The organism is Exiguobacterium sp. s128, assembly GCF_018618815.1.
GTDB lineage: Bacteria > Bacillota > Bacilli > Exiguobacteriales > Exiguobacteriaceae > Exiguobacterium_A > Exiguobacterium_A antarcticum.
This window is the reverse complement of the sequence record NZ_JACSMT010000013.1, coordinates 1-57,671: the sequence shown is the minus strand read 5'-3', so window position 1 is coordinate 57,671 and position 57,671 is coordinate 1. Positions and strand designations below refer to the sequence as shown.

55 protein-coding genes and 1 other annotated feature (1 of these 56 running past the window's edge) are annotated in these 57,671 nt (G+C 47.5%); of the genes, 39 read left to right on the top strand and 16 right to left on the bottom strand.

The window, feature by feature from the left end:
• The 9 genes from KNQ13_RS07245 to KNQ13_RS07205 all read left to right on the top strand — a co-directional run.
• Positions 1–357, top strand: partial view of a type III secretion system chaperone family protein gene (locus KNQ13_RS07245; RefSeq protein WP_012371690.1) — the 3' portion only. 171 nt of this gene lie to the left of the window's left edge; the window shows 357 of its 528 coding nt (coding positions 172–528); the start codon falls outside the window, past its left edge; its stop codon occupies positions 355–357.
• A 151-nt stretch (positions 358–508) separates the two neighbouring features.
• A complete protein-coding gene (locus KNQ13_RS07240) occupies positions 509–1,690 on the top strand; it encodes a hypothetical protein (RefSeq protein WP_026830371.1) in 1,182 nt (393 codons plus the stop codon).
• A 25-nt stretch (positions 1,691–1,715) separates the two neighbouring features.
• Positions 1,716–2,636 carry an NAD-dependent epimerase/dehydratase family protein gene (locus KNQ13_RS07235; protein ID WP_026830372.1) on the top strand — a complete coding sequence of 307 codons (921 nt, stop codon included), beginning with the start codon at positions 1,716–1,718 and terminating at the stop codon, positions 2,634–2,636.
• Complete coding sequence (locus tag KNQ13_RS07230; RefSeq protein WP_026830373.1) at positions 2,615–3,472, top strand: lysylphosphatidylglycerol synthase domain-containing protein; 858 nt, start codon at positions 2,615–2,617, stop codon at positions 3,470–3,472. The genes KNQ13_RS07235 and KNQ13_RS07230 overlap by 22 nt, the downstream gene beginning before the upstream one ends.
• Before the next feature lie 5 nt (positions 3,473–3,477).
• Complete coding sequence (locus KNQ13_RS07225) at positions 3,478–4,911, top strand: alkaline phosphatase family protein (RefSeq protein ID WP_026830374.1); 1,434 nt, start codon at positions 3,478–3,480, stop codon at positions 4,909–4,911.
• A complete protein-coding gene (locus tag KNQ13_RS07220) occupies positions 4,908–5,639 on the top strand; it encodes a glycosyltransferase family 2 protein (protein ID WP_026830375.1) in 732 nt (243 codons plus the stop codon). Before KNQ13_RS07225 ends, KNQ13_RS07220 begins: the two co-directional genes overlap by 4 nt.
• The gene (locus tag KNQ13_RS07215) at positions 5,636–6,373 is read left to right on the top strand and encodes a hypothetical protein (RefSeq protein WP_014971545.1); all 738 of its coding nucleotides are present in this window, start codon (positions 5,636–5,638) and stop codon (positions 6,371–6,373) included. Before KNQ13_RS07220 ends, KNQ13_RS07215 begins: the two co-directional genes overlap by 4 nt.
• A 12-nt stretch (positions 6,374–6,385) precedes the next feature.
• Entirely contained in the window at positions 6,386–7,303 is a 918-nt protein-coding gene (locus tag KNQ13_RS07210) for an FTR1 family iron permease (protein ID WP_026830376.1), read from the top strand.
• Entirely contained in the window at positions 7,300–8,694 is a 1,395-nt protein-coding gene (locus KNQ13_RS07205; protein WP_026830377.1) for a hypothetical protein, read from the top strand. The genes KNQ13_RS07210 and KNQ13_RS07205 overlap by 4 nt, the downstream gene beginning before the upstream one ends.
• Positions 8,695–9,133: 439 nt before the next feature.
• Here the strand turns inward: KNQ13_RS07205 and KNQ13_RS07200 are convergent, their stop codons facing one another.
• Both KNQ13_RS07200 and KNQ13_RS07195 read right to left on the bottom strand, forming a co-directional pair.
• Entirely contained in the window at positions 9,134–9,694 is a 561-nt protein-coding gene (locus tag KNQ13_RS07200) for a GNAT family N-acetyltransferase (protein ID WP_014971548.1), read from the bottom strand.
• A gap of 76 nt (positions 9,695–9,770) precedes the next feature.
• Positions 9,771–10,382, bottom strand: coding sequence for a YitT family protein (locus KNQ13_RS07195; RefSeq protein WP_014971549.1), 612 nt, complete (start codon positions 10,380–10,382; stop codon positions 9,771–9,773).
• A 448-nt stretch (positions 10,383–10,830) separates the two neighbouring features.
• Between KNQ13_RS07195 and KNQ13_RS07190 the strand changes: the two genes are divergently transcribed.
• The 9 genes from KNQ13_RS07190 (at position 10,831) to KNQ13_RS07150 (ending at position 20,322) form a co-directional block, all read left to right on the top strand.
• Complete coding sequence (locus KNQ13_RS07190) at positions 10,831–12,183, top strand: FAD-dependent oxidoreductase (RefSeq protein WP_026830378.1); 1,353 nt, start codon at positions 10,831–10,833, stop codon at positions 12,181–12,183.
• A 226-nt stretch (positions 12,184–12,409) separates the two neighbouring features.
• Positions 12,410–13,294 (top strand): SDR family oxidoreductase, encoded by an 885-nt coding sequence (locus tag KNQ13_RS07185; RefSeq protein ID WP_026830379.1) that lies wholly within the window; start codon positions 12,410–12,412, stop codon positions 13,292–13,294.
• A gap of 121 nt (positions 13,295–13,415) precedes the next feature.
• A complete protein-coding gene (locus KNQ13_RS07180; RefSeq protein WP_026830380.1) occupies positions 13,416–13,967 on the top strand; it encodes a maltose acetyltransferase domain-containing protein in 552 nt (183 codons plus the stop codon).
• A gap of 100 nt (positions 13,968–14,067) precedes the next feature.
• The gene (locus KNQ13_RS07175) at positions 14,068–14,961 is read left to right on the top strand and encodes a hypothetical protein (RefSeq protein WP_026830381.1); all 894 of its coding nucleotides are present in this window, start codon (positions 14,068–14,070) and stop codon (positions 14,959–14,961) included.
• Positions 14,962–14,972: 11 nt separating this feature from the next.
• A complete protein-coding gene (locus tag KNQ13_RS07170; protein ID WP_026830382.1) occupies positions 14,973–15,656 on the top strand; it encodes a response regulator transcription factor in 684 nt (227 codons plus the stop codon).
• Positions 15,653–16,918, top strand: coding sequence for a sensor histidine kinase (locus KNQ13_RS07165; protein ID WP_026830383.1), 1,266 nt, complete (start codon positions 15,653–15,655; stop codon positions 16,916–16,918). The genes KNQ13_RS07170 and KNQ13_RS07165 overlap by 4 nt, the downstream gene beginning before the upstream one ends.
• Before the next feature lie 78 nt (positions 16,919–16,996).
• On the top strand, positions 16,997–18,076 hold the full coding sequence (locus tag KNQ13_RS07160; protein WP_026830384.1) for a site-2 protease family protein: 1,080 nt from the start codon (positions 16,997–16,999) through the stop codon (positions 18,074–18,076).
• Between the two features lie 169 nt (positions 18,077–18,245).
• Positions 18,246–19,637: an MATE family efflux transporter gene (locus KNQ13_RS07155; RefSeq protein WP_026830385.1), complete on the top strand. Its 1,392-nt coding sequence runs from the start codon at positions 18,246–18,248 to the stop codon at positions 19,635–19,637.
• 109 nt (positions 19,638–19,746) lie between these two features.
• Complete coding sequence (locus KNQ13_RS07150) at positions 19,747–20,322, top strand: 3'-5' exonuclease (protein WP_209548217.1); 576 nt, start codon at positions 19,747–19,749, stop codon at positions 20,320–20,322.
• A 275-nt stretch (positions 20,323–20,597) separates the two neighbouring features.
• Here KNQ13_RS07150 and KNQ13_RS07145 read toward each other — a convergent pair whose 3' ends face one another.
• The 3 genes from KNQ13_RS07145 to KNQ13_RS07135 form a co-directional block, all read right to left on the bottom strand.
• Entirely contained in the window at positions 20,598–21,713 is a 1,116-nt protein-coding gene (locus KNQ13_RS07145; protein ID WP_026830387.1) for an NADH-dependent flavin oxidoreductase, read from the bottom strand.
• 100 nt (positions 21,714–21,813) lie between these two features.
• On the bottom strand, positions 21,814–23,922 hold the full coding sequence (locus tag KNQ13_RS07140; RefSeq protein WP_026830388.1) for an MMPL family transporter: 2,109 nt from the start codon (positions 23,920–23,922) through the stop codon (positions 21,814–21,816).
• Positions 23,923–23,990: 68 nt separating this feature from the next.
• The gene (locus KNQ13_RS07135) at positions 23,991–24,785 is read right to left on the bottom strand and encodes a hypothetical protein (protein WP_026830389.1); all 795 of its coding nucleotides are present in this window, start codon (positions 24,783–24,785) and stop codon (positions 23,991–23,993) included.
• A gap of 115 nt (positions 24,786–24,900) precedes the next feature.
• Between KNQ13_RS07135 and KNQ13_RS07130 the strand changes: the two genes are divergently transcribed.
• Positions 24,901–25,080 (top strand): YycC family protein, encoded by a 180-nt coding sequence (locus KNQ13_RS07130; protein ID WP_014971562.1) that lies wholly within the window; start codon positions 24,901–24,903, stop codon positions 25,078–25,080.
• A gap of 64 nt (positions 25,081–25,144) precedes the next feature.
• On the opposite strand, the gene KNQ13_RS07125 is transcribed toward KNQ13_RS07130, so the two are convergent.
• Positions 25,145–25,627, bottom strand: a complete 483-nt coding sequence (locus tag KNQ13_RS07125) for a site-2 protease family protein (RefSeq protein ID WP_026830390.1) — start codon at positions 25,625–25,627, stop codon at positions 25,145–25,147.
• A 237-nt stretch (positions 25,628–25,864) separates the two neighbouring features.
• Positions 25,865–27,877 (bottom strand): type I pullulanase, encoded by a 2,013-nt coding sequence (gene pulA / locus KNQ13_RS07120; RefSeq protein ID WP_034774089.1) that lies wholly within the window; start codon positions 27,875–27,877, stop codon positions 25,865–25,867.
• 161 nt (positions 27,878–28,038) lie between these two features.
• Between pulA and KNQ13_RS07115 the strand changes: the two genes are divergently transcribed.
• Positions 28,039–28,533: a YajQ family cyclic di-GMP-binding protein gene (locus KNQ13_RS07115; protein ID WP_014971566.1), complete on the top strand. Its 495-nt coding sequence runs from the start codon at positions 28,039–28,041 to the stop codon at positions 28,531–28,533.
• A 49-nt stretch (positions 28,534–28,582) separates the two neighbouring features.
• Here KNQ13_RS07115 and KNQ13_RS07110 read toward each other — a convergent pair whose 3' ends face one another.
• Positions 28,583–29,365: a 3-hydroxybutyrate dehydrogenase gene (locus KNQ13_RS07110; protein ID WP_014971567.1), complete on the bottom strand. Its 783-nt coding sequence runs from the start codon at positions 29,363–29,365 to the stop codon at positions 28,583–28,585.
• A gap of 114 nt (positions 29,366–29,479) precedes the next feature.
• On the opposite strand from KNQ13_RS07110, the gene KNQ13_RS07105 reads away from it, so the two are divergent.
• The 3 genes from KNQ13_RS07105 to KNQ13_RS07095 all read left to right on the top strand — a co-directional run bounded on the left by KNQ13_RS07105 (position 29,480) and on the right by KNQ13_RS07095 (position 31,522).
• A complete protein-coding gene (locus KNQ13_RS07105; protein ID WP_014971568.1) occupies positions 29,480–30,364 on the top strand; it encodes a LysR family transcriptional regulator in 885 nt (294 codons plus the stop codon).
• Between the two features lie 87 nt (positions 30,365–30,451).
• Positions 30,452–30,865 carry a carboxymuconolactone decarboxylase family protein gene (locus KNQ13_RS07100; RefSeq protein WP_014971569.1) on the top strand — a complete coding sequence of 138 codons (414 nt, stop codon included), beginning with the start codon at positions 30,452–30,454 and terminating at the stop codon, positions 30,863–30,865.
• A 63-nt stretch (positions 30,866–30,928) separates the two neighbouring features.
• Entirely contained in the window at positions 30,929–31,522 is a 594-nt protein-coding gene (locus KNQ13_RS07095) for a metallophosphoesterase family protein (protein WP_026830392.1), read from the top strand.
• A gap of 84 nt (positions 31,523–31,606) precedes the next feature.
• Here the strand turns inward: KNQ13_RS07095 and KNQ13_RS07090 are convergent, their stop codons facing one another.
• Both KNQ13_RS07090 and argS read right to left on the bottom strand, forming a co-directional pair.
• Complete coding sequence (locus tag KNQ13_RS07090) at positions 31,607–32,212, bottom strand: hypothetical protein (protein WP_014971571.1); 606 nt, start codon at positions 32,210–32,212, stop codon at positions 31,607–31,609.
• Positions 32,213–32,242: 30 nt separating this feature from the next.
• Positions 32,243–33,925 carry an arginine--tRNA ligase gene (argS, locus tag KNQ13_RS07085; RefSeq protein WP_026830393.1) on the bottom strand — a complete coding sequence of 561 codons (1,683 nt, stop codon included), beginning with the start codon at positions 33,923–33,925 and terminating at the stop codon, positions 32,243–32,245.
• A gap of 56 nt (positions 33,926–33,981) precedes the next feature.
• Positions 33,982–34,203: a binding site (T-box leader), on the bottom strand.
• A 124-nt stretch (positions 34,204–34,327) separates the two neighbouring features.
• On the opposite strand from argS, the gene KNQ13_RS07080 reads away from it, so the two are divergent.
• Positions 34,328–36,004 (top strand): GGDEF domain-containing protein, encoded by a 1,677-nt coding sequence (locus tag KNQ13_RS07080; protein ID WP_014971573.1) that lies wholly within the window; start codon positions 34,328–34,330, stop codon positions 36,002–36,004.
• Between the two features lie 15 nt (positions 36,005–36,019).
• Positions 36,020–36,799 (top strand): alpha/beta hydrolase, encoded by a 780-nt coding sequence (locus tag KNQ13_RS07075; protein ID WP_014971574.1) that lies wholly within the window; start codon positions 36,020–36,022, stop codon positions 36,797–36,799.
• Positions 36,800–36,860: 61 nt separating this feature from the next.
• On the opposite strand, the gene trhO is transcribed toward KNQ13_RS07075, so the two are convergent.
• Entirely contained in the window at positions 36,861–37,778 is a 918-nt protein-coding gene (gene trhO / locus KNQ13_RS07070; protein ID WP_034774092.1) for an oxygen-dependent tRNA uridine(34) hydroxylase TrhO, read from the bottom strand.
• A gap of 239 nt (positions 37,779–38,017) precedes the next feature.
• Between trhO and KNQ13_RS07065 the strand changes: the two genes are divergently transcribed.
• The 4 genes from KNQ13_RS07065 (at position 38,018) to KNQ13_RS07050 (ending at position 41,802) form a co-directional block, all read left to right on the top strand.
• The gene (locus tag KNQ13_RS07065; RefSeq protein ID WP_014971576.1) at positions 38,018–38,662 is read left to right on the top strand and encodes a TVP38/TMEM64 family protein; all 645 of its coding nucleotides are present in this window, start codon (positions 38,018–38,020) and stop codon (positions 38,660–38,662) included.
• A gap of 298 nt (positions 38,663–38,960) precedes the next feature.
• Positions 38,961–39,287, top strand: coding sequence for a DUF485 domain-containing protein (locus KNQ13_RS07060; RefSeq protein ID WP_014971577.1), 327 nt, complete (start codon positions 38,961–38,963; stop codon positions 39,285–39,287).
• Complete coding sequence (locus KNQ13_RS07055; RefSeq protein WP_026830395.1) at positions 39,284–40,840, top strand: solute symporter family protein; 1,557 nt, start codon at positions 39,284–39,286, stop codon at positions 40,838–40,840. Before KNQ13_RS07060 ends, KNQ13_RS07055 begins: the two co-directional genes overlap by 4 nt.
• A gap of 107 nt (positions 40,841–40,947) precedes the next feature.
• On the top strand, positions 40,948–41,802 hold the full coding sequence (locus tag KNQ13_RS07050) for a sulfite exporter TauE/SafE family protein (RefSeq protein WP_026830396.1): 855 nt from the start codon (positions 40,948–40,950) through the stop codon (positions 41,800–41,802).
• A 440-nt stretch (positions 41,803–42,242) separates the two neighbouring features.
• On the opposite strand, the gene KNQ13_RS07045 is transcribed toward KNQ13_RS07050, so the two are convergent.
• Positions 42,243–43,619, bottom strand: a complete 1,377-nt coding sequence (locus KNQ13_RS07045) for an alanine/glycine:cation symporter family protein (protein ID WP_026830397.1) — start codon at positions 43,617–43,619, stop codon at positions 42,243–42,245.
• Between the two features lie 157 nt (positions 43,620–43,776).
• On the opposite strand from KNQ13_RS07045, the gene KNQ13_RS07040 reads away from it, so the two are divergent.
• From KNQ13_RS07040 to KNQ13_RS07030, 3 genes are all read left to right on the top strand, one after another.
• A complete protein-coding gene (locus KNQ13_RS07040) occupies positions 43,777–44,994 on the top strand; it encodes a PucR family transcriptional regulator (protein WP_014971580.1) in 1,218 nt (405 codons plus the stop codon).
• Positions 44,995–45,114: 120 nt separating this feature from the next.
• Positions 45,115–46,239 (top strand): alanine dehydrogenase, encoded by a 1,125-nt coding sequence (gene ald, locus KNQ13_RS07035; protein WP_014971581.1) that lies wholly within the window; start codon positions 45,115–45,117, stop codon positions 46,237–46,239.
• A 109-nt stretch (positions 46,240–46,348) separates the two neighbouring features.
• Positions 46,349–47,212 (top strand): tetratricopeptide repeat protein, encoded by an 864-nt coding sequence (locus KNQ13_RS07030; RefSeq protein ID WP_026830398.1) that lies wholly within the window; start codon positions 46,349–46,351, stop codon positions 47,210–47,212.
• Between the two features lies 1 nt (position 47,213).
• Here KNQ13_RS07030 and KNQ13_RS07025 read toward each other — a convergent pair whose 3' ends face one another.
• Entirely contained in the window at positions 47,214–47,861 is a 648-nt protein-coding gene (locus KNQ13_RS07025; RefSeq protein ID WP_014971583.1) for a diacylglycerol/polyprenol kinase family protein, read from the bottom strand.
• 116 nt (positions 47,862–47,977) lie between these two features.
• On the opposite strand from KNQ13_RS07025, the gene KNQ13_RS07020 reads away from it, so the two are divergent.
• Complete coding sequence (locus tag KNQ13_RS07020; protein ID WP_014971584.1) at positions 47,978–48,598, top strand: DUF1836 domain-containing protein; 621 nt, start codon at positions 47,978–47,980, stop codon at positions 48,596–48,598.
• 48 nt (positions 48,599–48,646) lie between these two features.
• Here KNQ13_RS07020 and KNQ13_RS07015 read toward each other — a convergent pair whose 3' ends face one another.
• Positions 48,647–49,123: an LURP-one-related family protein gene (locus KNQ13_RS07015; RefSeq protein ID WP_014971585.1), complete on the bottom strand. Its 477-nt coding sequence runs from the start codon at positions 49,121–49,123 to the stop codon at positions 48,647–48,649.
• A 171-nt stretch (positions 49,124–49,294) separates the two neighbouring features.
• On the bottom strand, positions 49,295–49,822 hold the full coding sequence (locus KNQ13_RS07010; RefSeq protein ID WP_051590469.1) for a restriction endonuclease: 528 nt from the start codon (positions 49,820–49,822) through the stop codon (positions 49,295–49,297).
• A gap of 223 nt (positions 49,823–50,045) precedes the next feature.
• Between KNQ13_RS07010 and KNQ13_RS07005 the strand changes: the two genes are divergently transcribed.
• From KNQ13_RS07005 to KNQ13_RS06995, 3 genes are read left to right on the top strand one after another with little or no spacing between them, the layout of a single operon-like run.
• Positions 50,046–52,187, top strand: coding sequence for a PAS domain-containing sensor histidine kinase (locus KNQ13_RS07005; RefSeq protein ID WP_026830400.1), 2,142 nt, complete (start codon positions 50,046–50,048; stop codon positions 52,185–52,187).
• Positions 52,187–53,272, top strand: a complete 1,086-nt coding sequence (locus KNQ13_RS07000) for an SDR family oxidoreductase (protein WP_209548216.1) — start codon at positions 52,187–52,189, stop codon at positions 53,270–53,272. Before KNQ13_RS07005 ends, KNQ13_RS07000 begins: the two co-directional genes overlap by 1 nt.
• Positions 53,269–54,012: a sugar nucleotide-binding protein gene (locus tag KNQ13_RS06995; RefSeq protein WP_026830402.1), complete on the top strand. Its 744-nt coding sequence runs from the start codon at positions 53,269–53,271 to the stop codon at positions 54,010–54,012. Before KNQ13_RS07000 ends, KNQ13_RS06995 begins: the two co-directional genes overlap by 4 nt.
• Before the next feature lie 65 nt (positions 54,013–54,077).
• Here KNQ13_RS06995 and KNQ13_RS06990 read toward each other — a convergent pair whose 3' ends face one another.
• Positions 54,078–55,469: a TrkH family potassium uptake protein gene (locus KNQ13_RS06990; protein WP_014971590.1), complete on the bottom strand. Its 1,392-nt coding sequence runs from the start codon at positions 55,467–55,469 to the stop codon at positions 54,078–54,080.
• Between the two features lie 160 nt (positions 55,470–55,629).
• Between KNQ13_RS06990 and KNQ13_RS06985 the strand changes: the two genes are divergently transcribed.
• From KNQ13_RS06985 to KNQ13_RS06975, 3 genes are all read left to right on the top strand, one after another.
• Positions 55,630–55,869 (top strand): hypothetical protein, encoded by a 240-nt coding sequence (locus KNQ13_RS06985; protein WP_014971591.1) that lies wholly within the window; start codon positions 55,630–55,632, stop codon positions 55,867–55,869.
• A gap of 97 nt (positions 55,870–55,966) precedes the next feature.
• A complete protein-coding gene (gene motA, locus KNQ13_RS06980; protein WP_014971592.1) occupies positions 55,967–56,752 on the top strand; it encodes a flagellar motor stator protein MotA in 786 nt (261 codons plus the stop codon).
• Positions 56,727–57,500 carry a flagellar motor protein MotB gene (locus KNQ13_RS06975; protein WP_014971593.1) on the top strand — a complete coding sequence of 258 codons (774 nt, stop codon included), beginning with the start codon at positions 56,727–56,729 and terminating at the stop codon, positions 57,498–57,500. The genes motA and KNQ13_RS06975 overlap by 26 nt, the downstream gene beginning before the upstream one ends.
• Positions 57,501–57,671 lie beyond the last annotated feature (171 nt).

Here is a 57,671-nt window from a genome sequence, read left to right as displayed (position 1 = left end):
AACGAAACACATGTCTTCTTCATGACACAAGAAAAAACGCCATCTGGTGCTGAACCGATGATGATGATCGTCTTCAGCAAAACAGCAACGGATGTCGAATTGTTCGCTCGGACGATTACACATGTACCAGACGGTGTCGAAGATTTACCTATCTTAAATGCTATCAACGACTTTAACCAAGAGTTCAAATACTTCCGTGTCGTTCTCGACAGCGACCGTGATGTGACGATTGCTTCGACGATCGACTTGGATCATGGCTTTAATCCGGCAGCGATCTTTGGTCACTCGGTCATGATGTTCCAAGCTTCTGACGAAGTATTTGCGTATCTCACGAAACTGTATGACCAAGTTCAGTAAAACATCACCTTAAAATGGCTTCCGAGGCTTCTCGAGAGCCATTTTTTTCATTTTAAAGTTCAATTGACAATGAGAATTATTCTCGCTATAGTTAGATTTGTGAAAACAACATCATTTTATCAACTAATTATATATTCTGGGGGAATCGATTATGAAAAAACGAATTAAGGTAGCATCACTCTTCATTACGGCAGGATTACTTGCTGCTTGTGGCAACAGCGAAGAAACGACGACGGCTCCGAAAAAAGAGAAAACAGAGCAAACATCGGAGACGAAAACCAACGCCGGTATTGCGGCAACGACTTTAAAAGATGAATTGACGATTTTCAGTTCTATCAAGGCGGAGCTCGACAAAGCAAAAGAAGGTCAAGCCATCGACTGGAAAATGGTTACGACGAGTTATGACTCAAAATTAAAAGGCGGCGTCTCGACCGCTGCTCCTGAAATCGAAGAAGTCATCAGTTCCGCATTGGCGGGTGTCGAATCAAAAGAACTGGATGAGAACGTTGCCCGTCAACTTGTCGACAAAGGCATTCAGTCTTACTTCTATAAACTCCAAAAATCAACACAAGCGACAGCAGAAGAAGCCGTTGCGGCCGGCAAAACGGACGAAGCGACAGCTGCACTGAACGATATTAAAGACATGTCAGAAACGGTCTTCATCCCGACTGCCGAAAAACGGGATGCAAGTTACGGCTTTAAAAACGAAGACTCCATCGCTCAAGCCATCAATTCTGGGTTGACGGCACAGGAAGAAGCGATCACGGCGAAAAAGCCTGCCGATTTCAACGTGGCTAAACAGCTAACGGATAAATCAATCTACCGGTCGTTCTACCTTGCATCTCTCGGTTATGCGCAAAAAGTAGAAGAAGGCGTTAAAGCAGGTACAGATGAGAAGGAATTACAGATGGAGCAAGCCGAAGGATATGGTTTCTTGCTTGCTATTGAGGAATCACTGGCTGGTGGAGATGAAGAAGCAGTCACTAAACTAAAAGATCTTTATGATTTCTCAAAAACAAAACCTGAAGGTATTAAGTACAAAGAAGTGGAGAGCTTATTTGCCAAAGCATTAACTGCAAAAATTGACGGATACCACGAAGAAACACAAGAAGCACTTGAGAAAAAAGATGTTGATACGGCACGGGTCGAAGCGATGGAAGCAAACATGTTCGTCATTGCGATGAAACCGACACTTGAGAGTCGTCTCGGAAAAGAACAAGCCAGCACAGTGCTGTCTGACGCCAATGACTGGTATGCAATGGTTGAAAAAGGCGACGTGAAAGCTGAAGAGACAGGCAAGAAAGTCATTGACGCTTTAGAGCCGCTTAACTAAACGACTGGAAATGGAGGGGCGCGACATGCAAATTGGAATCACAGGTGGCGCAGGTTTCATTGGAGCGGCCCTCGCGCTTCGCCTTCAAGCGAGTGGTCATACCGTTAGTGTCATCGATGCTTTCACAGATTATTATGACGTTAAACTGAAACTGGAACGGGCTCATCTTTTGCAACAGCACGGGATTGAGGTCATTGAAGGGAACGTGCATGAGGATATGGCGACTTGGTGCGCCTCCCGTTCCTTTGCCGCCCTGTTTCATCTCGCCGCCTTGCCCGGTGTACCCGGCTCGTTGGCGGAACCGCACCGGTACATCGAGGATGATATCGCGATGACAGTGACCGTTCTTGAAGCAGCGCGCACACATTCCATTCCGCATCTGTTTTTTGCTTCTTCATCCTCCGTCTACGGTGAACAGACGGGTGCACTTGTTGAACATCAAGCAACCGGACAAGTGATGAGTCCCTACGCGGCAGCGAAATACAGTGCTGAGACATTTTGTCAGGCCTATCAGAATCTGTACGGTCTACAAATCGGCATCTTCCGCTTCTTCACTGTCTATGGTCCGTACGGCCGACCGGATATGGCGCTGTATCGGTTCATCGAACACGCCTTACACGGTCAACCGTTGACGGTTTTCGGTAAACCGGTTCGAGACTTCACTTATATTGACGACATCACACGGGGAATGGAACAAGCGCTGGAAGCACAGGCAACCGGTATTTTCAATCTAGGTGCCAACCGTCCGGAGTCAGTTCAAGACGTTGCAGCAATGCTCGGTAAACGGTTTGACGTGCCGGTAGCATTTGCTCCCGCACGGGCGGGAGATGTTTCAATGACATGGAGTAACACCGATGCGGCAAGGCAGACGTTCGGTTATGTTCCATCCGTCACGCTCGCTGATGGAATTGAACGGATGATCACATGGCATCTCGATCGCCTGTGATACGTGGGGCTGCGGGCGTCTTTCTGACGTTTGCAGCTCTTTTTTTACTCGTTCGTTTTGGACTGGAACTGCCTGTTGTTTACGACGATCTCCAAACCCTGTTGACATCTTCCTGGACAGTTGCCGCTACCGTCACCTATGCTTTCGCCTTTTATTTACGGGCGCTTGCTTGGCGAAACGCCGATGAAAAAACAGGTCCCACTGCGGTCTATCTGACGAGTCTCTATCTGGGACTCGCCATCAATCACCTCTCCCCCGTCAAACTCGGGGAAGCAGTGCGTTTGCTGACCGCACGCGCCATCGGTAGTCCGATGAAACGGACAACGGCGATTTTTGTCGCCCAACGCGGCATCGACCTATCCGTACTCGGTCTTTTCGTCGCTACCGGGTTATTATTAGGACAGACGGTATGGGTGGCCGGGGTCGCCTGTATCCTCGGTCTACTCGCACTACTGCTGGTCCGTCGATTCATCAAAACGATTTATCCGTTGATCGGCTATGGTGCACTTGCTTGGATGTGTGAAGCCGGCGCTGTTTTTTGCCTCTTTCAAGGTGCTGACGTCACCGTCGCTTTTCCGATTGTTCTAATCGCAATGAGTGCGGGCGTCTTATCCGGGATTGCCCAGTTTACGCCGGGTGGACTCGGGACGTATGAACTTGCGATGGGGACCGTCTTGCAGTTAGCGGATGTTCCACATCCCTATGAACTTGCCTTGATGACACATGTCTTTAAATACGCTTTTGCCTTTTTGGCCCCTCTTTATGTAGGTGTCCGACACTTCAAAATCGTGAAACAACTCTTCAACCAGTTTAAGGAGCACGATCAGAAAGGATGACATTGATGAAAAGTGCTTCCCGTTTTGAAAAAATTGCTGCACGCATGTGGAACTTATTGAATGAAGGAAAACCGTTCACTCCCATTTTTACGATCGGTGTTTTCCTCAGCTACACTTTGTTGTTCCAACAGACCTTAAGTGGTGTTGGCTTTGGCTTTTTGCTGACACTTCCGTTACTGCTCTTATATTGGAAGTTTGATTTCCCGCTCTTTCTACGGAATTACCTGTGGCTTCCGTTGATTGTCTGGTTCTTTATCGAAGGTACCGACTCTCGACTACTCCCCTTGTTCGCGTATGGAGCAGGTCTCTATTTCTTCTTTACGGTCTTTTTCTGGGGAACGATTTATTACCATCTCCGGATCGGGACAGATTGGCTTAACTTCACTCGTTTCTGGAAGTTAGTCCTCAAAAACAGTGACTCGACGAGTGGGAATGCCCAAGAACAACTACCGAAAGTCGGTCTGTTACTCGCCTATTGGCAAACCGCCTCAATCGAACAGACCCTCGACTGGTCTTATCTTTGGTTCCCACTTGGGCTGTTCGTGTTCGCTTGGATCTTGCATCATTACCTGTTTGACTGGAAACCAAAGCTCCCGACCGAAACGACCGTCGATGCACCGATTCCGACATCTAATAAAGTCTATGTCCTGATTGTCGACGGGATGCGAAAAGATCGGTACATGGCAGCAGACACGCCGTTCCTCGAACGCCTCCGGCAGGAAGGCACCGAGTACACGAACATGGAGACGGTCTATCCGGCTCGAACAGTCGTCTGTTTCAGCTCGATGTTCACCGGTGCCCGCCCGGAAGAACACGGGATCCATTCGAACATGGTCTGGAATACGACGGGTGTCAAAACCGATACTGTCTTTGACCGGTTGCGCGACGTCGGGAAAACCGGTAAGATTCTCGGAATCGCTCATCTCGTTGATGCGTTTGGTGCGAAGGACGTCCACACGGTGACAGCCGTCATGCATAATGATGTCGCGGATCGGAACATCATCGACCGGGCCAAACAAATCGTCCACCAAGAAGATCCGGACTTACTGGCGATTCAACTGATCGGGACCGATCAGACCGGGCACAGCCGCGGAACACTTTACTCCGAATATGTCCAAAAAATCGAAGAAGCGGACGCCTTACTGGCTGAATTTTGTGAGGAACTCGATCGGCTCGGGAAGCTCGACGATGCGACACTGATCGTCATGGCGGATCATGGACAAGCCGACGGCATCGGCGGTCATGGTCACCTCGATGAAGGCGAACGGTTTGTTCCGTTTTGGATGTACGGCAAACACATCCATGCCGGTCTGAAAGTGGATACGCACCGGCATATCCTGTCACTTGGACCCACTGTTTCGAAGCTGCTTGGTGCCGATATCCCGCACGACAGCCGGGGTGTCTTGCTTACGGAAGCCTTTAAGGAGGAATCCTCATGAAAAAAATCGTCGTTTTTTTACCGGCACATAACGAAGAAATTTCCTTACCGCTTGTGCTTAAACGAATCCCGACTAACATCGATGGACTTCCTGTTGAAACGATCGTCATCGATGACGGATCAACCGATGCAACGTCCGAGATCGCCCGGCAACACGGAGCAATCGTCTACCGCTTTGAACACAACCATGGTTTAGGTGCCGCCGTCCGCGAAGGACTTCGCCAGTCTTACCAACACGGGGCGACTGTCGCCGTCATGATTGATGCGGATAACGAATATCCGGCCGATCAGATTCCGGATGTCGTCCGGCCGATCCTTTTGGACGAGGCAGACTACGTGTTTGGTTCCCGTTTTCTTGGAACCGTCGACGGCATGCGCCTGTATCGGTATATCGGCAATCATGTCTTTACCTGGTTACAGTGTGTCTTATTAAAACGTCGGATTTACGATGGACAAAGCGGCATGCGTGCCTTTTCCCGTGCGGCGTGTAAACACGCGGAAATCATCCACGACTATAACTATGCCCAAGTGCTGACATTGAATCTTGTTCGAAAAGGGTTCCGGCTGCATGAAGTCCCGATTCGTTACCGTGTGCGGGAAGCCGGAAAGTCCTTTATTCGCTTGAATTATATCCAGCGTGTCCTCCCTGCGATTTACCGGGAGTGGCGTCGCCCGATCGTCCCACTGTCGTCTGAAGAACGTTTTGAACGAAAGGAGCATCTCGGATGAGAAAACCGCTTTTCATCACCGTCATTGCCTTCTTGTTCCTGATCATCACCCCGTTGCCGGCATTCGCCTACAGCTACGGCGATCCCGGAAAGGAAGCGTTCGCGGAAGCCTATAAGCAGTTTGAAGAACAGCTCGACCAAAACGATTACACGTTAGCCAGAGAAACAATTGATGCCTACGACAAGGAGTTTACGCTCTATTTCCCGGAAGCAAAAGACAAAATCGATGCAGCCTTAGCAGAGAAAGATGCCGATTCAGCAAAACAAGCCTATCGGGTCGCCCTGCGCCAAAACATCGAACGTCGCCTTCACTTCGCACAGGAACAATTCGATGATTTTGGACAGGCGAAGTTATTGCTTGCCAAAGCGCGTGGCACGTACGATGTACTTGCGCCTTACGTCAAGGAAAGTGAGGGTGCAAAGACAAGTGATTCATTGTATACTGCTTTTGATGATTCACTTGCCGCTCTTGGAAACCCCGGTTTGTTCGGGGTCGGGAAAAAAGCAAGCGATCGAAAAACATTTGATCAAAACATTAAACAGATTGAAGATACGGTCACCCCGCTGTTCGTTTTGCCGGGTGAGGAGAAGACCGGTGTCTTCGATGAAGAGGATTCGATTTTCGGTCAATCCTTTGGGACGGATGACATTTGGAAAACGGTCGCCATCAGTCTCGTCATCATCTTAATCGTCATCGTCATCATCGGTCAGCGTAAGAAACGACGCGCTCAATAAGGAGGAAGATACATGGATTTTCAGGCGTTTTTAATCACTCTTCGCGAATGTCTCGAAGCCGTCTTGATCGTCGGCTTGATTCTCGGTTACCTCGATCGGCTCAATGCACCACAATATAAAAAATGGGTCTACGCCGGTGTCGGACTTGCCTTACTCGCGAGTTTAGGTGTCGCCTTCCTGTTCCAAGTCGTCTTTACGAGTTTCGCCAGTTTCGGCAGCGATACGTATTTACGTCTTGGGATCATGATCATCTCTGTCTTCCTCTTGACCCACATGGTGCTGTGGATGGGCAAAGAAGCAAAGGAAAATCAGAAGGCCTCACAAGCAAAAGTCGCGGCTGCCGTCTCGACGGGTAGTGCGATCACGATGATTGTCCATTCGTTCCTCGTCATCGTCCGTGAAGGCATTGAAACGGTTTTCTTCTTCGCCGCCATCTCGGGTGGAGAAATCGAAAAAGTCTTAACGAGTTATGGTGCCGTCTCCGGTCTCCTGCTCGCCTTGATCTTCGGTTACTTGTTCGTCTCTGGGACGATGAAGATTCCCGTCAAACGCTTTTTCCAAGTGACCGGCGTCTTGATTCTGTTCATTGCTGCCGGCATGCTCGTCCAGACGATTGGCCGGTTCCAAGATCTTGGTTTACTCGGCAGTCTGTTGACGAATGCGGACGGTACACCGGCTGCCCTCTACAACATCGTCGCCTTCATGCCGGAACACTACATTGATCAGGTCCAGTATTTGCGGGATACGGGCAACACGACGTTGATCAGCGGTCAAATCGGTACGTTCATGGCTGCGATGTTCGGCTACAGTCATAATCCGTCCATCGAACAAGTTTTCGCCTGGTGGGGATACTTCGCTTTCGCCGGCTTCATGTTGATGCGTCAAAATCGCGCGCCAAAAACCGTCAAGAAACTGAAGGAGGTCTCGTGACGGTTCGAAGCGGTCATCCACAACGACGTGGACGATCGCTTTTTTTCATGGCTGTCTTGCTGATACTCGGTTGTCTCGCAGGACGCCTCTATTGGGTCAGCCCTTACGTTGCCAGCTACGATATCGCAAACTTCACCTTAGCGGTCGGACAATACGATTTAGCCAATTTACAGCCGCACTTCCCCGGGTATCCGTTTTTTATTTTGCTTGCGACGGGGCTCGCACGACTCGGACTTGATCCCGTCCGTGCCCTTGGCGTTGTCTCGACGCTCGGCTTTGCCAGTGGACTGATTCCGCTGTACCTGCTGTTCAAACGCAGACGATTCGATGCGGTTCGTCTGCTGGCTGCTTTTACGGTCGTGTCGACGGCTTCCCTTGTCGTCTTGTCCGCGACCGGGATGTCGGACGGTCTCGCACTCGGTGTTCTTTGTTGGTTTCTCTGGAGTGTCGAACGCGCCCGGCATCATCATTTCCGTCTCCTGCCGTATATCCTGTTCGGACTGTTGATGGCGACCCGCTTATCCTATGCACCGTTTGGGATCATCCTCTTGTTTTTACTGTGGCAAGTGCGGCGTGACGCTTGGCAAGTGGTGTCAGAGATGGCAGTCCTGCTCCTCGCCCAACTCGCCTGGCTGTTACCGGTCGCCTTCTCTGTCGGCGGACCAGCTTCCTTTGCCCAATTGTCACTCAGCTTCGTGACGGGTCATTTCTCGGACTGGGGAGGCACGGCGCAAACGGATGAAGCCACCCTGTTGGAACGACTTGGATTGACAATCAAACAAATGGTTTGGCATGGTCTTGGATTTGCCACTTGGATTGGTCTCGGATCGGGATTGTTGTTTTGCCAACGTTTCCGTTCGTTCCCGCTCTGGTGGAGCGTTACAGGAGCCGGTTATTTTCTCTGGGTCTGGTTTGCCCAAAACATCGATAAACCGCGGCATGTCTTACCACTCGTCTTACTGCTTGTGGTTTTACTCGTTCGACATCTGTCGGTCCGTTGGCTCGTTCCGTTTTTATGTATTCAATTGCTGATCGGAAGTACCGCTTTGTATCAACAAGCGACTACCAAACCGGCTACGATTCAGCTGGCGGAAGCCATTACCGGTTTACCGGCGTCCGCGACCATCTTTACGGATGAAGAAGAACGTCAGTTTTTGATGGCGCGTCCTGACGCTACGATCGTCCCGATTGGATCCGTCAGCAAATGGCGGGCGGAACCAAAATCACAGGGAGTCTACCTGACCGGACGATTGCTCGAACGGTTACGGGCGGCAGATGTATCGATCGAAGTGACGGAAGTTTTCTGCTTTACGAGCGATCCCCGGTTCGAACCGGAGGATGCGGAAGCGCGGTTATACAAGTTGAAATTGAATGAAGAAGTTCCGAGATAAAGATTCTGTTTTTCCTTATTTTTTTCAGATGATTAGCAAATTATCACTTCTCAACTTATTAGTTGAAGTGAACATAAAAAACCACTCTTTTCCATGCGCTTTCCTCAGGCGAGATACAAGCCAGTTTTCCTGCCTCCATGAGGCAGAAAATCGGGTCTTATTTGTCTCTGACAGCGCAAGTCGATTGCGTTTTTTCCTGTAGGAGTCGCGTGAAGCGAGTGATTTTTTGAATCCAGGTTCTTAATGTGTCGATCTTAACAGCTTAACAAAACGTCGTTGAGAAGCAGACAAGACGAAGACTCCTGCGGGAAAAGCGGAACAGATGAGACCCCGTAAGTCGCGCAGGCGACGCGGAGGCTCACGTTTCGCCCGCGGAAAGCGAAGTCTTGTCTGCGTATCAACGAATCTTGAACCGAATTCGAAGTACTTCCCTCATCATTCAAGTTGCATACGGTCGTTCCATATAATCAAATTGTCCGCCACTGATTTCAATCGTCTTGACCGGGACGAATCCAAGACGCCGATACAGGCGTTGCGCACCAGCATTCGTCTGATCGGCATTTAACGTAAACGCCCGTAATCCACGCCGTTCCCCTTCATCCGCCGCTGCCTGCAGCAGCTCAGACCCAATTCCTTTTCCACCATATGCCGCATCAACCGACAACGTATCCAGATAAAAGACGTTTCCTTCCGTCTCTTGATCAATCTGCACCTCTTGTCCTGTCCACGCGAGCAGCTGACGTTTAATCGGTTCATCCAACTGTGCCGCATCCACTCCCGCGTATGCGATGACGATGCCGACGACACGCCCGTCGAGTTCCTTGACGAGAATATTCTCGTGACTGAGCCGGTTTCCCGTTTGCGTAACGAACAGCGCGAGCCGTTCCAAAATTAATTCCTTTTCCTGTGTTCCGGTCAGCGTTTCAGCAATTTCATGAATCGCCTGTTCAATCAACGGTGCGATTTGATCCGCGTCATTAGCAGTTGCTTGTCTAATCATTTATTTGGCCCCTTTCTTCTACACTCTTTTATCGTAAAACAAAATCCCTCCTGACGTCAGGAGGGATTTGTTCATTTCATTTCAGTTCAGCTACTGGAACCGGTACAACGACTGGTTCACGTGTCATGACGGAAACAACACGACCTGCGATTGCAACGGCAAGTAAGGTGTATAACGTCAGACTAAGCGGTAAATAGACGAGTGAGATGACGAGGACGATGGCATCTAATCCAAATAAGATCGTTCCGATTGATAACCCCGTCAACTTACTAAGTCCCATCGACAAGAGATCGTCTCCTCCGGTCGCTGCGCCACTTTTCAAGACAAGTCCTAAACCGTATCCTGTCACGATTCCGCTGGCGACAGCCGCAATCAGTGTTGCCGGCCAAGCCTGTTCCGGAAAATGAAACAGATCCAGACGGTACCACATCTCATAAAATAATGAGAGGGCTCCGGCTGATACGAGTGCTTCACTGACAAACCGTTTGCCTTTAAAATACAAGGCGCCGATGAAAAATGGAATATCGAGCACGATCATTGAAATGGACGGATTGATGTCAAAAAAATAACGTCCGAGTAACGACAGACCAATAAATCCGCCTTCTGCCAAGCCAAATTGTTCATTCAAGGTATAGTAGCCGAATGCCATGAGTAGCGTCCCGCTTAAGATGGTGATGATTCGTTTCATGTGTTAGTGTCCTCTCCCGTATCTTAAATGGGAGAGGGTGTAGTTGTTCCGTTTGGGTATTCATCTATTTTCGCTCTCCCTGATTTTTTTCAAGCCATTACCTTCCTGTTCCATGAAGATTGGCACTGCTAAAAATCAGGTAAGCTGAATAGATGATTTGTCCTCTCGGTATCCATCGGTTTCCACCCTTTCGTTTCGTTTTTGTTCTCCACTTTATTATAACCCGAACTTCAGAAACTGAAACAGTTTTACACGTTTTTAACAGAAACGATACAGATGAACGGATACATCTATCCTAATATCCACTTTTGCTCACTCATTCACAATTTAGACATTATTATGCTCAACGCTGAACAAAGTACTTGAAAACGACATTGTGAAGTAATACACTAAGACTATCAAATGAATGTGATATTAATCACAAACAAACAAAAAGGGGACTTTACTCATGAAAGTAGCAGTCATCGGATGTACACACGCAGGAACAGCAGCAGTCAAAGAATTGGCTTCCCAACACGAACAACTGGACATCACTGTTTACGAACGAAACGATAACGTGTCTTTCCTTTCTTGTGGTATCGCGCTTCATGTCGGCGGTGTCGTCGAACATGCTGAATCGTTGTTTTACTCTTCACCAGACGAATTAGCTGAACTAGGTGCCGATATGCGCTTAAAACATGATGTCCTAGAAATCGATAGTACTAACCAAACGATTCTCGCTAAAGATCTTGTCACCGGTGAGACCGTTCACGATACGTATGACAAATTGATCATGACGACCGGTTCTTGGCCAATCATTCCGATGTTACCAGGCATCGAGCTCAACCAAATCGAACTCTGTAAAAACTACCACCATGCGCAAACGATCATTAAAAAAGCAACGGATGCCCAGCGGATCACCGTCGTTGGTGCGGGTTACATCGGAGCAGAACTCGTTGAAGCGTTCGAGGCATACGGTAAAGACGTCACGTTCATCGATAGTGCCGATCGTATCTTAAATAAATACCTGGATCGTTCGTTCACGGACATCATTGAAACCGAATTGACAGATCGTGGAATCCGCCTCGAACTGAACCAAACCGTCCAAAGTTTCACAGGTGTCGATGGCAACGTCACACAAGTCGTCACAGATAAAGGAACGTTTGAGACGGATCTCGTCATTCTCTGTGTCGGCTTCCGACCAAGTACGGAATTGTTAAAAGGACAAATCGACATGTTGCCGAACGGTGCCATCATCGTCGACGACTATATGCGGACGAGTAATCCCAACATCTTCGCTGCCGGTGACAGCTGTGCCGTCTATTACAATCCGGCCCGGACATACGCGTATATTCCACTTGCCACAAATGCCGTCCGGATGGGAACACTCGTCGGAAAAAACTTACTTGCCCCAACGATTCGTTATCAAGGAACACAAGGCACATCCGGTCTTCGGTTGTACGATTTAAATATCGCTTCGACCGGTCTGACGGAAGATGCTGCTCCTTTCTTTGGTCTTGAAGTAGCAAGTACGACGGTCAAAGATGCCTATCGTCCTGAATTCATGCCGACAGCTGAAGATGTCCAATTGAAACTTGTCTACGAAACAGGAACACATCGTGTCGTGGGTGCGCAGATCATCTCAAAAGTCGACCTGACACAAGCGATGAACACATTATCCGTCGCGATTCAAAACGAGATGACACTCGAGGAACTCGCTTTCGTCGACTTCTTCTTCCAACCGCACTACAACAAACCGTGGAACTTACTGAATCAAGCGGCTTTGCAAGGGATGAAAGAACTGACATCGGAACGTGTCTAATTAATCAATGACTCAATCTTTTTAAAAATCGGAGTTCACACACGTGGACTTCGATTTTTTTATTTGTCATGCAATCGTCCCCTACAATCTGTTGCTACAGCCTTGTTGGAGACCCTTTTCCATTTGCTGAAAACTTCACTTGATTAATCAATTGACGTTTAGACGTGAATTGACAGGGAAGATATTACTTATGCAAATGAAACCATTATCTAGGAGGAATCAATTCATGTCACAGTCTAACAATCCGCTTACACAGTATTTCAACGATGATTTCCCAAAACAATATCAGGATGCACCGGCTGTTCAGGCAAAAATGGAACCGGTCCCCGATTGTGGTGAAGAAAGTTATAAAGGATCAGGCAAATTAACAGGGAAAAAAGCCTTGATCACAGGCGGCGACTCCGGAATCGGGCGCGCAGCTGCCATTGCTTATGCACGTGAAGGTGCAGATGTTTTTCTCAACTATCTACCGGAAGAACAACAAGACGCTGAAGAAGTTAAAGCACTTGTCGAAGCAGCAGGTCAAAAAGCATACTTACTGGCGGGCGACCTCAGTGATGAAACATTCTGTCAGCAACTCGTCAAAGAAGCACACGAATCACTTGGCGGAATCGATATTCTTGCCCTTGTCGCCGGCAAACAACAAGCCGTCGAGGACATCATGGACCTGTCGACGGAACAACTTCGCAAAACATATGAAATCAATGTCTTTTCGCTGTTCTGGGTCGTCAAAGCTGCTCTGCCGCTATTAAAAGAAGGAGCTTCAATTATCACGACGACTTCGGTCCAAGGATACAATCCAAGTGCAAACCTGCTTGATTATGCATCTACGAAGTTTGCGATCAACGGATTTACACGCGGACTTGCGAAACAAGTTGCGCCAAAAGGCATCCGTGTCAATTCCGTCGCACCGGGTCCAATTTGGACGCCCCTACAAATCTCAGGTGGCCAACCGAGCGAAAATATTCCGGAATTCGGACAAGACACACCACTAAAACGGAGTGGACAACCGGTCGAGCTTTCGGGCGTTTATGTGTTCCTCGCTTCAGATGACGCCAGTTATGTGACGGCACAAATTTATGGTGTCACAGGCGGAATTGAACTCGCTTAATTGAATGCTAGAGTAAAAAGCGGTTTTGATGGCGACATCAAAATCGTTTTTTTGTATGAGTTGCTTCTGCCGGTCTGATTTAGTCTAATGAAGGTATACATATAATTAGGAGATGATTCATGTGACAGAAAAAGAAAAGATGATTCAAGGCCAGTTGTATTTAGCTGGGGATGCCGAGCTTGTCGCTGATCGAAAGCGCGCTCAGAAGCTTTGCCATCAATTCAACCAACTCGGCATCGAAGAGTTACCTGCTCGAAAACTTCTCCTCCAGCAACTGTTCCAGACGGAGCAAACGGATTTCTACATTGAACCGTCTTTTAAATGTGATTATGGCTATAACATCACGCTCGGTGCCCGCTTTTATGCCAATTATGATTGTGTCCTGCTCGACATTTGTCCGATTACGATCGGCGACAACTGCATGCTTGCGCCGGGCGTCCACATCTATACGGCGGCTCATCCGCTCGATCCAGTTGAACGCAACAGCGGTTATGAATTCGGAAAACCGGTCGTCATTGGAAACAACGTCTGGATCGGCGGACGTGCCGTCATCACTCCGGGTGTGACGATCGGGGACAATGCCGTCATCGCGGCCGGAAGTGTCGTCGTCAAGGATGTCGCTCCGAACACTGTCGTCGGCGGGAATCCGGCCCGTTTCATCAAACCGATTTGATTTCTCATCAAATTTTAATCTAATCCTCAGTCTCCTCTCACTTGCGGGCGCTATTCTAAGAATAAGAAAAGCAGCTACCACTACTGAGGAGGAAATCATCATGACAAACGAAAAACGTACGGATAAGCAAAAAAAGAATTTTGTAAAACGCGGTCTCGCTTCAATCGCCATCACAGGAACGGTGTTAACAGGTGCCGGAGCCTTCTTACTATTCACCGGTCCAGGACACAATCTCGTCAATTCAACGGTCACGACTTCCGGGCAAGTCGAACAGAAAGTCGAAGCGGCTTCGACAAAAGTCTCGAGCAACGTCAAACAATCACTTCCGAGCGCGTTTCGTGAGGACGATCAAGAAGTGGAAGGAACGTTAAAAGAAGTATCTGATACATCAGTGACACTCACACAAAATGGTTCGGATCAGTCGTATTCGTTTGCCTCATCTGCTGACATCGAACAAGCTAAGGCTGGTGACTGGATTCAACTTGAGCTCACGCAAGATGGTCTTGTCCGTGAACTCGAACGGGAAGAGGATCGTGATGGTCGAGATGACGATTCATCCGACGATGACCGCAATGAAGTCACCGGTGTCGTCAAAGAACTGTCCAATGAACAAATCGTTTTGACTCAAAATGGTTCGGATCAAACGTACCGTTTCATCGAGCGAGCAGAGATCGACCAAGCGCAAGCCGGTGACAACGTCAAACTTGAACTGACTCAAAACGGTCTCGTCCGAGAGCTCGACCGGGAAGATGCAAATGATCGAGACGACCGGAACGATGACCGTCAAGAAGACGATGCAGCTGAAGACCAAGACATCCGTGGTGCATTGGTCCGTGTGACGGACACACAAGTCGTCATTGAACAAAACGGTAAAAACGTGACGTTTGAACGTGCGCAAAACATGGAACAGGATAATGATGTACAGGTTGATTCACAAGTCGAACTTGAGTTGAACGGATCTAAGCAAGTGACAGAAATCGACGAACAGTCGTAAGGAGGAAGTCTATGGCACCGACCATCTTAATCGTCGAGGACGATTCGAAAATCGCCCGCCTACTTGAACTGGAGTTAAACCACGCTGGATACGCGACGCAGGTCGCCTTCAACGGTAAAGATGGCTTAGTAGCTGCTGAGAACGACATCGATCTCGTCTTACTTGACGTGATGATGCCGGAGCTCAGCGGCTTCGAGGTGCTTCGACGGCTTCGCGGAAAAGGTAATCCGGTTCCCGTCATCTTATTGACGGCACGAGGCGAAGTGTATGACAAGGTTGCTGGTCTTGATCTCGGCGCCAATGATTATGTGACGAAACCGTTTGAAATCGAAGAATTGTTGGCCCGGATCCGGGCCTTACTCCGCTTGACGACACGTGCCGCCGTCGAATCCAATCAGTTGCATTATGCCGATGTCTTACTGGATTTGGACCGGCATGAAGCGTTTCGCAACGACGTCCCACTTGATTTGACTCCGCGCGAATTTGATTTGTTATCCTACTTGATGGAAAACAAGGAACACGTTCTGACGCGCGAACAAATTCTGAACCGTGTCTGGGGGTATGATTATTTCGGTGAAACGAATATCGTCGACGTCTACATTCGCTATTTACGTAAAAAAATCGATCGCAGTCGATCGCCTCTGATCCAGACGGTTCGTGGAATCGGCTATGTCTTAAGGGAGGAAACAGGATGAAGTTACGGACAAAATTGGCGTTATCGGTCACGCTGTTTACGACGCTTCTGTTACTCCTGTCCTTTTTAGTCGTCACTTACGTCGTCCGGGATCATCTGATCGAATCTCGATTCACCCAACTCGAGCAGGCAGAAGAGCTGATGGAGGATGATTCCTCGACCCGTGCCTTGCTGACATTACATGAAGACTCTGTTGTTTTGTCACGCGTTGATGGACGTTGGGTCATCACGAACGATGAAGAGGATGATGATTCTGCCACGGTCAATGGAGACGTCCAGGCGCGTGATCTTCCCGGAATTCCGACGACACGAGACGAACCGTTTAAATCTGGAAACTGGTTTGGTGTTGTCCACCAAGATCAAGCCTATCTGTTTGAAGATGATACGGTCGATGATACGATTTCAACCTTGATCTTCGCCTTCTCGATCGTCTTGCTCGTCGCTCTCATCATCGCCTTTCTCAGCAGTTTCTTTATTGCCTATCAGACGTTACGCCCACTTCGTCAACTCAGTCAGACGATGGAACGGATTTCTGACTCGGGCACACTCGAGACCGTTCCGGAACAACAAAATGATGAAATCGGCCAACTTGGTAAAGTCTTTAACCGGATGATCGGACGGGTCGATCAAACGATGGAGCAGCAACGGCAGTTCGTCGCCGACGTCTCCCATGAGATGAAGACGCCGCTGACCGTGATTGAAGGATACGCGAAATTACTGAAACGCTGGGGCAAAACGAATCCGGATGTCCTGGAGGAATCGATCAGTAACATCCTGAACGAAACGCATACGATGCGGAGCGGACTGATCGAGCCAATGCTCGAATTGTCACGACTCGGATACGGAGAAACGACGACGGAAACCATTGATCTCAAACAACTGGGAACGGAAGTCGCTGACCGGATGCACCATGCGTATGCGGTCGACCTTCGAGTTGATGCAACCGGTACCGTCATCGCGAACCACGAAGCACTCGTCCGTATTTTGACGATCTTCATCGACAATGCGATTAAATATGCGAAGGATCCAGAACTCCATCTCCGACCGGACCGCTTAGAAGTTCGTGATCGCGGAACGAACTTATCTGCTGAACAACGGAAACGTCTGTTTGATCGATTTTACCGGCTGGATGAAGCACGCGACCGCTCTGGCAGCGGTCTTGGACTTTCGATTGCCGCCGCGTTAGCGGAGCACCATCATCTATCCGTCGGAAGTGAAGCACGTTCTGGCGGTGGAAGTTGTTTCTACATTACGTTCCATTGACACCTGAAACGAAACTTTCCTTTGTCATTTAGCGTACACTAGAGGTAGTAGTCAGATGATGAAGGAAGGTTATGAACGATGGATAAAAAACGCTGGGGAGGCCTAGCCGTCGCAGGTGCATTTTTGCTTTCGAAAGGTAAAGTCCTACTCGCTCTCTTAAAGTTCTCTAAATTTGGCGGAACGTTAATCTCGTTCGGCATTTCGTTATTGTTTTATGCACAAATTTTTGGCGTCTGGTTTGGTATCGGTTTGCTGTACCTCCTGTTCATTCACGAGATGGGGCACTTAGCTGCTGCAAAACGGCTTGGCTTCAAGACGGGACCGGCGATTTTTATTCCGTTCATGGGTGCTGTCATCGGTATCAAGGATACGTTCCGGACACCAAAACAAGAAGCGATTTTAGCTTACGGAGGTCCGCTTGCCGGATTACTGTCCCTGATTCCGCTTTTGATTGGTTATGCGTTGACGGGAAACGAGTTTTGGCTCGTCATTTTCCACTTGGGGGCTTTGTTGAACCTGTTCAACCTGTTGCCGGTCAGTCCGCTTGACGGTGGACGGATTTTAGCTGGTCTGCCGATCGTCGTCTGGGTAGCGGGTCTCGCTGCACTGATTGCCTACGGCATCACGCATTTCAGCATCATCCTGTTACTCATCGCCTTCTTAGGCGGCAGTGCCGTCTGGAAACGATACCGTTTCGCGAAACAATACGAAGACAATAAATCCGTCCTGATGTTGTATCGTGCCGCCCGCAGTCGTGTCCTTCAAGCGAAAGTCGAGCAGGAACAACTGGCGGCAACGGAAACGGCTGCCGAACCGACAATCGATGAAATCGACGACACACCGAGTTCCACGTATGACCCGATTGCCTGGTCACTCCGGCACGATCTCCAAGATTTACGTAGTGCCAGTCCGGAAGAAGCAAAAAGTGCTGCTGACGACTTGTTACGTTATCAATATGATTCCGCCAATGACTATGATGCGTTACTACGCCGGCTTGATCAACGGATCGAACCATTGATCGAAGCTGAAAAATCGGTCGAATATCATCAGATGCCGAAAAAACAACAGACAATTACGTTAGTCGCTTACTTGGCGCTTGGCGCAATTCTCTTCATTGCCTTTGAATACTCAAAAGGATATCTTCCGACTCCGTCTTAAAAAGCAACTCTGTGAAACAGGCATTCCTCCAGTTGTGGGTGGGATGCTTTTTTGGATAAAAAAATCATTTTGCACATTGCCTGATTCGATTGCTTGCATCCGTTCATCGAAGCGACTAATCTGAATGAAAATCAATCTACCTGTTTTAAAAAAAGGAGGCTCTCCTCATATGATGAATAAAAATACAGCCCGACTAGGAGAAGCACCCATTAATAAACTTCTGATCGGGCTGTCGCTGCCGGCGATGATTGGTATGCTCGTGACAGCACTTTACAATATCGTCGATACGATTTTTGTGGCCCAAGGCATCGGGACTGTTGCCGTCGCTGCCGTCGGAATCGCCTTTCCCGTCCAGCTCGTCTTGATGGCGATCTCCAATTCGGTCGGAATCGGTGGGGCGGCAATTGCTTCCCAGCGGCTTGGTCAAAAAAATCTGGATGGTGCGAGTCGCGCCTATGCCAACGTCTTGATGGTTGTCTTCGTCGTCAGTATGCTCGCGATCGTAGCTGCCTTCATCTTCGTTGAACCGTTATTGCGTCTGTTCGGAGCGACACCTGAAATCATGCCGTACAGCATCGACTTCTTACGTGTCCTGTTACTCGGGTCCCCGTTCTTCATGCTGACGATGGCATCAAGCGCCATGTTGCGGGCGGAAGGCCGCGCCAGTTATCAGATGCGTGTCATGCTGACGACGGTCGCCATCAATATCGTCTTGACGCCACTGTTTATCTTCGGACTCGACTGGGGGATTCAAGGAGCAGCACTCGGGACGGTCGTCGCCCAAATCGTTGGTTCCGTCTTGATTTTCCGGTTCTTTTTCACAAAGGCAAAAAAGACGAGTTTGATATTGAATCGAGAAGCATTCCGCTTTGATCCGAAACTGGTTGTCCGGATGGGTCAAATCGGATCATCCTCTTTCATCATGCAAGTCTCGCAGTCCGTTTTGTTCATCACGGTCAATCATATGTTGGTTCGCTATGGCGGGACGACGGAACTGGCGACATTTGCCGTCATCAATAAATTCATGGCACTGGTCGGCATGCCGATCATGGGGATTGTCCAAGGGATGCAGCCGATTGTCGGCTACAATTTCGGATCAAAACAGTTTGACCGGATGTCACAAGCCATCAAACTGGCCATCCGCTACGGCTTGACGTTATCGATCACGCTCTGGCTGTTGATTCAACTGTTCCCCCGTTTTTGGGTCGGGATGTTCACGGAAGATACGACGTTACTTAACGACGGTTCGACGGCGATGCGGATTCTTTTTGCGATTTCGTTTGTCTATGGCATTCAGATGATCATCAACGGGATGTATCAATCGCTCGCCAAGGCCCGGGTCGCCTTGTTCCTGTCCCTCTCTCGGCAAACGTTATACACGATTCCACTCGTCTTGATCTTGCCCCTCTTTTTCGGAGTGCAAGGGGTCTGGTTCGCTTTCCCGATCGCCGATCTGATGGCCGTCTTGACCGCCGTCGTGTTTGCCTATCGTGACCGGATCATGCTCTTTAAACCGGACGAATACGCGGAACCGGAAGCAAAAGCCATTCAAGCAAAATAACCAACAACCCGTTAACCTACACGTTGACGGGTTGTTGGTTATGTTTATCAAAAGGCGAACATGCATTCCGAAGCGAAATACGGTATGCTGTTAAAAAAGGAGGGATGGTATGCCACAACCGTATACACTCGCGATTGATTTTGAAACGGCCAATCGGAACAGCCGCAGCATCTGTGCCTTCGGATGGTCTGTTTTATCCGCGGGACGAGTCGTGACGAGCCAACAAGTCTTAATCAATCCGGAGGAAGATTTTGATGCCGGCAACATCCGGGTCCACGGCATTCGACCGAGTAACGTTTGGGATGCGCCGGCCTTACCGGAAGCAATGGCAACACACGGCCTATTTGAATTGATTGAGAACGCAGAGCTTGTCGTCGCCCACAACGCCTCGTTCGATATGGGTGCACTCCAAAAAGCGATTCAAAAGTACAACTTGTATCAAATGCCGTCTTTTCAGTACGGCTGTACGGTCAAGTTATCCCGCAAACTGTATCCGTGGTTGCCGAACCACAAGTTAAATACGATGGCGGAGTTTTTAAATGTCTCGTTTAAGCACCATGATGCCAAAGAAGATGCCTACATCTGTGCCTTGTTGCTGCAGGATATGCTGGACCGGACAAATATCGAACATCCGGTCGAATTGCATCGCTTTTGTGGTGTCCGGATGGGCGAAGTCGCCTACTAATAAAGCTTTTTACTCTGGGATGACTTATATCCTCACGCGACGACTCCTGCAGAAAAGAATCGTTTGTTCGCTCGAAATCGCTTCCTAGGGAAAAACAAGCAGGAGCGACCCTGCAGCGAAGCGAAGAGGCGCGATGCTTGTCCCAGGAAAACGATTCGAGGCGAAAAAAAACGATTCTTCTCGTTTAAGAGAAAAATCGCATTTTGTCTTCAGTCTGAGGTGGCAGATTTGAAATCTGCCACCTTTTAAGTCGACTTTTTTAGTCTTTTTATCGTTTATTTCGTTGTTTGTTTGATCGGGAACCAGCCCGGACGACCTGTAATTCCAGCCCAGAGTGCATCCGGTACGACAAGTTCTGCTTGTGTCGACGGATCAAGTTCAGTCCGGATCGAATCCGTTTCGCCCGCTTCGACTTTTTCGACCCATTTCGGTTCCATGATCAACTCACGACCAAGGGCGACGAGTGGCACGACTTCAAGCGAACGCTCGACTTCTTCCGGTGTATGGAGTGAACCGACACCGATGACAGGAACCTGTTGCCCTACACGCTCTTGCACAAGGCTGATCGGTGAACGAGTTTCGTTTTGATCACGAATCGATCCAGCAAAGAAGTCCATGACCGACACATGCAAGTAGTCGAGGTCTTTTTTCGCAAGTGCGTCGACGAGTTGCATCGTGTCGTCTAGTGTAATCCCTGGGTTTTCGACTTCTTCTGGTGAGAAGCGGTAACCGACGATGAACGACGGATCTTGTTTTGCGACAGCTTCGACCGCATCGACGACTGCGAGTGGGAACGCAAGGCGTTTTTCGAGACTGCCCCCCCATTTGTCGTCACGACGGTTTGAATGCGGTGAGACGAATTGTTGAATTAAGTACGTATTCGCACCATGAATCTCCACTCCATCAAAGCCGGCTTCCATCGCGCGACGTGTTGCTTGACCAAACGCCTCGATGATGGCTTCGACTTCTTCCGCTTCAAGTGCCCGCGGTGTCATTGCGCCTTCACGTTCTGGTGCAACGGCACTCGCACTGACTGTTTGTCCACCGACGAGTTCTGGCGGTGCCATACGACCGGCATGGAAAATTTGCAGAATTGCTTTTGCGCCTTGATCTTGAATCGTTGTTGCGAGACGTTTTAAGCTCGGAATCAATTCGTCGCGCTCTGCCCCAAATTCATTCGGGAATCCTTGACCGTCTGCCGTGACGTTGGCACACGCTGTGATGACAGCACCGACACCACCTGAACGTTCTGCATAATAAGCGAGTTCCGCTTCCGAGACCTCACCGTTTTCTTCAGCCGCATAGTTCGTCATCGGCGCCATCATGATCCGGTTCTTTAGAGTCACTCCGTTTGGAAGTGTAAACGTATCAAACATCTTTTTAGTAGCCATTAAAGCATATCCTCCTCTGAAATCTTAACTTGAATATCGTCAGTATACGCCCGTGTTCCGTCAAATGACTAATGATGTGCCTAGCCGATGCTCAGCCAGATCATCCAATACGATGTTTACGTTTTCTCCGTCCACCCGGCCACCACCAGTTCCAATGCCCAAACAGTTTCATCAACGCCGGAACGAGGAACATCCGGACGATCGTCGCATCGATGAAGATCGCAAGCGCGATACCGACGCCAAGTTGCTTGATCGGACTGACTCCTGTAAAGGCAAATGCCCCGGTGACGACAATCATGATCAAGGCAGCAGATGTGATGATTTTACTTGTCTTCGCAAGCCCCATTTCCGTCGCAAGATCGTTATCGCCTGTTTCTTCATAGTACTCCTCCATCCGCGAGACCAGAAAGACTTCGTAATCCATCGAGAGACCGAACACGAGTGAAAAGATGAAGACCGGTGTTAAAATCCCGATCGTTTCTGCCGGGAACACGAGACCTGATTCAAAGATGATGACGAGTAGACCAAACGTTGCTCCGAGGCTCAGCAAATTCATCAGGATCGCTTTGATCGGAATCAGAATCGATTGGAACGCAATCAACAAGATGATGAATGTCGCCAGTAAAACGATTCCAAGTGCGAGTGGCATCTTCGAATAAATTTCATCATAAATTTCTTGATTAAAGGCTGCAGGTCCTCCGACTTGATATCCTTGCTCGCGGATTTCGCGGACCCAGGCCTGGGACGTCTTATCTCCAGGATCCCCTGTTAAATTGACATTCACCCGGGCGACTCCACTGTCGAAGGTGATCAAGGAAGCGAGTTGTTGTTTTCCTTGATCACTAGCGACGATTTGGGAGACATCTAGCCCGCTTGCTTCTGCGAGTGATGCTGCCGATACCACACCGCGTACGCCTTCGTCTGCCTCCAGACGTGTCGTCAATGCTTCCAGCTGCTCAAGTCCTTGTTCTGTTTGAAAATCAGCTTTTAGCAAAACAACGGCATCCGTCCCATCATTGCCAAACGTTTTTTCCCAAGCTTCGAACGCAAGGCGCGATTCATAGTCTTCTGGTAAAGCACTCGCTTGTGGAATATTCAGTTCCAAGTCACGGAGTGGGATTAAGCAAGGTAACAGTAAGAGTAACGAAAACAAGGTAATCGCAACGGGACGCTTCATCACGAAACGGGCCAGCTTTCGCCATCTGACTTCTCCTTGTTCCGAATCCGTTTTAAAAATCCGTCCTTTTTCCAGCCATTTACCTAAAAGGGCCAGCAAGGCGGGAAGTAATGTGACTGCACTGACGACTGCTCCGAGTACCGACACTAACGTTCCGATCGCGACAGCTTGAAAAACATCGACATCAATCACAAGTAGTCCTGCCAGACCTACGAATACACAAATCCCCGAAAATAGGATCGATCGTCCGGCTGTTGCAACGGACACTTCAGCCGATGTCGTGATGGACCGTCCGCCTGCTCGTTCTTCCCGAAAACGATTGACGTACAGCAAGGAAAAATCGATTCCCAGTGCGAGGGAAATCATGGCGACGGCATTTAAGACAAAGATCGATAATTCCTGTTGACCGGCAATAAAATAAAGTGTTCCTGCACCAAAGATGAACGTAACGAGTCCCATGATGAGCGGTAAGATGGCAGCAAGTGGTGTTCCGAACACAACAAGTAACACGAGCAATGCTGCAGGAACACCAATCAATTCCGCTCGGACTAAATCATTTTTCGAAGCTGTGTTCAAATCATCGACGATCAACGGTTCCCCGGTTAGCCGGATGGAGCTGCCGTTACGCGGATCAAGTTTTTCTTGCACCGCGCTCACCCACGATGGTTCAATGTTGGGTATACCAATCGATACATATCCTTTCCCGTCCTTCAAGGCGTCCGGATTCTCCTTTAATCCAACGACCTGCCCGACCCCTTGAATCGTTCGAAACATCGCGACATGACGGTCCATGTCTTCTCGGATCGTGTTCTCTTCGCCTTCAAACAACACGATGATTTGATGGGGGTCTTGATTGAACTCACGCTCCAATACCCGTTCCACTTGCTGAAATTCACCGTCCCGTGTAAAACCATTTCCTTTGAGTTGATCCGGAAGTTGAACTGCAAAATAACCGAGTCCGATTAAGACGATCAACCAGATCACACTGATACTTTTTCGAAAACGCACTACTTGTCGGCCAAACCGTTCCATCGTTCATCGCTCCCCCTCTTTTCGCATACAAGAAACACATCCTTCGCCTGATATGACAAAGGATGTGTTTACGTCTTTTGAAAAATCTGTAGCCACGTATTTCCGAAATTCGACGAGGTCGAGACGATTGCAAGCCGTTGTGCTGCTTCATCCAACAATACCGTCTTGAGCAGCACCGATGATTGACAACCATCAAATTTGAATTTCAGCTGGTCTTTTTCATATAGATAAAAACGAGTCGCATCCGTAATTGAAAAGAGATGCTGTCGACTGTCCACAAGCAAATATTCATCATACTCCGAAAACGGAATAATCTGTTCTTGTTCTGTGACAGCATCCCAAATGACATATCTCGACTGTGTCAGGTCATAGGAAATCATCGTCCCTGGCACAATCAGACGTTCAAACGCAAACCGTGGATCATATCCACGCTCAATCAGGCGTCCCAGTAAAGGAGCTTCATCGTAATCAGAAAATGTTCCTTCCTGTTTTTCAAAACAATATCGCACGACATCGGTCTCAGCTGAATACATAAAAATGCTGTCATCTTGCCATTCATACAGGTTACTGAACCACGCATCTGCAAAAACGGCGGGGCGATCCATATACTGAAGACGTCCGTCTCTTAAATCAAGTAAACCAAAGATTGATGTTTCTTCAAAAACGATGAACACACGGTATCCGTCTGGTTCAAAATACCAGGTAAAGGGAATATACGCACATGCTGTTTCCCATCGTATTCTCAAGTCTGAATCACATTTCGTAAATCCGCCTTGATCTCGATATAAAATCAGATCATCACCAAACCGATCGAATAGTGAAACAGACTCATGGAGCAACAGCTCAGCGGCTGGTTTATACATACGCATCACTTCCTACTTCTTACGGTATCAACCTTCGCTGTTTCTAGCTACTGTCGATGCGCTCGGCGAGCACGTCCTGTATACTAAAACTAAACCAAAAGGAGGAACCTTTATCATGAAACCCCTACAACTATCAGCAGATACCGCTGTCGAACTTTCAAAACGTCTCAATGTGCCACTCGAACAGTTGATGCACATGCCACGACATATCTTGATTCAAAAACTGGTCGAATTAGAAAGTGAACAATCTAAATCATCCACTGAAGAGGAAACACCACCCTCAAAAGAACTATGACTAAAAAATGCCCTTCTCTCTTGCGATCATCGCTTGAAAAGAAGGGCATTTGCTATTCATCCGATTAAGCTTGTGGATTGTACTTCGATTTTCCGTAACGGAAGACGTTGACGATTGCTTTCCCATCACTCGGATATCCGTTTGGATGATCGATCGGGAACAGCGAAAAGAAGATGAAGTAAAACGAGAAGTAGGCAAATTGGTACGTAAAAATCGAAGCCTCGAACACACCGGCATAAATCAGACCATTGACGATGAGGATACTGATTAAGTTAAAAATCGCGCCACCGGCATAAACGGTAATGTTCGTAAATTTATTTTCATGACGAAGCGCCTCGTACTGGCACCATCCGTCCCAAAAGTAGACACGATTCAGACGGATCGGTCCGACCCGTAACAAGGATTTTCCGGATCCGATATTGATTTCCATGTTACCGCCAAACAAACGTGCAAAAAAGTAATGCCCCATTTCATGGATCAATGTGACAATCGGTAATAACAGAAAAAACGAGAAGAAAAATTTCCAGATATCATTAAAACCAAACATATAAGACGTACATCCTTTCAAAAACCAACACTCTAGATACTACTTTTATAGTATGTTCCCCGAAGTCCCAAAATGAAACAGAAACCACTTGAAATCATTAAATCAATTCGATGACAATGCAACACGACTGTCATGTTTTTCGTCCACCTATTCATTTCAACAAAAAAATCGAAGTCCACTTAAAGTGAACCTCGATTTCCCCAGCATCCCATTTGTCTCAAACAGATTGTGCTTTATTTAGTTTTGTTTCTTTCGTCGTTTGCTCGCCGCATACAATAAACCAAGAACCGTCAGCGCGGCTCCACCTGCGACCGCATACTTCTTATAGTCCGACTTCCGTTCTGCAATCACCGTCGTCGTCAACGCTTTGACGACGATTTCTTTTTCTTCATGCAGACGGGGTGCATGGATTTTCACGGTGCCTTCTTCGACGAGGACTTCAAATTCTCCGCTCGGTAACGTGATTGTCACATCCTGCTCTGTCGCGTTGTGATAGACACGTTGCCGTTCGACATATCCTTCATACGTCCGTTTCAGTTCGTAGGCGATGATGCCTTCTCCCTCTTCAAGAAAACGGAGATGTTTACGAATCATCGCGGTGTTTTCTAACCGGAACATCGGATATTGACGACGCATGGCGATCAACCCTTTGACGTATTCGACACTATAACGGAATTGATCCGCCCGTTCGTAATCCAGTCGATTCACGACTTCACCCGCATTGAAGCTGTCGCGAATCCCGTTTTTCGTCCGGAAGAATTCTTGTCCTGCGTGTAAAAATGGAATGCCTTGTCCTGTCAAGATGATGGCATTTGCAAGCATCTGTCGCTTCCTGCGAATCTCATCCGTATCTTCCGGGCGTGAGATCAACAGTTTATCCCAAATCGTTAAATCATCGTGTGCTTCGACGTAAGAAACGACTTGGTTCGGTTCCTCCGCGAATCCTTGTGAAGATACGTTACCAGCGATACCGCGTTTGACTTCACTTGTCCGCTCGAAAGCACCACTGATGAATCCGCGATCCGTCGGTGTCTGGACATCTCCTTTGATCCCGTCACGTAACCCATTGTTGAAGTGCGCGATTCCCGGCATTTGTGGTGCATTAAAGTAATTGGCTTTCTGTTCCGGTGCTAGTGGCGTATCGAGATCCCACCCTTCGCCGATAATCAAAATCGAAGGATCAATCCGATCGAGGGCGTGACGCACTTGATTCATCGTCTCAACATCATGTAACCCCATCAAATCAAATCGGAATCCGTCGAGGTGATATTCCTTTGCCCAGTAGGTCACGCAATCGAGGATGAACTTCCGCATCATGAAACGTTCTGATGCCGTATCGTTTCCGCAAAAACTGCCGTTCGACAGCGTACCATCTGCTTCGTGACGATAAAAGTATCCAGGTACGAACTGACCAAGTGGTGCCGTTTCCGCGTCATACACATGATTAAAGACGACATCCATCACGACACGGATCCCCCGGTCATGCAAAGCCTGAATCAACGCTTTCAGCTCACGGATCCGGACTGTCGGATCGTCCGCGTTTGACGCATACGAACCTTCCGGCGCAAAATAATTGACGGGATCATATCCCCAATTGTAGTTGTCCGGATCATTCATGACCGATTCATTCACTGAACCAAAATCATAGATCGGCAGGAGTTGGACATGGGTCACTCCCAGGTCTGCTAAATAATCAAGCCCGGTCAAGCCACCAGTCGGCGTCCGTGTGCCTGCCTCCGTCAATCCGCGGAACGTGCCTCGTTCGATGACACCACTCGCCGGATGGCTTGTCGCGTCTCGGACATGTAGTTCATAGATGACTGCATCTTGTGAGGAATGGAACAACGGGCGTTCTTCAATCCAACGGTCCGGTTGTATCGTGGACGGATTGATTAATGCCCCCCGTTTGCCATTCGTCCCGACTGCTTTTGCGTAGGGATCCACTGCTTCGATCTTTTGTCCGTTGATGCTGGCTTGAAACGTATAAAAGTAACCTTCATACACAGCACGATCCAGTTCAACGACGAATGTCCCTTTCGTATCTGGCGTCAGTTCGATTTCTTCGACTTTTCTTGCCCGTAATGTCCGGTACAGTCGAATCGCAACACGTTCTGCCGTCGGCGCCCACAGGCGGACCCGTATCATCGTCTCGTCAAACGTTGCTCCTAGATCCGTTCCTCTATAGGCATATCGCTCATCCAACTCTTCTGGTGTGAGCGTCAACATATCTGCTGTTTGTTTCAAAGCCATGCACCCCTTTCATTTCATGGTTTTTATTATAGCAAAATTTCACACGGGTGAACGTTTCGACTGTCCACCTTTGTCGTTCTTTTCCTGTAACTTCATTGAGAAGACAGAGCATTTCCGGACAAATATGCTAAAATGGTTGTGGAACGAAAGGGGAGATTTAAATGGCAGCAAAAGATAATTCATTTGATATCGTGTCACAAATCAACATCGAGGAAGTCAAAAATGCGATGCAAGTCGCTTTGAAGGAAATCACGAACCGCTTTGACTTTAAAGGCTCTAAAAGTGATATGAAACTAGAGAAAGAGGATTTGATCCTCATCTCGGATGACAACTTCAAACTCGATCAAGTGAAGGATGTCTTGACAGCAAAACTCATCAAACGTGAAGTACCGACAAAAAACCTGCAGTATGAAAAAGTCGAACAGGCCGCTGGTAATACCGTTCGTCAACGCGTCATCCTCAAAAGTGGGATTGACCGCGATGATGCGAAAAAAATCAACAACGCCGTCAAGGAATCGAAACTCAAAGTCAAAACACAGATTCAAGACGATCAAATCCGTGTCACGGCCAAATCACGTGATGACCTGCAACAAGTCATGCAAATCGTCCGTGAGTTATCGTTATCGGTTGACGTCCAGTTCATCAACTTCCGTTAACCAGAAAAATCCCCTTTCTCCAAGCTGGAGAAAAGGGATTTTTTTATACTTATTGAGCCGTATAACCACCATCAAGCACAACGGCTTGACCGGTCACACCCGCCGCTTTATCACTTGCTAAGAAGATCGCATAGTCCGCGATTTCTTTTACTTGTAATAAGCGGTGTTGTGGCACCAACGGATAGATGACTTCTTCAAGTACACGGTCGAGTGGCACGTTGCGTGTCTCTGCGAGAGAAGACAATTGTTTTTGAACGAGTGGCGTATCGACATAACCCGGGCAAATCGCATTGACGGTAATGCCGGACGTTGCACCTTCCAGTGCTGCGACCTTCGTCAAGCCGATGACGCCGTGTTTTGCGCTATTGTAAGCCGCTTTACCGGCAAATCCGATCAGTCCATTAATCGATGACATATTTAAGATTCGACCGAATCCCTGTTTTTTCATGATCGGGAAAACATATTTCGTATAAAGGAACGGTGCCCGTAACATGATGCTTTGCAGTAAGTCGAATTTTTCAGTCGAGAATTCTTCGATTGGTGAGACGTGTTGCATCCCGGCATTATTGATGACGATATCGATGCGTCCGTAATGGCTCATCGTCTGTTCGATGCTCGACTGGATGGCGACTTCGCTCGTCACATCCCCCGCTACGGCAAAGGCTTCGAATCCTTTACTTTGGAGTGCCTCCGCCGCTTGTTTCGCAGCGTCCTCTTGTAAATCGACGATGACGACTTTTGCGCCTTCTTGGGCAAATTCTTCCGCGATTTCAAGACCAATCCCACTCGCTGCTCCCGTAATCAAGGCTACTTTTCCTTCAAGTTGTTTCATCTTCATCTACTCCTCTTTGCTCGTTTGTTTCCTTTACTGTACGCTTAGACAACGAATAATAAAAATGAATACTTGTTATGATATATATAACCTGTACGAATAGGAGTGAAGAGAATGGATTTTCGCCAATTGGAATATTTTACGGAAGTCGCCCGATTTAAAAGTTTTACGAAGGCGGCCGACCATCTCCATGTGACTCAGCCGACGCTCAGCAAGATGGTGCGTCACTTAGAGGAAGAACTCGACATCGAACTGTTTGACCGGAGCAAGCGGCAAATCGTCTTGACCGATGCCGGTGCGACCTTACTGACAGAAGGCGAAAAGATCTTAAATCAATTGGCCGACTTACCGTCTCATCTCTATGACGTCATGCACTTGACGAAAGGTACGATTCGGATCGGTGTCCCACCTTTGATTGGATCGCTATTTTTTCCACGTCTCTTACGTCAGTTCAAGGAACGGTATCCGATGATTGCGATCGAGATAACGGAAGCCGGCGGACATGCGCTCGAAAAAGCCGTCGTTGCCGGAGAGGTCGATTTGATTGCGACGGTTTTTCCAGCTGACGAACATTTGACCGTCTTTCCATTTATCGAAGAAGAACTTCATTTGTTTTTACCCGAACAACATCCGTTAGCGCGTCAGTCGATTTTGTCCTTAGATCAAGTGGCAGACCTTCCTTTCGTTTTGTTCAATGAAACGTTTTCGCTCCATGATGTCGTCTTACAGGCGTGTGAAGCAGCCGGTTTTCAACCGAACATCGCACACGTCAGTTCACAGTGGGACTTCCTTTGCCTACTCGTCGCGGAAGGAAATGCGGTGACACTGCTTCCCCGCTCGCTTGCCCAACAAATGACGATCAAAGGTGTAAAGACGATTCCATTAACGGTACGTGTTCCTTGGCAACTGGGTGTCGCCGTTCCGACCGGTCGATATCAATCGTATGTCACCCGCGAATGGATCCGATTCGTCCAAGAAATCCATTCTAAAAATGAATGATATGTATAAAAACCATGTATTTGTAGCATGGTTTTTCTTCCTTTAAGATAAGTTGTATCGTTCACAACAGAAAGGAAGTTATTCACTATGGCAACGCACTTAGACAACCGACACGAAGTCGGGATGAAAAAATTAAACGAGTTTACAGATACAAATTCTGCTCAATCGACCCATGAAAAAATTGCCGAGTCCTTAAAAGATATTGCACCGGCTGTCGGCGAATGGATCACGGATTTTGCATATGGCGAAGTTTATAGCCGGAATGGTCTTGTGAATCGGGACCGTGCAATCGTCACGATCGCTTCACTTGTCACACAAGGGACAGAACCGCAGCTTGCTCTTCATATCAATACGGGTCTGACGGCTGGCTTGACTGGAAATGAAATCGTCGAAGCCATCATGCACCTTGTTCCCTATACAGGTTTCCCACGCGTCTTGAATGCTCTTGAAGTAGCCAAAGTCGTTTTCGCTGAGCGTGGTGTCACGGTCGATCCGGCTTAATTGGAAATAGGATGAGATGTAGCAGACGCAGGGTATACTCTTATTACAAGGGAGTGATGCCTCATGCAGTATGCACTCATTACGGATTTGCACAGTTCATTACCCGATACCCGCGCCGTATTGACGGCGATTCAACAGACCGCTCCTCAAGCCATCGTTTTTTCACTGGGGGATGTTCATGAATGCCATATCGGGAAAAAACGGGCGAAACGATACACGTTCGAAGAAACCGAACAGATCGTGACGCTCGATCCAGATTTTTTAAAGTTATTATTTTTTGAGACATTACTCGGTAATCAAGAAGAACGGTTGCTGTCGCTGATTCCGGTCGGGGCGTCAAGTACGCTTGACCAACTCCGTTCCTCAGACCGCCTCAAACAAACCGAGTCTGCCTTGTTCCTTCATGGTGACCAATTGAAGTGGAGTTACGATTTAACACCAGATACGTCTCCCTATAAAGAGCGTCTGTTGTTTTTCGGTCACAGTCATGTCCGCGGACTGTTCAAAGACGGAAAACGGCTGAAAATTCAACTGGGTGTTCCGATTTCCACCAAGCGTGGATACTATGCCATCAATGTCGGACCGGTTCTCGTCGAGCGGGAATGGCTGCTTTATGATACGACGGCCGAAACCATCACGTTCCATCAAACGAGATAAGTCTCTAGACGAACAACCCCCTGCTCTACTCACATCACGTGAACAGAACAGGGGGTTGTTGTGTGTTTCGTATCTCACCGACTCTTACAGGTGGCGAACGAGTGAAGCACGGACTAAATCCACTTGCGTGAACTCCGTTTTATCGGCAAACTGATTCACGACACGGCGCACTTCACCTTGGCGACGAACGAAGCTTGTCGGTACAGGCGTTTTCCGGACGAGTTGCTCATACAACGTCGTCAATTGATGATCATCGATGACTGTTGTCATTTGATCAAGGAACAACAAGACATGCAGACGGTTCAAGTAATCCCATGGTTTATCTTCTGAGCGGAACTCGTTCCGTGCCAACCATTTCTTCAGACCAATCGCATCGATTTGGTTGAGCGTCTCTTTTGTCCGTGGTGCTTTCCATAATGCCAGCAGTTCACCTAATTTTTTACGTGTCTGCTTTTTCACCATGAAGAATTCAAAATTTCCTTTTGTTTCGAGTGCATCCCCACCGATTGGAGCGATTTGATCCGCTCCTGGTGCTGTGACGAAATCAAACACGAAATCGACCGATTCACCGGGAAGCCATGCGGCAACTTTTCCGTGGAAGTCAGCGATGAAGGCAACTGATTCAGCCAAGTCTTCCTGATTCATTTGTGTAGATGCGTGCTGTAACCGTTCCATTGTCTCTTTGTTCATATAATAACCCCATCTTTAATCTGATTTATATTACATTTCTTCTGGAGCACCGACACCAAGCAGGCGTAATCCTTCCATCAATACAATCGTAACCGATTTCACGAGTGCAAGGCGAGATTGTTTTTCTGCATCTTCTTCTAGGACACGGACTTGTCCATAATATTTGTTGAAGCTTTGAGCTAAATCAAGCACATACCGGCTGATGATTGACGGTTCGCGACGTGTAAACGCCCGGTCGATCACAGTTGAGAACTGGTTCAGCATCGATACGACGCCCCACGAGTAATCATCCGCACTTCCGACAAACGCCGATCCATCGTATTCCCCTTTACGAAGTAAGGAATTTGCCCGCGCATTCGTATATTGGACATACGGACCCGTTTCTCCTTCAAATTTAAGCATTTGTTCTAAATCAAATTCGATGTTGTTCATCCGCTCATTTTTTAAATCATGGAAAATGACGGCGCCGACACCGACTTCGCGTGCCGTCTGTTCGGCATTCGCCAAGTTTGGATTTTTCTCGGCGATGTTTTGCTTCGCAACATTGATCGCATCTTGTAACACTTCTTCCAGGAGGACAATCCGTCCCTTACGTGTCGACATTTTTTTGCCATCTTTCATGATCAGACCAAACGGCACATGGTGCATGCCATACACATTTTCAAACCCAAGTTTTTTCAAGACCGCAAACAGCTGTTTGAAGTGAAGTGCTTGTTCCCCACCAACAACATAAAAGGCTTGCTCGAAACCGTATGTCTCAAGACGGTAGACCGCAGCCGCCAAATCACGTGTCGCATATAACGTCGCACCGTCTTTCTTCTTGATCAAGGCCGGAGGCATCCCTTCTGCTTCGAGATCGACGACCATTGCGCCTTCCGATTCAACTAACAATTCTTTTTCTTCGAGCAGATCAATGACGTGTTGCATCTTATCGTTATAGAACGCTTCTCCGTTCAAACTGTCGAAGCTGACACCAAGCATTTGATAGACGCGGTTGAACTCGACGAGCGACACTTCACGGAACCATGTCCAAAGTGCCGTCGCTTGTTCGTCACCCTGTTCGAGTTTTTTGAACCAAGCACGCCCTTCGTCTTCTAGAGCCGGGTTCTCTTCTGCTTCTTCGTGGAAACGGACGTACAATTTAAGCAGTTCCTTGATCGGCTCAGCGCGGACGTCTTCTTCTTTGCCCCACATGTTGTAAGCGACCATCAGCTTACCAAACTGTGTTCCCCAGTCCCCCAGATGGTTGATGCCGACGACGTCGTATCCTTTTTTCCGTGAAATCTGATTTAAGGCATTCCCGATGACCGTCGAACGTAAATGACCCATCGAGAAAGGTTTCGCAATGTTCGGTGATGAGAAGTCGGTGACAATCGTTTTTCCGGTCGGCTCGCTTGATCCGTACGCTTGTTTTTCTTCCAAGACACGTTTGACGATCTCCCGTGAGACGATTTCCCGATTTAAGAAGACGTTGACGTATGGTCCTGCTGCTTGGACGTTTGAGAACAATGGATTATCGATTTTTTCAGCCAACTCCGTCGCAATCATCATCGGTGCTTTGCGGAACGCTTTAGCGAGTTGGAAACAAGGGAAAGCTAAATCCCCATGATCTTCGTGTTTTGGTTGTTCAATCAATTGTTCAATCTCTTCTTGCGATAACGCATCACCAATCACGTCATGTAATACTTTGGCATATTGTTGCTTATAACTCATTTCGTTCCCTCCAACAGTTTATTTTTTCCAATAAAAAACGCCCTTTGCGCAACACGCAAAGAGACGGAATGACCGCGGTACCACTCTTCTTGGTGTCAAACATGTGACACCCACTTTAACTGGTGATAACGGGGATCCCCCGGCTACGCCTGATCAGATTGATTCGGATAGCATCTCGGAAGTGCGCTTCACGGTTTTTGTTTCATTCAGGCTTCCACCATTCCCTGATTCGCTGGCTGATCAAATCATCCCGTTACTTTCTTCGTCATCGATTGTTGATATCTTTCACATTATACGCAATCCCTCTCATTCTCTCAACCTTATTTTTTTTGTAAATCTATCATCATATTTTCCACAAAACGGGTATAAGTAGGAAAGGACTGCTAAAGGAGGGGACGCCCTATGGTCTACTATCAAAAAGTGGCGCGCACTGGTTGGCTTGTCTTGTGTCTCGTCGTGATTATCCTTACCTTCACTTTATGGATGTACCCGACACTTCTCGACTTTCCGCTCTCGTTCGGAAATGCGGCCTATCTACTGGCACTGATCATCTTGTTTCAATTCGATAATGTCCGTCGCGGCGGCATTTATTATACATTTCAAGAAGGGATCATCTTATTCATCTTCCTCAACTATGGCTTATTGCCATCAATCCTTCTCAGTCAGATTGGCATTCTAATCTTTCAATTTTTCTCGCACAAACAAGAAATTCGCTTAAAACGCTTTTTATATTTGTATCCGATTAATGTCTTGTTTGATTTGTTCTATCTCGCTTGTCCATCACTCGTTTACTTAGCTCTCGGCGGACCGATTGGAACCGGTTTTACCTACTCGGAAGCCTTAGTTCCATTTTCAGGCTATTTGGCGACCGTCCTGACCGTCTCTTACGTGCAGTGCCGTTTCGTCAACCGCGTTCTCTTCTTAAGATACGACTGGACTCGCCTCGTTCGCCTACAGACACTTGTCTACGGTATCAGTATGCTGAGTGCCTTTCTTGGCATCTGGTTTTATGATGAGAACCCCCTCATCGCTGCCTCTGTCTCGACACTGATCCTATTTTTATTCAAACGATTACTGCAACAGCGTGGCATGACACTTGAAGCAATGGAAAATGCCAAACGGTTTGATGACGCCAAAGAACATCTGCTGATTTCCCGTTTTGAACGCGAGGCCATCGACTCGTTACTACTTGATTTACCCCACTTACTTGATTTTTCAGAAGGATGGATCTCGATTCAGCAACAACGTAAACAGGTCATCTATAATATCCGGACAAAAACCATCATCGATGTCCTTCCATTGTTTCACTCGTTATCCGCGGAACAACTGCAGACCCCAATCATCCATGGTCTACGATTTGACTGGGGAAAGGATATCCAGATTGCCTTACCGGTCGACCGTCACTCGATGCTTGCGATTCCTTCCATCACAAGCGAGGATGTTGATGTCTCCATCGTTTTGTTCCATCAAGTAGCAGATGCGTATGATGAAACGAACGCCGATGAACTAGCACGCCTGCTCCGTATCTTTTGCCGTGTGTTGCATCGTTCACAGGAAACGTATCAACTGTATGCTGAAAGCCGGACGGATGCTTTAACGGAACTCGCTAACAGCCGGGCTTTTTATGAAGAAGGGGCGCATCAATTTGCTGCTGACCATTATCCGTTGTCGATCATCTTGTTCGACATCGATCATTTTAAATATGTAAATGATACGTATGGTCATAAAGTTGGGGATTTGGTCTTACGTGAACTCGGCCGGCGCATCTTATCCTTACAGCAAAAACAACCGGCGATGTTTGCTGCCCGTTACGGTGGTGAAGAATTTGTCTTATTGATTCATCATTGTCCACAAAATCAAGCGATTGACTTAGCAGAACAAGTTCGGCATGCTGTCCTTGATCGGCCTTTCGTCGTCGAGGGACACCGTCTATCGATTACGATCAGTCTTGGTGTCGATACGGTCAACCAGCCCTATGAACGTTCTTTTGAAGAATCACTCCGTCAGGCCGATCATGCTCTTTATGTAGGTGGAAAACACAATGGTCGAAACTGTACTGCACATTACGCGAATCTCTGAAAGGTCGTGAACACCTTGTCAATCATTGAAATTGAACGTACACTCCCGACACTTGAGCTCCCACGGACGATTCGGATTTATCGCCCGACAGAGTTGCCGGCTGACGAAGCACTTCCGGTCATCTATATGCACGATGGGCAAAATGTCTTCAGTGGTGAAACCGCTTCGTTCGGAAAAGGTTGGGAAGTACATCATGCCCTGCACGCCGTGAAGCTCCATGCGATGATCGTCGCCATCGATAGCCCGGATGACGCGATGGACCGCTACGACGAATATGCACCTTGGACCGATGAAGCCTTATTGATGCGCACCGCTTATCCTTCACACCGGACAACAATCGGAGGGCATGGCAAACGATACATGGACTGGATCGTTCACGAACTAAAACCTTATATCGATGAACACTATGCTACTGTTCCGACGGATACGACCATGATCGGCAGTTCGATGGGCGGGGTCATTTCGCTTTATGGTTTGTTCGCCTATCCGGAAATCATCACACGTGTCGCGGCTCTCTCGACTGCAGGATGGGCTAATTTTTCCTCCCTTCTTGAATTCATCGAACGTAGTCCAAATTTGTCGGAGCAACATCGTTGTTATATGGATGTCGGAACAAAAGAAATCAGCGGACCGATGACCGAAATCGACTACTTACACACAAATGACGTGCTCGCTCAGGCTGTCCGGCGAAAAGTAGAAACGGCACGATATGAAGTCATCCCGGACGCCATCCATCATGAAACGGAGTGGGCAAAACGAATGCCGGACATACTCCGGTTCTTATTTTCTTCCTAAACGACAAACAGACTGCCTGGACCCGATCGGGTCCGGACAGTCTGTTTTGATGACGTACCACTTAGTTGACGAGTTCTTCCGTCTGTTCTTTTACGTAACGATTCCGTGGGTGTTCCCGGCATTCATCTGAGCAAGAGCGCATGACTTTAGGTTCACACTCTTCACAACAGAAGTGTTGACGATTACATTCTGGATTTGCACAGTTCACATACCGTGTTTCATCTTTTCCACAGTAGTAACACGTCGAGACGACCGTTGGATTGACTTCATTGACAGGTACTTGGATGCGCTCATCAAATACATACAGTTCGCCTTCCCAATCTTCTCCACGCGTTGCTTCGTCTTTCCCATACATGACGACGCCACCTTTCAGATGGAAGATGTCATCACTACTTTGACGTTTCCGGAAATAAGCCGTGAATTTTTCACAACGGACGCCGCCCGTGCAATACGTCAGGACTTTTTTCCCTTCAAACAGGTGTTCATTTTCGTCGAGCCATTGTGGAAATTCACGTGATGCATCAACATCTACTTTGACCGCATTTTTAAAATGACCGAGATCGTATTCATAGTTGTTTCGAACATCGAGAATGACCACATCTTCGTTTTGCATCATGTTTTTCCACTCTGCAGGTTCAAGATACGTCGCGTGTTCTTCCGGCACGTTGAATTCATCTTCAAAACGCCATGTCACGAGCTCACTCTTGTAACGGACAAAGATTTTTTTGAAGGCATGCTCGTCGACCTCATCGATTTTGAACTCGATGTCACTAAACCGTGGGTCCGCAAGCAAGTCTTGCATGTACTGTTCTGTCTGCTCGACTGTTCCGGACAACGTTCCGTTGATGCCTTCCGGTGCGATCAAGATTCTTCCTTTGATGCCGAGCTCTTTGCAATACGCAAGGTGCTCCTTTGTTACTTGTTCCGCATTGTCGATTGGAACATACTTATAAAATAATAGTACGCGATAAGGTTTCATAATCCTCATTGGCCCCCATGTCAGTTTTTTGCAGTAAAACGAACGTTGGCGAACGAAGCGTCATAGCTATTAGCTAGCTGGGAACGCCTGCAAAACGCACCCATTTAAGTATGATACCAACTTCATTTGAATTGCACAATTGCTATGTTATCAATAACGATTACATAAAGCCTCTCCCTTTCTGACGACGAAAGAGTTAAAATAGAAAATAGTAGTTTATTTTGTAAGGAGGATTCCGAATGCTCCAAACCGTCCGTCAGTGGATCGAACAGATGATTACGTTTCTTCAGGATCTTCCAGGTGGAGCTTCGACTGGATTAATCGCCCCGTTTCTTGAATCCTTGTTTCCATTCCTTCCGTTAGTCTTGATCATTTCTGCTAACGCAGCGACATATGGTTTTTGGATGGGTGTACTCGTCTCGTGGGTCGGAAGTATGCTTGGTTCACTTGTCGTTTTCGCTTGTATTCGTTATTTATTTCGCCGTCCCGTCACACGGTGGCTTGAGCAACATAAAGGCGCACAACACTGGATTGAACGTGTCCGGCATATGAGTCCGATTTCACTCGGTTTCTTCTTTTCACTCCCGTTCATGCCGGCATTCATCATTACATCCATTTCGGCGATGATTCAGCTATCGCTTCGGACGTACTTGATTGCTGCCGGAGCAGGTCGATTGATTGTCGTCATTATCTTTTCCTTAATCGGTAAAGAATGGTCCACTTTTTTGGAACGACCGATTCGACTTGTCTTCCTGTTCCTGATTTTACTCGCCATCTGGGGAGTCAGCCGTGGGGTCGAAGAAATCATTAAACGACGTGCCCTTGCCCGTCGTTCAAAAGTACTCCGTGAGATTGAACAAGACATCGAACACAATAATAAATAACTTATCCGCCAAAGCGACAGACCTCTTTCATCCATCAAGAGATCTGTCGCTTTTTGATTCTTCTTTTTCTGTCAGATTTTCGAGTCCTTTCAGACACAGGACTTTTGAATCATTTTCGCAACTGATTATTATATAAAAATACCGTTCACACTTTGTTCAACATTGGAAACGCTTACATTAAATTGGTAAGACCAATACTAGTATAATTTCAGATTTTACCTTCATTAAATTAGGATAGATTTTCCAACAAGACTGTCTTTATAATGAATTTAAATTCATTTTTAAAGGAGGCGTCCCTATGCACCAAGTATCGGAATCGACGAAGACGGAGACGACACGCTCCGCACAGACGATTGTCGAAAGTGCTTCATTTAGACAACTGATGCACGAAAAAAACAGCTTTATCCTTCCTGCGATTCTGTTTTGTCTTATTTTTTATTTTGCCCTTCCCATCATGACAAGCTATTTTACATTTTTAAATCAACCGTTGATCGGAGATATCACGGGTGCTTGGTTATTTGCTTTCCTTCAATTCATCATGACATGGACGTTCTGTACCCTCTATAACAAAAAAGCCCGTTCGTTTGATCGATTGGTCGAACAGATCAAGGAGGAGTCACGATGAATTATACAGCTGTCGTCCTTTTTGTAGCGATTGTCGGTTTGACACTCGTCATTACATATTTTGCTGCCCGTAAAACCAAAACAGCCAACGACTTTTATACAGCGGACGGCGGGCTGACCGGAGCCCAAAATGGAATGGCCATCGCTGGTGATTACATGTCGGCTGCTTCCTTTTTAGGAATTGCCGGCATGATTGCCTTAGCCGGATTTGATGGATTTTTTTATTCGATTGGTTTCCTCGTTGCTTATCTCGTCGTGCTGTATCTCGTCGCAGAACCGTTGCGGAATTTAGGGAAATATACAATGGCGGATATGATTGCTGCTCGCTTTAACGCTTCAAAAGTCCGTGGTATCGCCGCGATGAACTCGATTGTCATCTCGATTTTCTATATGATTGCCCAGCTTGTCGGAGCCGGTGCCTTGATCGAGCTGTTGCTAGGTATCCCGTACACAACGAGTGTCATCATCGTCGGTATCCTGATGACGGTCTACGTCGTCTTCGGTGGCATGACCGCGACGTCGTGGGTGCAAATTATCAAAGCCGTGCTCTTGATGGCCGGAACAGCCGTCATCTCCTTTATGGTATTTGCGAAGTTTGATTTTTCAATCATGAAGATGTTTTCTGAAGTCAAACAAGCGACACCACTCGGCGATTCGTTCTTAAATCCAGGTAATAAGTTTAAGTTACCGCTCGATACGATTTCCTTGAACTTGGCGCTTGTCCTCGGAACAGCCGGACTGCCACATATCTTAATTCGTTTTTTCACCGTCAAGGATGCACCAACTGCCCGTAAATCCGTTGTTTATGCAACATGGATCATCGGTGCGTTTTATATCTTAACGATTTTCCTTGGTTTTGGAGCTGCCGCGTTTGTCGGTTCGGAAGATATCATTGCCGCAAACGCTGCTGGAAACATGGCAGCCCCCTTGCTTGCTCAAGCACTCGGCGGCGACTTACTCTTTGCCTTCGTAGCTGCCGTCGCCTTTGCGACGATTCTCGCCGTAGTTGCCGGACTGGTTTTGTCTGCCGCTTCCGCCTTTGCCCATGACTTCTACAGTCACATCTTACGTAAAGGACAGGCGACGGAAAAAGAACAGATGACGGCTGCTCGGTTGGCCTCGATTGCCGTCGCGCTCGTTTCGATGGTCTTGGCACTGTTTGCCCAATCCATGAACGTCGCCTTTTTGGTGTCGCTTGCCTTTGCTGTTGCGGCAAGTGCCAATTTGCCGGTCATTCTCCTTACGATTTTCTGGCGCCGTTTCAGTACTGGCGGAGCCGTCACCGGAATGATCGTCGGACTTTTTTCTTCTCTGATTCTCGTTGCGCTCAGTCCTAATATCTGGGCAGTCGACGGTTCAGCCTTGTTCGTCGGGGAAGCCCTATTCCCACTGGCGAATCCAGGAATCGTCTCGATTCCACTTGGTTTTCTAGGTGCGATCATCGGGACGCTTGTTACAAAATCCGACGAGGTTGCCGGTAACTTCGAACGGATTCTCGTTAAAGCCAATACCGGCATCGATACAGCGACGGAAGTGGCTGCATCCAAAGAATAATCCCCTCGACGGCTCCTTCAACCCCCTTGAAGGAGCCGTTCCCTTTTACATTTTGCAGGTAGATTGCCATACTTACCGTATTATAGATCGTGAAAGGAATGGCATAGATGGACTTTTATTATTTTTTACCTCTCGGATTTTTCATTGGCATCATCTCTGGTTTTTTTGGAATCGGCGGTGGAATCATTCTGACTCCGTTATTGTTAATTCTTGGTTTTGCACCAAGTGTCGCCATCGCGACGAGTTTGATGCTGACATTAGGCTCAACAGTGTCGGGGACGTTATCCCATCTTCGTTTGAAAAATGTCGTTTGGCGTGACAGTCTGGTTGTAGGTTTAGTCGGTATCATCGGTTCGACGATTGCTACCCCCATCGTCCTTCAATTAGAAGAAGTCAATGGGGCGCATCTCGTCATTTCAGTGGTTTACATCGGATTGTTGTTATACTTCGCCAACAAGTTTTTACATCCGAAGTCCACTGATGGTATACAGACCGGTTGGAAAAATCGTTACCTCGCCCTCGGCTTCATCGGTTTATTTGCTGGATTCATCTCGTCTTTACTCGGAGTCAGTGGTGGATTCATCATCACGCCGTTGCTCGTCGGGATTGCCGGGTATGAACTCAAACGTGCGGTCGGGACAAGTATCGCCTCGGCTTTATTAATCGTCCTGTCCGGACTCGTCAACTATACGGTTGCAAGTACCGATGTTGACCTTGTCGTTGGCATCATGTTGATCATCGGGGCATTACTCGGTGCGCCGATCGGTGCGAAACAATTAGCTCATTTTGAAAGTCCATTCGTCAAAAAATATTTGGGGATCTTCTATTTGACCGTCGCCTTAAGCGTGCTCCTTGAAGTACTTCATTTCAATACGGCTTCGCTGATCGTACTCGTGACGCTCAGTCTCGTCTTTTTGATGACGTTGGTCGTCTATAGTAGAAAACGCTCGACAAAACCTTAACTAACCTCGCCACCTAGCGCGTGTCAGAAAAAAAACATTCCCTACAAAAACGAATGGGACTGACTCAAACGTGAGGACATCTCTCGATTAAAAGGAATGAAGGGAGGTGGATTTTCGGTGTTTGATCCGGAAATCCACCTCCCTTTTTCTTCGTGAACAATAAGAATTTGCATCGAAATGACCGTTAGAACGATTGATTTTGGTCTGACTTATGAGTCAGCCGCATTCATGTTTCCGTGACATTTTTTTAAGACGAAATCACGCGTTTACGCGACTCCTACAGGAAAAAGCGCAAGGTGACTTGCGCTGTCAGAGACAAACAAGGCCCGGCGATCTGTCCGAATGGGCAGATCGCCGGGCCTTGTTTCTAGCCTGAGGAAAGCGCGTGAGAGAAGCGTGATGGCGTATACGCAACTAAGTTATGTCCCAGCCTCCTTTTTTTACGCTACGTTTCGAATCGTACCTGCCTCATACAGTTTTGTATGATCAATGACGACTTTCGAAAGCAACAACATACCAATTAAATTCGGAATCATCATCAGCCCGTTGGCGATGTCTGCAACCAGCCAAAGCGGCTCAAGATTTGCAATCGCACCGTAACAGGCAGCAACCGCAAAGATGATCCGGTACGTTTCGTTAAACCGTGTAGCACCACTCAAATACTCCAAACATTTTTCTCCGTAGACGTACCATCCGATAATCGTCGAATACCCAAAGAAAAATACCGAAAATGCAACAATCCAGGCTCCACTGGCACCGAGGACACTCGTAAATGCTGCCGATGTCAACGCAGCACCCGATAAGGACGCATCATGGACTACACCTGACAACTCCCCGCCGGAAGGATCCCAAAATCCGGTCGTCATCAAAACAAGCGCCGTCATCGTACAGACGATGATCGTCACGATGAACGTACTGGTCATCGAAATCAATCCTTGTTCCGCAGGACGTTCACTCTTAGCCGATCCCGCAATCAGGGCAGCCGTCCCAAGACCGGCTTCGTTCGTGAAGATTCCGCGCGCGACTCCGACTTGCATCGCAACCATGATGGAAATACCCGTGAACGCCCCCGCCGGCGCAAGCGGTTCAAACGCATATTGAACGATCAATCCAAGTGCCGGTAGAATTTGATCCGCCTGAATGAACAGAATCAATAATGCCGCACAGATGTAAAGCAGACTCATCACTGGTACAAAAACCGTTGAGATGGCGCTGACACGTTCTAGACCACCACGGATCGAAAAATAGACCGCAATCGCTAATACGATCCCGAAGACGAGTAATGGCACTTGGAAGGTTTGATTCAATACGGTCGACATCGCATTCGCCTGAACCGTGTTCCCGACACCAAACGATGCGATTAAGCCGAAAATAGCAAAGGCAACCGCTAACGGTTTGAATCCTTTTCCAAGTCCTTTTTCGATGTAATACATCGGTCCACTGACGACTTCACCACGATCATTTCGATCGCGATAAATGATCGCCAGTAAACTTTCCGCATACTTCGTCGCCATTCCGATCAGTCCGATGATCCACATCCAAAAGACGGCCCCCGGCCCTCCCATCGTCAAGGCAACGGCGATTCCCGCAATGTTCCCGTTTCCGATCGTCGCAGCAAGCGATGTCATCAACATTTGAAAGCTACTGATTTCTCCTTCTCCTTGTTCTGACTTGGTCAAAGCAAGTTGAAACGCTTGTTTTAACCGCCGAAATTGTAATCCACGTAAACGAATCGTAAAGTACAGTCCTGTCCCGACCAACAAGACCATACTGGGAATCCCCCAAATCCATGATGAAATCAGTTGTAACACATCCATGTTTTTTGATCCTCTCTCTCTTAACCTCTACTCTGTCGCTCACCTTATCACAAGTTTGTTTATTCTTACAATCCGTATCGAAAATTTTTGTGATTTCACACAAACAAAGATATACTAACTACATCAGATGTTTTAGAGAGAAAGAAGGAATGCTTTTATGCTAGAAGCGACATATCATTCGCTTGATGATTTAGCAGAGGCCATCGGCATTGCACTCAATGCACCGATTACGATTGAAGATCGAAATCATCGTCTGCTCGCCTACAGTACACATACGGTCGATACGGATCCCGCCCGGATCGCAACCATCATCGGTCGACGGGTTCCAGAGTCGGTCATCGATCAGCTTTGGAAAGATGAAGTCATTCAAAATCTGGCTGCACAAGATGAACCCCTCATCATTTCAGCTCGGACCGGTGTTGGTCTGAATGACCGTGTGGCGATTGCGATTAAACAAGATGCTGAAATTCTCGGCTACATTTGGTCAATCGCTCGAAGCACTCCTTTTTCCACAAAAGAATTAGCTGATTTAAAGACAGGCGCCTTACTTGCCCAACGGCAGTTGCTTGCAATCGATATGCAAAAAAAACGCCAAGAAGAAAAATCAGAACAATTCTTTTTTGAATTGCTTCATGAAGAAATGCCAGAATCAGAAATCTTAAAAACCTTCTCGAAACTCCACCTGGCACCACCCGGCATCAGTCGTTTGATGGTGATTCGTTTTTCGGAAGCCATCACGCCGCGTCTTGCTGATCGTCTTCGTTATTTGTTGACGATTCAGCAAACGGTTCGACCGCTCCTCTATGCGTATGATGAAACAGATTTCATTTTGTGGATCAGCACAAACGATCAAGACGTCCAACACGAACGGCTTCAATTTGATGCCTTCATCCACTCCTTTCGCCAAATGCTTGCGGAACGTTTCGGTTATACGAATTTTATTTCCGCGAGTAGTGAGGTCTTTACCGGTGTTCAGTCGATTCCCGAGCGTTACGAAGAAACTGGAATCGTCTTGCGGTTGAAGGATGCCTTTCCCTTTGAGTTGGATGCGGTGACCCGGTATGAACGACTTGGCTTATTCCAACTGTTGCCGATCTTTTCCGAGCGCTTGCGCCGACGAACCGTCCGTCTCGAAGAAATCGAACGTCTCCGTGCATATGACGGGAAACATGCGGCTTCTTTATGTGAAACATTAGAGTGGTTTTTACACTACGACGGGAACGTCAAGCAGGTGGCTTCCCATCTGCACGTCCACCCAAATACGATCCTGTATCGGATGCGCCGGATTGAAGAAGAGGCCGGCATCCGGATGGAGTCCCTGCCGGAACGGGCACTCCTTTACTTGTATCTAAAAGCAGACCGTTATCCTTTGTGATTTTTCACAAAGGATTGCTTGTATTTTTGAAATCGCCGATAAAGTCGTACGCTTTCATTTCTCGTATACTGAAGGGGAAGTGATACATTGTTTGTTTATTCGCGAAAGGGGATCGCATTTATGATCATCGGAGTATTAAAGGAAATTAAGAATAATGAGAACCGTGTCGCGTTAACGCCTGCTGGGGTAGCGGCTTTAACGGGTCAAGGGCATACGGTCATCATCGAAACAGCAGCTGGTATGGGAAGCGGCTTTACGAACGAGGAATATATGCAAGCCGGTGCGCAAATCATCGAGACAGCGGCTGAAGTCTGGGCAACTGCTGAACTGGCATTAAAGGTCAAAGAGCCAGTGGCTTCTGAATACCAATACTTCCGCCCGGAACTCACATTGTTCACGTACTTGCATCTCGCAGCAGAACCTGAATTGACACGGGCACTCGTCGATTCAAAAATCACAGCGATTGCGTACGAAACGGTCGAAAAGAACCGGACGTTACCACTACTGACGCCGATGAGCGAAGTGGCTGGTCGGATGGCGTCACAAATCGGGGCCCAGTTCCTTGAAAAACCACACGGCGGCATGGGCATTCTGTTAGCTGGCGTACCAGGTGTCCGTCGCGGTAAGGTCACGGTCATCGGTGGTGGAGTCGTCGGAACAAACGCAGCGAAACTGGCTGTCGGTCTTGGTGCCGATGTTACGATCATCGATGTGAGTCCGGAACGTCTCCGTCAACTCGATGACATCTTCGGCAATTCAATCAACACATTGATTTCAAATCCGTATACGATTGCAGAAGCAGTCGCTGAAAGTGATCTTGTCGTCGGTGCTGTCTTGATTCCTGGAGCGAAAGCGCCAAAACTCGTCACGGCTGAGATGGTCGAACGAATGAAACCAGGTTCGGTCATCGTCGACGTTGCGATTGACCAAGGTGGAATTTTCGAAACGGTCGACCGGATCTCAACACATGACGATCCGACGTACGAAAAATTCGGTGTCGTCCATTATGCCGTCGCCAACATGCCGGGTGCGGTTCCCCGCACATCGACACTCGCCTTGACGAATGCAACGCTTCCTTATGTGCTTGAACTTGCAAACAAAGGAACACACCGTGCACTTGCCGAGAATACGTCCCTCGAAAAAGGGTTGAATGTCGCACAAGGATTCGTCACGTACGAAGCCGTTGCACGCGACTTAGGTTACACGTATAAATCGGTTGAGGATGTCCTACACTTGCACGCTTAATGTCATAACATGCAGACAAGAAACAGTCCGTTGCGCGAAGCAACGGACTGTTTCTTGTCTCAGATATCCTATATGATGAAAAGATAACAAGACATAAGGTGGATTAGATATGACACATACGTTACACGCACAATCAAACGACATCACGATTCCGTTTGCGGAACTTGACCTCTTGAATCATCTGACTTCTGAAATCGAAGTGGATCGACTGCATGAAAAAATTCAATACCTTCAGAATGTATCACCGACTCATCCCCTTCCGGGCATCGCACTTGCTTATGATTTGTTTCATGCAAAAAAATTTTCAGCAGCACGTCAACAAATCGACCAAGCACGTGACAAGACGGGAGATCATGTTCGGGCCCACCTGCTTCTTGGTTTAATGAGCGAAGTAGAGCAATTTCAGCACGAGGCGGAACAACATTTTTTGACTGCCCTCAAGCTTTTCCCTGACGAACCGATTGTTCACCGCCACCTTGCCGTTCATTATTACGACCGTGAATTTCATGGTGAGGCTGCGCATCACGCTCTGCAGTATTTGAAAAAAATCGGACCTGGCGGAGAAGGGACACTGATGACCATCGATATGATGCAGTCGATGCCAGGTCATGACGAGTATGTCTTGGAATCTCTCTATGCGTTACTCATTGAAATTCCTGAACATCGACATGACATGGTGTTTCACGCGATTGCCGCCAACAATACCGAAATGCGGTATGACCTCTTCTGTAAGAGACTTGACGGTGAACCGGACGAAGTGACTACAGCTCAGCTTGATTCACTTCTTTCCTTGATGGTCGAACACAGTATGTGGGCAGCCATCTACGATCAATCCGACGAACGGATGTACCACAAGATTTTCACTGACATTTGTCGTGACCTGACGTTCCGTCACGGCGGTTTACGCGCCATCCCACTGTATCTATCCATCCGGTCACGGTACTGGGTCAATCGTCTGCTGCACCGCAGATGACTTAAAGAGCGAACGCGACGAGAGCACCAATCGTCAACGGAATCAGCAAGTTATCGGTATCACGGTACGAAACGGCTTCGATCAACGTTGCGATGTTGGCAAGTAAAAATCCGTAGCTGACGGCGAGCCAAGACGGTAATTCATAAAATAAGAACGTCACGGTCAGGACGAGGAATGACGCGAGAAACATCGCGATGCTCCCTTCAAATGAGCGCTGGATTTGTCCACGGGTATAAAATGTCTTTCCGATTTTTTTCCCGACGAGTGCGGCTAATCCATCTCCCCAGGCAAGAACCATACTCCCCGCGACAAGAGCCATCGGTTCCTGTTCGAAAAACAGGAAGACTAATACTGCTAGTGATGCCGGGTAATAGACTGTCCCGTAGGAAATCCGTTCGACCTGATTCATTTGCCCGGTCCCTCGTTTTAAGGTCACAAGATTAACAATTATAAAAAAGAGTAGTGGGACAATCGCGATATACCAATGATTGATCCAAGCTAGTGCCAAAAAGACCCAATGTCCGACCGCGATATGAATCCATTTTCGAATCGTTTCTGGTTGTGCCTGTCTTTTTCGCCCGATCCATTCCAGTAGCATTAAGACGATTCCAACGATGACGACTGTTCCAATTGCAGCAATCCACTCCATGCGAATCCCCCTTTTTCTGCTACTTCTATTGTACTGTGTTCGATTGGCGTTTGCTCTTTCGAACCTTCATTTGTTAACATAAGGTCAAATGACGTTCTAGAGAGGAAGTATTCTGAATGTATGATGCTCAAGCAGTTCAAACGTTATCCAGCTGCCTACTTCGTTTAAAAGAAGGTAAAGGAATCGGTCCGCTCGTTTCGGAAGAAGAAACCGAGCTTCCGAAAGTAATAACCCGCCTTAAACAATTTGATTCCACTAAAAATGGTTTGTCCATCAATGAGATCGTTCATCTTGCCAACGCCTTGATCGGGGAACATATGTCGGCAACAACGATTCAAAACTGGACGAAACGTGAAGTCCGTGACATCATCGGTGTTCCGCACCGTGGTAAGAAGTATTCCATCAATCAAGCAGCTATCATTTACTTACTCGATGATTTGAAGCATCTCTTTTCATTAGAAGAAACACGGGAATTATTGACGATTGTCTTTAAGAACCCAAACATCGATGAAGATGACTTGATCAGTCCGCTTGATTTTTATCTCGTCTATACCCAACATTCGGAAACAAGCGGTCCGATTGAATTGACGGAAAAACGCCTGAGACGGTCGTTAGAACGAATCAACGCATATCGCCCTGAAACGGTCCACGTGCTTCAGCTCTGCCTCTACGCACGCCGTATCTCGCATCTGACGCACGAAGCGAAGCAACGCCTCCAGCAAGTCTTGCAGACTTAATCAAAAAAGATGCCCTTCCGTCTCACGGAAGGGCATCTTTTTTTGGGATTAAACCGCTGTCAGCGATTTATAGTTGACGGTATTCGTTAGACTTTTTAAGACAGAGAGCAGTTCGTACATCGAAAGTTTGTCCGCATCTTTGACGAGACGGTATTCATCGCCGTCTTGCAGCAATTCTGCGACGACTTCTCCCGCTGAACTCCGTACTGAGAATTTTCCTTTTGTCAGGTCGAAGGAAATGGTATACGTGCCACGTTCATACACGTTATACTCACATTTCTTCGAGAAGAGTGAAAATTTCTCACGCATTTGACCTACTTCTTGACCATCGTGGTTCATCACGACCCATTTCTTACATGTCGGGATGAACTTACCAAACGCTACCCCTCTACCTTCACCATTCATTACTTGGACACGACCTGTTTCGTCGTGTTGAACCGCACCAATCATTTGGTGGGACTCATCATAAATCGCGGCATGACCTTGCGAAAAAACGCAACCCTGCACATAGACAACTTTGCGCAACAGAAATTCTCCTCTCACTGCTAAAAAGTGCTGGTAGTTCGTCCCCAGTATATTTAGACATTCCGAATAAATTGATTTTCTTTATCTGACTGATATTTCGTTAACGAAAATGATTATTACACCGTTTGAACAAATTGACAACCCCCTTTTGTCGACAATCATTCGACAATGTTAGCGAAAGCCACTCTCATGGGCAAATTCCAGTAATTCGTTTCGATCAATCAAGCGAATCCGGTTCGGTTCAGCTAAGCGATAAGCGGCTTCCGTATAAGTCGAGTTCGTCACGACCCACCCCTCGTCCATTTCGTAAAACGGGACGGCGGCTGCCACTTGTTGAACCGCTTCAAGACCAACGGCTGACCCGTATCGTTTCGCTTGAATCGCAATCCTATACCCTTGTGCGTCTTCAATCAACAAATCTGCTCCGAAATCTCGTGAGGCCGGTGTCAACTCGACACGATACCCGGCTGTTTCAAAAAGCTCGACTAACCATTCCTCAAACTCGCGCCCTTCCATCCGGTCCAAGCGATTCGCAAGCGACGGTGTCAGGAAGGAAAGGATTAAAAAGAGTGTACACCCTACTATACTGATAATCAAGATTAAAGGTTCCCAAGAACTCGAAAAAAAATAAGCGCCAACTGCTCCGCTCCCTGCAAACAGCAAGGCGATCATTCTTCGTTTCGTCCGTTTCTGCATCATTTCCCTTTCCCTCTCCTGTCTGTAAATTGATTTCATGTGACTTATGTACAGCAAACCGAATATGTTTATTGCCTTGACCTCATCATACTAAATTTGCGCTTGTCTGGTTCATTCAAAAGGAACGTCGTCAATCGACGGAGAATATATAGAGAATACGTCTCTATCGCTAGTGACTTTTTGATGCGAACAAACCTATCGCTTATCTTTTTTAAGGAGGCAGCTCATGGCAGAACATTCATCTCCTTCTTCCAGCAAAGTCATCCATGCAACGTTACGCGCTCTCGAAGAACCTGTCGTGTTAGTTGATCGACGAGGTGTGATCGACTTTGCGAATCCTGCATTCCATAAACAATTCATGACCTCATCCACTGACGATTCCTTAAGTTCATTTTTCGGAGTCGACGAAACAACTTTCCCGATTTCTGACCGTACCGAACTCGTCGCACCACCCTATACCCTAACGATTTCTCCAGTCGAACAGACGGATTTCTTTTTAGTGACCATCAAGTCCCTTGATCTCAACCAACTGTTGAGTTCAACGCTCGATGCGAGTCTTCTCGTGACGGATTCCAACTTTCTCATCACTGCCTTAAATGAAACGGCGAGCACGATGTTCGGATTTGATAATCCGGAGCTTCTCCATAAAATGACGCCAATCTCCTTACACGATCGGAACGAGTTCCAACTTCGAAAACAACATCTCGAACAATTGAATTTAAAAAATCTGACAGACGAGGATATTCTTCTGTTACATGGACGAGATACGGAAAATGAATGGACGTATCATCGAAAAGATGGTTCTCATTTTCATGGGCGCCTCTACATGACCCGGCTTGCGGAAGGTGGCTTCTTCTTATTCATCACGGATATCAGTGCTCAAAAACAAGTCGAGACACACCTCGCCAAAAGTGAACGTCGGTTCCGATTGATTGCGGAATCCGTTCTGGAAGCTGTCATTTTCCACGATAACGGCATCATTCTTGATGCTAACCGGGCAGCCGAGATCATTTTCCGGACTAAACTTGAGCTGATGAAAGGTCACCGGATCCTCGACTTTATCCAACCTGAGTTTCAAGAGTCCGTCATTCGAAGAATCACTGCCCATTACGAAGAACCTTACGAAGTCATCGGACGACGGGCAGATGAAACATCCGTCGAAATCGAAGTATTCCCACGTGAAATCACGTACGATAAAACACGCATGCGTGTCGCCGTCGTCCGCGACATCAGTGAACGAAAAAAAATCGAAAAAATGTTAGAGCGTGAAAAAAATGCCATCATGCGGCAACGGGATATCACCCAGTCGATTCTTCAAGCTTCGAACGAAGGTTTCTTATTGACGGAAGAAGACGGCAGTTTCATCTATATGAATGTCAAGGCACGCAAACTGCTTGATGTCCCCGGTATCGCTCCAAGTAAGATTCAAGAACGGATCAGTATGATACCAAGTTTAGACTTAGCGACCCGTTATGCCATGCTGCAGCAAGTCGAAGAATTATTTGCAGGAAAACATTCTGAAATTTCCTTCCGTTTCACGTTACAACAACCGGATGAGTCCAGTAATCATTATTTTGAGTTTTATGCGACGTCCATCAAAAAGGAAAAAAGTCGTTTTTCCCGACATGGTTTTTTATTCGTCTTCCGCGATCGGACCGAAGAACAAAAAATGGATCAAGTCAAAGATGAATTGGTCAGTACCGTGTCGCACGAATTGCGTACCCCCCTTTCCTCGATCCTCGGTTTCATGGAACTGTTACGTTATCGACAACCAACACCGGAGAAGACAAAACGGTATATCCAAATCGTTCATGACGAAGCCAAACGACTGACCACCCTACTGAATGATTTTTTAGACATCCAACGTATGGAAGGTGGCAAAGAGGAATATGCCTTCAAACCGTTTTCATTGCGCCAGCTTCTGCTCGAAACGATTGAACACTTTGGTGAGACGGCCGAGACCCATACAATTCATGTTCATCTGAACGATGATCCGATCCTGATCTTCGCAGACGAGGATAAGGTCAAACAAGTCATCATCAACTTGTTATCGAATGCGATCAAGTATTCACCTTCATCAGACCATATCGATGTTCGACTCGAACAATCGGCGGATCAAGCGATTTTGAACGTAAGGGATTATGGACTTGGAATTCCTCAAAATGCTTTTGATAAACTGTTCACGAAATTTTACCGGGTCGATAACTCGGACGTCCGGAAGATTGGCGGGACGGGCTTAGGTCTTGCGATTTGTAAGGAAATCATCGAATCCCATGGTGGCGCCATCTCCGTCGAATCAGAACTAAATCACGGATCCACGTTCACAATCGTGTTGGAACTTGATCCACGAAAGGATTTTGAAAAATAATGAAACGAACTTATCTTATGACCGGTTTCCCTGGATTTTTGGCCACGAAGCTCATCGAACGACTGGCGCTTGTTCCGGAACAGATTGAGTGTTTTTATTTGCTTCATCTCAAACATGAGCATACAAGCGCCGTCGCTCAAAAAAAACACTTTTTAAAAACGACTGCCTTACAGGATGAGCAACTGATCTTAATCGAAGGTGATATTACAAAGGACGGACTGGGTTTGCCAAACGAGATTCGGCAAGAGTTGGCGTTTCGTGTCACCCACGTATTTCACCTTGCGGCACTGTATGATTTAGCGACTTCCTACGATACGGCTTTTCGCATCAACGTCATCGGCACATCTAACGTGACACGGCTCGCCCATACCTTCACTCACTTAGAACGATACGTTTATTTCAGTACCGCCTATGTGTCTGGTCTACGGACGGGAACCGTGTTCGAAAACGAACTGACCCATCATACGGCCTTTAAAAATGCGTATGAAGAAACAAAATATCTCGCAGAGGTCCGGTTCCGAAAAGAAGTCGGGACATTGCCCTATACGATCATCCGTCCCGGTATCGTCGTCGGGCATTCCCAGACGGGGGAAACACCTAAATGGGATGGCGTTTACTTCGTCCTAAACGCCTTACGACTGCTGAAAAAATTTTCGCCGTTACCCTATGCAGGACGTGCGAACGCACTCGTCAATCTGGTTCCTTATGATTATGTCGTCAATGCGACCACCTATCTCAGTCATGCCCCGTCAGGCATTCAGAAGACGTATCATCTGACGGATCCATTCCCCCATGGTGCCCGAGCCATCTACGAGATGTTGCATGTCGTCTACTACGGTTCGTATCCGCGTGGTGTCGTCCCGTTTCGTCTCGTCACATCGGTCTTGACGCCGCGTGTCACTAAGCGACTGCAGATGCAACGACAGACGCTTGATTATTTTGTGCATCCGGTACGGTATGACACAAGTAATACGTTACGCGATCTCGATGGGACCGGTATCATCTGTCCTGATTTAGCAGAACTCATTCCTCGGCTAGTCACCTATTATAAAAAAAACCACCCACAGATGGAGGAGACGACATGAATGTTTTGATTACTGGCATGAACGGAACGGTCGCTCCCGTCGTAGCAGATGTCTTCCGGACACACGGCTATGACGTGACGGCATGGGATCGCTCCGTCGTCTCGACGACGGACCTTGCCCTCATGGAAGCGTTCATCGACCGGGTTCAACCGGACCTGTTACTTCATATCGGCATGGGATCGGCTGAATTCGCCGAGACGCTTGCACGTCTGTCGTTCGAACGAAACATCCCGTTCCTTTTCACAAGTACGGCATCTGTCTATGCTGATCATCAACAGGGTCCTCACGACCCTTCCATCGCCCCTGAAGCAGAAGATGAGTACGGTTTTTACAAACGGACATGTGAACGACTCATCCAAGCTGTCAATCCGGATGCCTACATCGTCCGGATTGGTTGGCAAATCGGACAAGCGGCAGGTTCGAATAATATGATCGACTACTTAGAACGTCATGCTGCGTCAGGAGAGATTCCTGCCAGTACAAACTGGTATCCTTCCTGCGCTTTCTTGGAAGACACGGCGGGTACGCTATATACACTCATCACATCAGAGAGACCTGGTCTGTATCTCGCCAATGGCAATCGAGATCATTCATTCTTCGATATTGCAACCGCCCTTAATACGTTACATGGTTCGAAGTGGTCGATCACAGAAGACAACACGATTACACGCGACGACCGTATGCGTGATTACCGGGTTGTTCTCCGACCGATTACGGAGCGTCTCTCCTTGCCTTCCTAAAAAATGTCGTTCGATTCCGCTAAGCAACGGGATCAAACGACATTTTTTTATGCTGTTCCTGAGAATCAGCCAATCAACATATTTTCTTTTGGATAACGAATCGTCCGGTCATGTTGCGCAGCAAAGGTGAAAAGAATCGTCAACGAGCCAACGCGTCCGAGTAACATCATGAACATGATTAACCCCTTCCCCACACCATTCAGCTCTGCCGTCACGTTCAACGACAACCCTACTGTCCCAAATGCCGAGACAGTCTCAAAAAATAATCCTACGAACGAGATGTTGGGTTGCGACAATGCGAGTAACGTCGTAATCAAGGCAATGAACAAGAGACTGAAGACAGCAATCGCATACGCTTTTTGAACTGCCTGCGGCCGAACCGTCCGTCGCATCAAGACTGTCTCTCGTTGTCCACGCAGATAGGTCCAGACGTTTTTCAAGATGACGGCCGCGGTCGTCACCTTGATACCGGACCCGGTCGAAGCGGAACCCGCCCCGATGTACATCAGGACCATCATCAATCCAATCGAAAGCGGGACCATCGTCGTCAAATCAATCGTCTGAAAACCTGCGGTACGCGTCGTGACGACTTGGAAAAATACGATGTGCAAAGCCTCAGAAAAAGAGGCTTCATGGAGTGAACCAAGATGCGAGAGCCACTCATAAATCATCATCGCGATGACACCAAGACCGTTGATGACAAGCAATGACAAGACCATCAATTTCGAGTGAAGTGAAATTTTTTTAAAGCTGCGTTTCGCAGACAAATCGGCGATGACCGTAAAACCCAGTCCACCAATCATCAATAACGCTGCAATCGTCAAGATGAACGTCGTATCCTGCTGGAACCCCATCAGATTATCGCCCCATAAGGCAAAACCAGCATTATTGAATGCTGAGACTGCATGGAACAATCCATAATATAATGATTTTCCGAGCGTGTACTTGTATTGAATGAACAAGTCGAGGGCAATCAATAACATCCCAATCAATTCAACGACGACCGTCGTCAAAATGATGTTGCGGACAAGACGAATCGTGCCGCCCGGACTATCGAGATTAAACATCTCTTGTATGATGATCCGTTGACGAATTCCGATTTTTCGTCCTGTCACACTCAACAGAACAAGTGCAATCGTCATGAAGCCCAGTCCACCAATCTGAATCAACAGCATCAGAATAATCTGCCCCAACAGATTATAGGCTTCCGCGATGTTGATCGGCGACAAACCAGTTACTGTACCGGCAGACGTCGCGACAAACAGACAATCAATAAACGAGACATCTTGACCTGCCTGTTGAGCGATTGGTAACCACAATAAAAAGCCGCCCAATAAAATCGTTAATGTAAAACCCATCGCAATAAATCGAGCTGGTTTATCAAATAATTGATGATACACCACTTCTCCAAACCGCCCGAACATGGCTAATCGCGACCGTCTTTTATGTGAAAACATATTCATACTCCTCCTAGATGAAATGACCCAATCGCATCTATCATACTCCCTCAAAAACATTTGTTCTATTTAAATCTGCAATCCGCTAAACGTTTTCGTTTTTTTTTGGTAAAATAGATAAAAGTCGACGTTTAATCAGAAAAGGAGGTTGAAGGAAACAGTGGACCCTAGGACGGCTGACCATACGATTGAGGACGTCTGGCGAAGGCTAGAACGCCAATCACAATGGATGCCCGCACAGTTGTATTATCAATTCGAGGAATTATTATCGCTACATGTAGATCAATCAATTCTAAATGAATTGTATATTGCATTAAAAAAATACGATGTATTAACCGATATAGAGCGTGACGAACGAAACGAAAGCATTCAATTGCTTATCGACGAAAACGGCGCGTGATTCTCGGTTTTTGGATTTCCGAGCAGAAGACGCCTCTTCTGCTCTTTTTATTTTTCGTTCACGATCAGACAACATGGGGAAAGGTGGCACAACTGAAATGGATATCGTGTCGATTATTGGTATTATACTAGGGCTCATCACCCTGGTCGGAGGAATGTTTTTAAAAGGAGCTTCTCCTATCGCGTTGCTGAACCCGGCGGCGCTCGTCATTATTTTTGCCGGTACTGCGGCAGCAATCATGATTTCCTTTCCAAAGGAACGTTTAAAGATCATCCCTGCTTTGTTTAAAGTCATCTTCTTTGAGCAACAACTGATGACAAAACAAACGTTACTCCAACAGTTTTTAACACTCTCGACGCAAGCCCGAAAAGAAGGTTTGCTGTCGCTTGAAACAGCGCTCGAAGAAGTCGACAATGCCTTCATGCGACGCGGCGTCATGATGGTCATCGACGGTCAACCGTCAGAATATGTCGAAGACGTCATGACCCGTGATCTTGAAAACATGACCGAACGTCACCATGCGAACGCAAACATCTTCACGCAAGCGGGTACATATGCTCCGACGCTCGGCGTCCTTGGAGCCGTCATCGGACTTGTTGCGGCCTTGTCTGATCTATCGGACATCGAAAAATTAGGTCATGCGATTTCCGGTGCATTCATCGCGACGCTATTCGGGATTTTTACCGGATACGTCTTGTGGTTTCCGTTTGCGACCAAGTTAAAGCAAAAGTCAGCCAGTGAAATTCAACTGTATGAAATGATGATTGAAGGTATTTTATCCATCCAGAACGGAGAATCTCCTAAAAACCTGGAGGATAAATTACTTGTCTATCTGACACCGAAGGAGCGTGCGACGTATGAAACGGAAAAAGAAGCCGCATGACGAACACATTTCCGAAGGCTGGTTAATCCCTTATGCGGATTTACTTACCTTACTACTCGCTCTGTTCATCGTTCTTTTTGCATCAAGTAACGTTGATGCCGTAAAACTTAAAGCGATGTCTCAATCGTTTAGTTCCGTCTTCAACGGCGGGTCCGGCATGATTACGAACAGTTCCTTGTCGAGCTCACAGGAAGAAGAGGATTCGAAAAAGACGGATGCGCGCACGAAAGCTCAGAGCTATGAGATTGCGGAGCTCGAAAAAATCAAAGAAGAAGCGAATGACTACATCAAAAAACAGAAGCTTGAAAAAGACATCAAAGTCGAAGTCACGAACGAGGGCCTGGTGTTCACGATTCGGGATCGGGCTCTTTTCTCCCCTGCCCAAGCCGACGTAAAGGGAGATGCGATTCAAATCGCTCAAGGCATGAGCACACTACTCGTCAAAGCGGGCCAGCGTCAAATTCAGGTTTCTGGTCATACCGATAACATTCCGATCAATACGGCGCAGTATCCATCGAACTGGGAGCTCAGTGCCGAACGGGCAATCAGCTTCATGCGGGCACTCCAACGTAATCCTCAACTGGCACCAAAACGCTTTACGGTAAGTGGATACGGAGAGTATCAGCCGATTTCCTCGAACCAGACAGAGCGCGGCCGGAGCCAAAACCGGCGTGTCGAAGTCTTGATTCGTCCGTTGATCGATATTAAAGCACAAAACGTATTAGAGGATCAGAATGCCACACCTTGACAGTCCACTCCTACCACAACTAACTATAGGTTCAGGTACCGATCACTCAGCTTATATACTTAAACAGGTCCATTCCGAAGCGTTCTGAACTGCTCCCCGTCAAGTAGACAGGCGAAATAATAAAAATCTTTTAAACGGCTTGAGCCCTGAATTCCAGCGGACTCAAGCCGT

What these genes read in the sequence shown, in the direction of transcription:
- KNQ13_RS07240 (WP_026830371.1), top strand. Translation starts at nt 509, where the DNA reads ATGAAAAAACGAATTAAGGTAGCATCACTCTTCATTACGGCAGGATTA.
- KNQ13_RS07235 (WP_026830372.1), top strand. Translation starts at nt 1,716, where the DNA reads ATGCAAATTGGAATCACAGGTGGCGCAGGTTTCATTGGAGCGGCCCTC.
- KNQ13_RS07230 (WP_026830373.1), top strand. Translation starts at nt 2,615, where the DNA reads ATGGCATCTCGATCGCCTGTGATACGTGGGGCTGCGGGCGTCTTTCTG.
- KNQ13_RS07225 (WP_026830374.1), top strand. Translation starts at nt 3,478, where the DNA reads ATGAAAAGTGCTTCCCGTTTTGAAAAAATTGCTGCACGCATGTGGAAC.
- KNQ13_RS07220 (WP_026830375.1), top strand. Translation starts at nt 4,908, where the DNA reads ATGAAAAAAATCGTCGTTTTTTTACCGGCACATAACGAAGAAATTTCC.
- KNQ13_RS07215 (WP_014971545.1), top strand. Translation starts at nt 5,636, where the DNA reads ATGAGAAAACCGCTTTTCATCACCGTCATTGCCTTCTTGTTCCTGATC.
- KNQ13_RS07210 (WP_026830376.1), top strand. Translation starts at nt 6,386, where the DNA reads ATGGATTTTCAGGCGTTTTTAATCACTCTTCGCGAATGTCTCGAAGCC.
- KNQ13_RS07200 (WP_014971548.1), bottom strand. Translation starts at nt 9,694, where the DNA reads ATGATTAGACAAGCAACTGCTAATGACGCGGATCAAATCGCACCGTTG.
- KNQ13_RS07195 (WP_014971549.1), bottom strand. Translation starts at nt 10,382, where the DNA reads ATGAAACGAATCATCACCATCTTAAGCGGGACGCTACTCATGGCATTC.
- KNQ13_RS07190 (WP_026830378.1), top strand. Translation starts at nt 10,831, where the DNA reads ATGAAAGTAGCAGTCATCGGATGTACACACGCAGGAACAGCAGCAGTC.
- KNQ13_RS07185 (WP_026830379.1), top strand. Translation starts at nt 12,410, where the DNA reads ATGTCACAGTCTAACAATCCGCTTACACAGTATTTCAACGATGATTTC.
- KNQ13_RS07175 (WP_026830381.1), top strand. Translation starts at nt 14,068, where the DNA reads ATGACAAACGAAAAACGTACGGATAAGCAAAAAAAGAATTTTGTAAAA.
- KNQ13_RS07170 (WP_026830382.1), top strand. Translation starts at nt 14,973, where the DNA reads ATGGCACCGACCATCTTAATCGTCGAGGACGATTCGAAAATCGCCCGC.
- KNQ13_RS07165 (WP_026830383.1), top strand. Translation starts at nt 15,653, where the DNA reads ATGAAGTTACGGACAAAATTGGCGTTATCGGTCACGCTGTTTACGACG.
- KNQ13_RS07160 (WP_026830384.1), top strand. Translation starts at nt 16,997, where the DNA reads ATGGATAAAAAACGCTGGGGAGGCCTAGCCGTCGCAGGTGCATTTTTG.
- KNQ13_RS07155 (WP_026830385.1), top strand. Translation starts at nt 18,246, where the DNA reads ATGATGAATAAAAATACAGCCCGACTAGGAGAAGCACCCATTAATAAA.
- KNQ13_RS07150 (WP_209548217.1), top strand. Translation starts at nt 19,747, where the DNA reads ATGCCACAACCGTATACACTCGCGATTGATTTTGAAACGGCCAATCGG.
- KNQ13_RS07145 (WP_026830387.1), bottom strand. Translation starts at nt 21,713, where the DNA reads ATGGCTACTAAAAAGATGTTTGATACGTTTACACTTCCAAACGGAGTG.
- KNQ13_RS07140 (WP_026830388.1), bottom strand. Translation starts at nt 23,922, where the DNA reads ATGGAACGGTTTGGCCGACAAGTAGTGCGTTTTCGAAAAAGTATCAGT.
- KNQ13_RS07135 (WP_026830389.1), bottom strand. Translation starts at nt 24,785, where the DNA reads ATGTATAAACCAGCCGCTGAGCTGTTGCTCCATGAGTCTGTTTCACTA.
- KNQ13_RS07130 (WP_014971562.1), top strand. Translation starts at nt 24,901, where the DNA reads ATGAAACCCCTACAACTATCAGCAGATACCGCTGTCGAACTTTCAAAA.
- KNQ13_RS07125 (WP_026830390.1), bottom strand. Translation starts at nt 25,627, where the DNA reads ATGTTTGGTTTTAATGATATCTGGAAATTTTTCTTCTCGTTTTTTCTG.
- pulA (WP_034774089.1), bottom strand. Translation starts at nt 27,877, where the DNA reads ATGGCTTTGAAACAAACAGCAGATATGTTGACGCTCACACCAGAAGAG.
- KNQ13_RS07115 (WP_014971566.1), top strand. Translation starts at nt 28,039, where the DNA reads ATGGCAGCAAAAGATAATTCATTTGATATCGTGTCACAAATCAACATC.
- KNQ13_RS07110 (WP_014971567.1), bottom strand. Translation starts at nt 29,365, where the DNA reads ATGAAACAACTTGAAGGAAAAGTAGCCTTGATTACGGGAGCAGCGAGT.
- KNQ13_RS07105 (WP_014971568.1), top strand. Translation starts at nt 29,480, where the DNA reads ATGGATTTTCGCCAATTGGAATATTTTACGGAAGTCGCCCGATTTAAA.
- KNQ13_RS07100 (WP_014971569.1), top strand. Translation starts at nt 30,452, where the DNA reads ATGGCAACGCACTTAGACAACCGACACGAAGTCGGGATGAAAAAATTA.
- KNQ13_RS07095 (WP_026830392.1), top strand. Translation starts at nt 30,929, where the DNA reads ATGCAGTATGCACTCATTACGGATTTGCACAGTTCATTACCCGATACC.
- KNQ13_RS07090 (WP_014971571.1), bottom strand. Translation starts at nt 32,212, where the DNA reads ATGAACAAAGAGACAATGGAACGGTTACAGCACGCATCTACACAAATG.
- argS (WP_026830393.1), bottom strand. Translation starts at nt 33,925, where the DNA reads ATGAGTTATAAGCAACAATATGCCAAAGTATTACATGACGTGATTGGT.
- KNQ13_RS07080 (WP_014971573.1), top strand. Translation starts at nt 34,328, where the DNA reads ATGGTCTACTATCAAAAAGTGGCGCGCACTGGTTGGCTTGTCTTGTGT.
- trhO (WP_034774092.1), bottom strand. Translation starts at nt 37,778, where the DNA reads ATGAAACCTTATCGCGTACTATTATTTTATAAGTATGTTCCAATCGAC.
- KNQ13_RS07065 (WP_014971576.1), top strand. Translation starts at nt 38,018, where the DNA reads ATGCTCCAAACCGTCCGTCAGTGGATCGAACAGATGATTACGTTTCTT.
- KNQ13_RS07060 (WP_014971577.1), top strand. Translation starts at nt 38,961, where the DNA reads ATGCACCAAGTATCGGAATCGACGAAGACGGAGACGACACGCTCCGCA.
- KNQ13_RS07055 (WP_026830395.1), top strand. Translation starts at nt 39,284, where the DNA reads ATGAATTATACAGCTGTCGTCCTTTTTGTAGCGATTGTCGGTTTGACA.
- KNQ13_RS07050 (WP_026830396.1), top strand. Translation starts at nt 40,948, where the DNA reads ATGGACTTTTATTATTTTTTACCTCTCGGATTTTTCATTGGCATCATC.
- KNQ13_RS07045 (WP_026830397.1), bottom strand. Translation starts at nt 43,619, where the DNA reads ATGGATGTGTTACAACTGATTTCATCATGGATTTGGGGGATTCCCAGT.
- KNQ13_RS07040 (WP_014971580.1), top strand. Translation starts at nt 43,777, where the DNA reads ATGCTAGAAGCGACATATCATTCGCTTGATGATTTAGCAGAGGCCATC.
- ald (WP_014971581.1), top strand. Translation starts at nt 45,115, where the DNA reads ATGATCATCGGAGTATTAAAGGAAATTAAGAATAATGAGAACCGTGTC.
- KNQ13_RS07030 (WP_026830398.1), top strand. Translation starts at nt 46,349, where the DNA reads ATGACACATACGTTACACGCACAATCAAACGACATCACGATTCCGTTT.
- KNQ13_RS07025 (WP_014971583.1), bottom strand. Translation starts at nt 47,861, where the DNA reads ATGGAGTGGATTGCTGCAATTGGAACAGTCGTCATCGTTGGAATCGTC.
- KNQ13_RS07020 (WP_014971584.1), top strand. Translation starts at nt 47,978, where the DNA reads ATGTATGATGCTCAAGCAGTTCAAACGTTATCCAGCTGCCTACTTCGT.
- KNQ13_RS07010 (WP_051590469.1), bottom strand. Translation starts at nt 49,822, where the DNA reads ATGATGCAGAAACGGACGAAACGAAGAATGATCGCCTTGCTGTTTGCA.
- KNQ13_RS07005 (WP_026830400.1), top strand. Translation starts at nt 50,046, where the DNA reads ATGGCAGAACATTCATCTCCTTCTTCCAGCAAAGTCATCCATGCAACG.
- KNQ13_RS07000 (WP_209548216.1), top strand. Translation starts at nt 52,187, where the DNA reads ATGAAACGAACTTATCTTATGACCGGTTTCCCTGGATTTTTGGCCACG.
- KNQ13_RS06995 (WP_026830402.1), top strand. Translation starts at nt 53,269, where the DNA reads ATGAATGTTTTGATTACTGGCATGAACGGAACGGTCGCTCCCGTCGTA.
- KNQ13_RS06990 (WP_014971590.1), bottom strand. Translation starts at nt 55,469, where the DNA reads ATGTTTTCACATAAAAGACGGTCGCGATTAGCCATGTTCGGGCGGTTT.
- motA (WP_014971592.1), top strand. Translation starts at nt 55,967, where the DNA reads ATGGATATCGTGTCGATTATTGGTATTATACTAGGGCTCATCACCCTG.
- KNQ13_RS06975 (WP_014971593.1), top strand. Translation starts at nt 56,727, where the DNA reads ATGAAACGGAAAAAGAAGCCGCATGACGAACACATTTCCGAAGGCTGG.